51 protein-coding genes, 1 tRNA gene and 7 pseudogenes (2 of these 59 cut by a window edge) are annotated in these 55,991 nt (G+C 70.2%); 30 read left to right on the top strand and 29 right to left on the bottom strand.

Going from position 1 to position 55,991, the window contains the following annotated elements; genetic code table 11:
• Positions 1–1,265 carry the 5' portion of a sodium:solute symporter family protein gene (locus ABZT04_RS27365; protein ID WP_356059629.1) on the bottom strand. It extends 280 nt beyond the left edge of the window, so the window shows 1,265 of its 1,545 coding nt (coding positions 1–1,265); its start codon is at positions 1,263–1,265; its stop codon lies beyond the left edge, outside the window.
• Positions 1,262–1,552, bottom strand: coding sequence for a DUF3311 domain-containing protein (locus ABZT04_RS27360; protein ID WP_356059628.1), 291 nt, complete (start codon positions 1,550–1,552; stop codon positions 1,262–1,264). Before ABZT04_RS27360 ends, ABZT04_RS27365 begins: the two co-directional genes overlap by 4 nt.
• Before the next feature lie 210 nt (positions 1,553–1,762).
• Here ABZT04_RS27360 and ABZT04_RS27355 point away from each other — a divergent pair, with 210 nt between their 5' ends.
• A complete protein-coding gene (locus ABZT04_RS27355) occupies positions 1,763–2,302 on the top strand; it encodes an XRE family transcriptional regulator (protein WP_356059627.1) in 540 nt (179 codons plus the stop codon).
• 61 nt (positions 2,303–2,363) lie between these two features.
• Positions 2,364–2,543, top strand: a pseudogene (locus ABZT04_RS27350) (transposase); the annotation flags it as partial.
• On the opposite strand, the gene ABZT04_RS27345 reads toward ABZT04_RS27350, so the two are convergent.
• The 3 genes and pseudogenes from ABZT04_RS27345 to ABZT04_RS27335 all read right to left on the bottom strand — a co-directional run.
• Positions 2,515–3,471, bottom strand: coding sequence for an alpha/beta hydrolase (locus ABZT04_RS27345; protein WP_356059626.1), 957 nt, complete (start codon positions 3,469–3,471; stop codon positions 2,515–2,517). The pseudogene ABZT04_RS27350 and the gene ABZT04_RS27345 overlap by 29 nt on opposite strands.
• 245 nt (positions 3,472–3,716) lie before the next feature.
• A pseudogene (locus ABZT04_RS27340) lies at positions 3,717–4,313 on the bottom strand (leucine zipper domain-containing protein); the annotation flags it as partial.
• A 372-nt stretch (positions 4,314–4,685) separates the two neighbouring features.
• Positions 4,686–5,117 (bottom strand): annotated as a pseudogene (locus tag ABZT04_RS27335) (transposase family protein); the annotation flags it as partial.
• A gap of 86 nt (positions 5,118–5,203) precedes the next feature.
• Between ABZT04_RS27335 and ABZT04_RS27330 the strand changes: the two are divergent.
• Positions 5,204–6,302 (top strand): annotated as a pseudogene (locus ABZT04_RS27330) (MerR family transcriptional regulator).
• 103 nt (positions 6,303–6,405) lie between these two features.
• Here the strand turns inward: ABZT04_RS27330 and ABZT04_RS27325 are convergent.
• Together ABZT04_RS27325 and ABZT04_RS27320 are read right to left on the bottom strand one after the other, a co-directional pair.
• Entirely contained in the window at positions 6,406–8,829 is a 2,424-nt protein-coding gene (locus tag ABZT04_RS27325) for an FtsX-like permease family protein (RefSeq protein WP_356059625.1), read from the bottom strand.
• Positions 8,826–9,518, bottom strand: coding sequence for an ABC transporter ATP-binding protein (locus tag ABZT04_RS27320; protein WP_356059624.1), 693 nt, complete (start codon positions 9,516–9,518; stop codon positions 8,826–8,828). Before ABZT04_RS27320 ends, ABZT04_RS27325 begins: the two co-directional genes overlap by 4 nt.
• A 220-nt stretch (positions 9,519–9,738) precedes the next feature.
• On the opposite strand from ABZT04_RS27320, the gene ABZT04_RS27315 reads away from it, so the two are divergent.
• Positions 9,739–11,037, top strand: a complete 1,299-nt coding sequence (locus ABZT04_RS27315) for a histidine kinase (RefSeq protein WP_356059623.1) — start codon at positions 9,739–9,741, stop codon at positions 11,035–11,037.
• Entirely contained in the window at positions 11,034–11,720 is a 687-nt protein-coding gene (locus tag ABZT04_RS27310; RefSeq protein WP_356059622.1) for a response regulator transcription factor, read from the top strand. The genes ABZT04_RS27315 and ABZT04_RS27310 overlap by 4 nt, the downstream gene beginning before the upstream one ends.
• Here ABZT04_RS27310 and ABZT04_RS27305 read toward each other — a convergent pair.
• Positions 11,718–11,870: pseudogene (locus tag ABZT04_RS27305) on the bottom strand (IS5/IS1182 family transposase); the annotation flags it as partial. The gene ABZT04_RS27310 and the pseudogene ABZT04_RS27305 overlap by 3 nt on opposite strands.
• A gap of 347 nt (positions 11,871–12,217) precedes the next feature.
• Between ABZT04_RS27305 and ABZT04_RS27300 the strand changes: the two are divergent.
• The 7 genes and pseudogenes from ABZT04_RS27300 to ABZT04_RS27270 form a co-directional block, all read left to right on the top strand.
• Positions 12,218–12,567 (top strand): annotated as a pseudogene (locus tag ABZT04_RS27300) (MBL fold metallo-hydrolase); the annotation flags it as partial.
• Positions 12,568–13,091: 524 nt separating this feature from the next.
• Positions 13,092–15,206: an ATP-binding protein gene (locus ABZT04_RS27295; RefSeq protein WP_356059621.1), complete on the top strand. Its 2,115-nt coding sequence runs from the start codon at positions 13,092–13,094 to the stop codon at positions 15,204–15,206.
• Positions 15,207–15,301: 95 nt separating this feature from the next.
• On the top strand, positions 15,302–15,736 hold the full coding sequence (locus ABZT04_RS27290; RefSeq protein ID WP_356059620.1) for a roadblock/LC7 domain-containing protein: 435 nt from the start codon (positions 15,302–15,304) through the stop codon (positions 15,734–15,736).
• Between the two features lie 2 nt (positions 15,737–15,738).
• Positions 15,739–16,110 (top strand): DUF742 domain-containing protein, encoded by a 372-nt coding sequence (locus ABZT04_RS27285; RefSeq protein ID WP_355920263.1) that lies wholly within the window; start codon positions 15,739–15,741, stop codon positions 16,108–16,110.
• Positions 16,088–16,705, top strand: a complete 618-nt coding sequence (locus ABZT04_RS27280; RefSeq protein ID WP_355920057.1) for an ATP/GTP-binding protein — start codon at positions 16,088–16,090, stop codon at positions 16,703–16,705. The genes ABZT04_RS27285 and ABZT04_RS27280 overlap by 23 nt, the downstream gene beginning before the upstream one ends.
• Positions 16,706–16,765: 60 nt before the next feature.
• Positions 16,766–17,341 carry a GAF domain-containing protein gene (locus ABZT04_RS27275; protein ID WP_356059619.1) on the top strand — a complete coding sequence of 192 codons (576 nt, stop codon included), beginning with the start codon at positions 16,766–16,768 and terminating at the stop codon, positions 17,339–17,341.
• Between the two features lie 63 nt (positions 17,342–17,404).
• A complete protein-coding gene (locus ABZT04_RS27270) occupies positions 17,405–17,722 on the top strand; it encodes a hypothetical protein (protein WP_356059618.1) in 318 nt (105 codons plus the stop codon).
• 1 nt (position 17,723) lies between these two features.
• Here ABZT04_RS27270 and ABZT04_RS27265 read toward each other — a convergent pair whose 3' ends face one another.
• From ABZT04_RS27265 to ABZT04_RS27255, 3 genes are read right to left on the bottom strand one after another with little or no spacing between them, the layout of a single operon-like run.
• On the bottom strand, positions 17,724–18,218 hold the full coding sequence (locus tag ABZT04_RS27265; protein ID WP_356059617.1) for a hypothetical protein: 495 nt from the start codon (positions 18,216–18,218) through the stop codon (positions 17,724–17,726).
• A gap of 33 nt (positions 18,219–18,251) precedes the next feature.
• Positions 18,252–18,398, bottom strand: a complete 147-nt coding sequence (locus ABZT04_RS27260; protein ID WP_356059616.1) for a hypothetical protein — start codon at positions 18,396–18,398, stop codon at positions 18,252–18,254.
• Between the two features lie 12 nt (positions 18,399–18,410).
• Positions 18,411–18,704, bottom strand: a complete 294-nt coding sequence (locus tag ABZT04_RS27255; RefSeq protein ID WP_356059615.1) for a muconolactone Delta-isomerase family protein — start codon at positions 18,702–18,704, stop codon at positions 18,411–18,413.
• Between the two features lie 499 nt (positions 18,705–19,203).
• Here ABZT04_RS27255 and tdh point away from each other — a divergent pair, with 499 nt between their 5' ends.
• The 7 genes from tdh to ABZT04_RS27220 all read left to right on the top strand — a co-directional run bounded on the left by tdh (position 19,204) and on the right by ABZT04_RS27220 (position 25,423).
• On the top strand, positions 19,204–20,232 hold the full coding sequence (tdh, locus tag ABZT04_RS27250) for an L-threonine 3-dehydrogenase (protein ID WP_356059614.1): 1,029 nt from the start codon (positions 19,204–19,206) through the stop codon (positions 20,230–20,232).
• Positions 20,233–20,287: 55 nt separating this feature from the next.
• Positions 20,288–21,481: a glycine C-acetyltransferase gene (locus ABZT04_RS27245; protein ID WP_356059650.1), complete on the top strand. Its 1,194-nt coding sequence runs from the start codon at positions 20,288–20,290 to the stop codon at positions 21,479–21,481.
• A gap of 58 nt (positions 21,482–21,539) precedes the next feature.
• The gene (locus ABZT04_RS27240; RefSeq protein WP_356059613.1) at positions 21,540–22,442 is read left to right on the top strand and encodes a LysR family transcriptional regulator; all 903 of its coding nucleotides are present in this window, start codon (positions 21,540–21,542) and stop codon (positions 22,440–22,442) included.
• 35 nt (positions 22,443–22,477) lie between these two features.
• Complete coding sequence (locus ABZT04_RS27235; protein ID WP_356059612.1) at positions 22,478–23,062, top strand: XRE family transcriptional regulator; 585 nt, start codon at positions 22,478–22,480, stop codon at positions 23,060–23,062.
• Entirely contained in the window at positions 23,059–23,604 is a 546-nt protein-coding gene (locus ABZT04_RS27230; RefSeq protein WP_356059611.1) for a GNAT family N-acetyltransferase, read from the top strand. Before ABZT04_RS27235 ends, ABZT04_RS27230 begins: the two co-directional genes overlap by 4 nt.
• A gap of 30 nt (positions 23,605–23,634) precedes the next feature.
• Entirely contained in the window at positions 23,635–23,994 is a 360-nt protein-coding gene (locus tag ABZT04_RS27225) for an MmcQ/YjbR family DNA-binding protein (protein WP_356059610.1), read from the top strand.
• 130 nt (positions 23,995–24,124) lie between these two features.
• Entirely contained in the window at positions 24,125–25,423 is a 1,299-nt protein-coding gene (locus ABZT04_RS27220) for an MFS transporter (RefSeq protein WP_356059609.1), read from the top strand.
• 19 nt (positions 25,424–25,442) lie between these two features.
• On the opposite strand, the gene ABZT04_RS27215 is transcribed toward ABZT04_RS27220, so the two are convergent.
• On the bottom strand, positions 25,443–26,378 hold the full coding sequence (locus ABZT04_RS27215; RefSeq protein WP_356059608.1) for a transketolase C-terminal domain-containing protein: 936 nt from the start codon (positions 26,376–26,378) through the stop codon (positions 25,443–25,445).
• A 65-nt stretch (positions 26,379–26,443) separates the two neighbouring features.
• Positions 26,444–27,150, bottom strand: a pseudogene (locus ABZT04_RS27210) (transketolase).
• A gap of 162 nt (positions 27,151–27,312) precedes the next feature.
• On the opposite strand from ABZT04_RS27210, the gene ABZT04_RS27205 reads away from it, so the two are divergent.
• Positions 27,313–27,386: transfer RNA gene (locus ABZT04_RS27205), tRNA-Pro, on the top strand.
• 76 nt (positions 27,387–27,462) lie between these two features.
• Here the strand turns inward: ABZT04_RS27205 and eno are convergent.
• The gene (gene eno, locus ABZT04_RS27200) at positions 27,463–28,746 is read right to left on the bottom strand and encodes a phosphopyruvate hydratase (RefSeq protein WP_356059607.1); all 1,284 of its coding nucleotides are present in this window, start codon (positions 28,744–28,746) and stop codon (positions 27,463–27,465) included.
• Positions 28,747–28,846: 100 nt separating this feature from the next.
• Between eno and ABZT04_RS27195 the strand changes: the two genes are divergently transcribed.
• The 5 genes from ABZT04_RS27195 (at position 28,847) to ABZT04_RS27175 (ending at position 34,820) form a co-directional block, all read left to right on the top strand.
• Positions 28,847–29,707 carry a winged helix-turn-helix transcriptional regulator gene (locus tag ABZT04_RS27195; protein ID WP_356059606.1) on the top strand — a complete coding sequence of 287 codons (861 nt, stop codon included), beginning with the start codon at positions 28,847–28,849 and terminating at the stop codon, positions 29,705–29,707.
• Positions 29,708–30,828: 1,121 nt separating this feature from the next.
• Complete coding sequence (locus ABZT04_RS27190; RefSeq protein WP_356059605.1) at positions 30,829–31,914, top strand: S-(hydroxymethyl)mycothiol dehydrogenase; 1,086 nt, start codon at positions 30,829–30,831, stop codon at positions 31,912–31,914.
• A gap of 159 nt (positions 31,915–32,073) precedes the next feature.
• Positions 32,074–32,436, top strand: coding sequence for a bifunctional 3-phenylpropionate/cinnamic acid dioxygenase ferredoxin subunit (locus ABZT04_RS27185; protein WP_356059604.1), 363 nt, complete (start codon positions 32,074–32,076; stop codon positions 32,434–32,436).
• Positions 32,433–33,602: an FAD-dependent oxidoreductase gene (locus tag ABZT04_RS27180; protein WP_356059603.1), complete on the top strand. Its 1,170-nt coding sequence runs from the start codon at positions 32,433–32,435 to the stop codon at positions 33,600–33,602. The genes ABZT04_RS27185 and ABZT04_RS27180 overlap by 4 nt, the downstream gene beginning before the upstream one ends.
• Before the next feature lie 87 nt (positions 33,603–33,689).
• A complete protein-coding gene (locus ABZT04_RS27175) occupies positions 33,690–34,820 on the top strand; it encodes an aromatic ring-hydroxylating dioxygenase subunit alpha (protein ID WP_356059602.1) in 1,131 nt (376 codons plus the stop codon).
• Positions 34,821–34,827: 7 nt separating this feature from the next.
• Here ABZT04_RS27175 and ABZT04_RS27170 read toward each other — a convergent pair whose 3' ends face one another.
• From ABZT04_RS27170 to ABZT04_RS27110, 13 genes are all read right to left on the bottom strand, one after another.
• A complete protein-coding gene (locus ABZT04_RS27170; RefSeq protein WP_356059649.1) occupies positions 34,828–35,574 on the bottom strand; it encodes an IclR family transcriptional regulator in 747 nt (248 codons plus the stop codon).
• Positions 35,575–36,194: 620 nt separating this feature from the next.
• A complete protein-coding gene (locus ABZT04_RS27165; protein WP_356059601.1) occupies positions 36,195–36,587 on the bottom strand; it encodes a DUF2267 domain-containing protein in 393 nt (130 codons plus the stop codon).
• Positions 36,584–38,521, bottom strand: coding sequence for an MFS transporter (locus ABZT04_RS27160; protein ID WP_356059600.1), 1,938 nt, complete (start codon positions 38,519–38,521; stop codon positions 36,584–36,586). Before ABZT04_RS27160 ends, ABZT04_RS27165 begins: the two co-directional genes overlap by 4 nt.
• 478 nt (positions 38,522–38,999) lie before the next feature.
• Positions 39,000–39,488 carry an Hsp20/alpha crystallin family protein gene (locus tag ABZT04_RS27155; protein WP_356059599.1) on the bottom strand — a complete coding sequence of 163 codons (489 nt, stop codon included), beginning with the start codon at positions 39,486–39,488 and terminating at the stop codon, positions 39,000–39,002.
• Positions 39,489–39,544: 56 nt separating this feature from the next.
• On the bottom strand, positions 39,545–41,326 hold the full coding sequence (locus ABZT04_RS27150) for an FAD-dependent oxidoreductase (protein WP_356059598.1): 1,782 nt from the start codon (positions 41,324–41,326) through the stop codon (positions 39,545–39,547).
• On the bottom strand, positions 41,326–41,589 hold the full coding sequence (locus ABZT04_RS27145) for a UBP-type zinc finger domain-containing protein (protein ID WP_356059597.1): 264 nt from the start codon (positions 41,587–41,589) through the stop codon (positions 41,326–41,328). Before ABZT04_RS27145 ends, ABZT04_RS27150 begins: the two co-directional genes overlap by 1 nt.
• 5 nt (positions 41,590–41,594) lie before the next feature.
• Entirely contained in the window at positions 41,595–42,053 is a 459-nt protein-coding gene (gene trxA, locus ABZT04_RS27140) for a thioredoxin (protein ID WP_356059596.1), read from the bottom strand.
• On the bottom strand, positions 42,050–44,689 hold the full coding sequence (clpB, locus tag ABZT04_RS27135) for an ATP-dependent chaperone ClpB (protein ID WP_356059595.1): 2,640 nt from the start codon (positions 44,687–44,689) through the stop codon (positions 42,050–42,052). The genes trxA and clpB overlap by 4 nt, the downstream gene beginning before the upstream one ends.
• Entirely contained in the window at positions 44,680–45,054 is a 375-nt protein-coding gene (locus tag ABZT04_RS27130) for a chaperone modulator CbpM (protein WP_356059594.1), read from the bottom strand. Before ABZT04_RS27130 ends, clpB begins: the two co-directional genes overlap by 10 nt.
• A complete protein-coding gene (locus tag ABZT04_RS27125; RefSeq protein ID WP_356059593.1) occupies positions 45,054–46,004 on the bottom strand; it encodes a J domain-containing protein in 951 nt (316 codons plus the stop codon). The genes ABZT04_RS27130 and ABZT04_RS27125 overlap by 1 nt, the downstream gene beginning before the upstream one ends.
• Positions 46,005–46,010: 6 nt before the next feature.
• The gene (grpE, locus tag ABZT04_RS27120) at positions 46,011–46,589 is read right to left on the bottom strand and encodes a nucleotide exchange factor GrpE (RefSeq protein WP_356059592.1); all 579 of its coding nucleotides are present in this window, start codon (positions 46,587–46,589) and stop codon (positions 46,011–46,013) included.
• A 10-nt stretch (positions 46,590–46,599) separates the two neighbouring features.
• On the bottom strand, positions 46,600–48,513 hold the full coding sequence (gene dnaK / locus ABZT04_RS27115; protein ID WP_356059591.1) for a molecular chaperone DnaK: 1,914 nt from the start codon (positions 48,511–48,513) through the stop codon (positions 46,600–46,602).
• A gap of 84 nt (positions 48,514–48,597) precedes the next feature.
• Positions 48,598–49,125 (bottom strand): general stress protein, encoded by a 528-nt coding sequence (locus ABZT04_RS27110; protein WP_356059590.1) that lies wholly within the window; start codon positions 49,123–49,125, stop codon positions 48,598–48,600.
• Between the two features lie 439 nt (positions 49,126–49,564).
• On the opposite strand from ABZT04_RS27110, the gene ABZT04_RS27105 reads away from it, so the two are divergent.
• The 3 genes from ABZT04_RS27105 to ABZT04_RS27095 all read left to right on the top strand — a co-directional run bounded on the left by ABZT04_RS27105 (position 49,565) and on the right by ABZT04_RS27095 (position 53,267).
• Positions 49,565–51,133 (top strand): helix-turn-helix domain-containing protein, encoded by a 1,569-nt coding sequence (locus ABZT04_RS27105; protein WP_356059648.1) that lies wholly within the window; start codon positions 49,565–49,567, stop codon positions 51,131–51,133.
• Between the two features lie 409 nt (positions 51,134–51,542).
• Positions 51,543–51,986, top strand: a complete 444-nt coding sequence (locus ABZT04_RS27100) for an Rrf2 family transcriptional regulator (protein ID WP_356059589.1) — start codon at positions 51,543–51,545, stop codon at positions 51,984–51,986.
• A gap of 75 nt (positions 51,987–52,061) precedes the next feature.
• Positions 52,062–53,267 carry a globin domain-containing protein gene (locus tag ABZT04_RS27095; protein WP_356059588.1) on the top strand — a complete coding sequence of 402 codons (1,206 nt, stop codon included), beginning with the start codon at positions 52,062–52,064 and terminating at the stop codon, positions 53,265–53,267.
• Between the two features lie 67 nt (positions 53,268–53,334).
• Here the strand turns inward: ABZT04_RS27095 and ABZT04_RS27090 are convergent, their stop codons facing one another.
• Together ABZT04_RS27090 and ABZT04_RS27085 are read right to left on the bottom strand one after the other, a co-directional pair.
• Positions 53,335–54,192 (bottom strand): inositol monophosphatase family protein, encoded by an 858-nt coding sequence (locus tag ABZT04_RS27090; protein ID WP_356059587.1) that lies wholly within the window; start codon positions 54,190–54,192, stop codon positions 53,335–53,337.
• Between the two features lie 168 nt (positions 54,193–54,360).
• The gene (locus ABZT04_RS27085) at positions 54,361–54,705 is read right to left on the bottom strand and encodes an NADPH-dependent FMN reductase (RefSeq protein WP_356059647.1); all 345 of its coding nucleotides are present in this window, start codon (positions 54,703–54,705) and stop codon (positions 54,361–54,363) included.
• Positions 54,706–54,709: 4 nt separating this feature from the next.
• On the opposite strand from ABZT04_RS27085, the gene ABZT04_RS27080 reads away from it, so the two are divergent.
• Both ABZT04_RS27080 and betA read left to right on the top strand, forming a co-directional pair.
• Positions 54,710–55,105 (top strand): Lrp/AsnC ligand binding domain-containing protein, encoded by a 396-nt coding sequence (locus ABZT04_RS27080; protein WP_356059586.1) that lies wholly within the window; start codon positions 54,710–54,712, stop codon positions 55,103–55,105.
• 92 nt (positions 55,106–55,197) lie between these two features.
• Positions 55,198–55,991: the beginning of a choline dehydrogenase gene (gene betA, locus ABZT04_RS27075; protein WP_356059585.1), read on the top strand. 874 nt of this gene lie beyond the right edge of the window; 794 of the gene's 1,668 nt are visible here — the first part of the coding sequence; the start codon lies at positions 55,198–55,200; its stop codon lies beyond the right edge, outside the window.

The following is a 55,991-nucleotide window of genomic DNA, read 5'->3' as shown; positions in this document are numbered from 1 at the left end:
GACGTCCTGCGCCAGAGGAAGGCGAGGAAGACGCCGGGTGCCAGCATTCCAATTGCCGAATACGCGTAGAGGAGGATGTCCACGAGGGATTGACTCTGGCCGAGCGTCAGCCACACGGCGATCGCCGCGAAACCCACCATGGCGAGCCGGGAGACGTTCAGCGCGCTGCGTTCGGAGAGGTCCTGCCTGACCACGCCCACGACATTGCGGGTGAAGAGAACTCCAGAGGTGAGCAGGAGAACGGAGCCCGGCGCCAGCGCGAGCAGAAAGCCCGTTCCCGCGACGATACCGACCACCCAGCCGGGATATTTGTCGGAGACGAACTGCAGCAGCGCCGCGTTGAGGTTTCCGCCTTCCGGTTTGGTGCCGGCGACGAGCGCTGCGAAACCGAGCAGGATGATGAAGAAGTAGGCGAGTGAGTAGAGGGGCTGCCAGATGGTGTTGCGCCGGATGGCAGTGCCCGACTTCGCCGAGTAGGACACCTGGAACAGATGCGGGAAGACCCAGTTTCCGAACGCCACGTTCAGCGCCGACGTCATCAACCACACCGCCGTGGTCGGGGAGTTCGGGTTGATGCCGGGGAACTTGCCGATGCCGGGATGCTGCCGCTCCACGATACGGAAGATGTCGAGGAACGACGACGCCCCGACCTTGCTCGCCACCGTGGCGGTGAGCAGGAGCATGACGACGATCATGAGAACGTCCTTGATCGCTGCTGGAATCGCGGCCGAACGCAGACCGGCCAGGAACACGAACGTCAGCATCAGGAGGGCGCCGATCACCACGGCGGCATCGGAGGAGACCGAGCTGCCGATCGTCAACCGCACGATCAGGCTGAGGCTGACGAGCTGTATCTGGACGTAGACGATGAGCGCCGCGATACCCACCAGCGCTGTCACCGTGCCCAGCCACGGCGCGTCGAAGCGTGCGGCGAAGAAGTCGGCCTGGGTGATCAGCCTGTGTTTGCGTCCGGCCCGCCAGATCTTCGGCATGAGCCAGTAGCCGATGGCGTAGCTGAGCGATACGGAGGTGAACGCCAGATACGCCGGCGCCCCCAGCGCCCACGCATACCCGGAGATGCCCAGCACGGCGAAGGTGGTGTACACCTCGCCGGCGTTCAGGAACCAGAACAGTACGGCGCCGAGGCGGCGTCCGCCGACGGCCCAGTTCGACATGGTGGCCGACGCGGCGCCCGCGCGGCGGCCGAAGCCGATGGCGCCGAGAACGGCACCCAGAACGATGGCGAGGGCAAGGGCGAGTTTCACGACTCACCACCGCCGGGCGCTCTGCCGCTGGTCGTTTCTGCTCCGGTCGCTTCTTCGGTGGCGGCGATGAAGGCGGCCTCCTCTGCGGCTCCCGCCCCCGACCTCTCATCGAGCAGGAAGAGCACTCCGATGATCACCGTGGCGAACACGACGCCCGCCATCTGCCAGGCCATGGGGAAGGGGATACCGAAGGGGGCGAAGCTCACGCCGTTGACCAGGGGCACCAGGCCGACCTGCCAGACGAAGGGTAGGGCGAGCAGCCAGTAGAAGCGACGGCGAGCAGCCACGGGAGGGTGCCCGCGAGCGTGAGGTGGCGCCATGATCTCTCCTGCCATCGAGGGGAAGTGACGATATCCTGGCTTGTGCAGTCTGGCTGCACAATATGTACCGGTGGGTAGTTTTTTGGCCGTGGCCGGCGCATTTCAGGTACGTTCCAGGTGCGGTCCCGGTGTGGCCGTTGCGGATTGACTGTGCAGTAGAGGTGTACGGGAGGGGACATGATCGGAAGTCAGTTGCGCGAGCTCCGGACGCAGCGCGGCATGAGTCTTCGCTCACTTGCCGCGGAGGCAGGCCTTTCGCCGACCCTCCTCAGTCAGGTGGAGCGTGGTGTGACCGAACCCAGCCTGGCTACGCTGCGCAAGCTGGCCGGGGTGTTCGGGGAATCCGTGGCCTCCCTGTTCGAGGACAGGACCGCGCCCGCGGTGTGGGTGAGTCGGCCTGGCGAACGCACCCTGCTCAGTGGTCCCCACGGGATCGTCAGTTACGAGCGGCTCACCCCGGGCAACGGGCAGCTCGAGGTACTGCGTGCCGTACTTCCTCCAGGCGCCGCCACCAGTACGAAGCCCTGGGCCCATCCGTCCACTGAATGCGCCTTCGTTGTCAGCGGCGGTGTGCTGACCGTGGATATCAGCGGGAGTGACCACCAGGTGAATCCCGGAGAGGCGGTCACCTTCGACTCCCGGCAGCCGCACCGTTACCTGAATCGCACTCTGGAACCTGTCGTGTACATCGTCTCGGTCAATCCACCCTCACCCTGAGGTGGGCGCTTCGACGGCTCGCAGAGATCCGACGCCTGCGGCTGCGGGGTCACGGACGGACCGCAAGGGCATCGAGTCCTCGACCCGCCTGGGCCGCCACCGCTGGACCATAGAACGCACGATGTCCTGGCTCGCAGGATGCCGCCGACCACACCGCCGATACGAGCGCAAAGCCGAGCACTTCCTTGCGTTCACCAGTATCGCCTGTACCCTCATCTGCTACCGCCGGTTGACGGGATGACATGGTGCGCGAGCCATTGGCTTACCTTGTCGAGGTACCCGGGGGCGAGGTCGGTTGAGTCCGGTATCTGCAAACGATGGTCAGCGCCCGCGAACACCTCCACAGTCAGTGTTGCCCGGTGAGAGCGGGCCGAATGGCAGGCGGATGCGGCAAAGATGCGGATGCTGTCAGCGACCGGTACCGCTTTGTCCGCGCCACCGAAAAGCGCCAGATGCGGGCAGCGCAGCCGAAGCAGGTCCGGGGCCGGGTCGTGATCCTGTTTCCGCTTCAGGAACCACCAGAGGCGTTCGTCCACTTCACCCCAGTAGTAGGCCAGTCCCGGCGGTGCTCCCGCGTTGTCGACGAGCTGTTGAGCCGTCGTGAAGTCAGCGTTGCGCCGACCTGCTTCTGCCAGTTGGTCGTAGAGGGTCAGGGCTCTGCGGATCTCCGGGTGCCCATCACCATGAAGGCTCTGCAGGTGATGGGCCAGGGCGTAGCGCTCTTGCTCAGCCGGGCTCATTCCCGGGCAACTGTTGGTGACCACCCACGGCAGGTCATCCCGCCCCGCAGAAGCGCGCAGGGCGACCCAGCCACCCTCGCTATGCCCGAAAAGTCCCGCTGCTAGCGATTGAACCTCAGGCTGAGCACGGAGAAAGCTCAGCGCGGCAACTGCATCAGCCGCCAGATCGTCCATGGTTGCTGCGCGCCAATCACCGGATGACTGGCCAACACCACGTTTATCGTATGACAGCACGGCAAATCCAGCCTTCACAAGGTGCTGCTTGAGCGGCAAGAAGTAAGTGCCGTTGTCCCTGTCTGTCGGCCCGGATCCGCCGACCAGCACCACGCCGGCAACGACCCGGTCGGCCTCTCCCGGCACACACAGTGAACCGGCTAGCTCTACCGCCCCGCTGACGAACAAGACGTCCCGCACTCTCATGCTTTCCATGGCCCCAGTCTCATGGCTCCGCACGGACCACGTGTCACTTCGGTTGACCTGGAAGCTTCCCACTCTCCGTGACAGAGCCTTGTGCTAGCTGTACAAGACCGAGAGGTCGCCGAACGGCCAAATGAGATGCGTTCTAAGCTCCGACAGCTTGACCCTCGAACTGAGCGGCGTCAGGTCGTCGCGCCGCTGTCCGACGGGCTCGTCGACGGTGCCGGCTTGTGCCAGTCCCTGTTGCCCGGGCCCGGGAACCTGAGGCGGGAGTAGCCGTCGACCGCGGAGTGCAGGTAGACGTAGCCGGTCTTCGTGCCGCGCGTCTTCGTGCGGGCGATGGCCTTGGCTTGCTCGCTGCCTTTGCCGTGGATGCGCCCGCCGCCGCCGTCGGGGATGCGGCCAACTTTCTTCACGTCGAGATGGACTATGTGACCGGGCCGCACGGCGATGATGCGCTGCGGCTCCCGGTCGTGCTGTCCCTTGATGTCGATGAACTTCCGCCGATTCAAGCCGAACTGGGCGAGCAGCCGAGTGATGGTGCGTCTGCTGACGGGTGTGCCGGTTTGGTGGAGCTCGAAGGCGATACGGGATGCTGACCACTTGTGCTCGCGAAGCATTGTGTCGATGAGCTCCACGAGCGGTCCTGGGGTGGCTGTCGGCTGCCGGATCGGCGCGGAGGAGTGGTCGAGCAGTCCGAGTTCCCCGTAGCGGCGGTAACGGCCGATCCATTTCGATGCTGTGGCACGGGAGATGCCCATCTCGGCTGCGACGTGCGCGATCGGGCGTGTGCTGCAGCGCTCGACGAGCCGGAGGCGGCCTTCGGGAGTCAGTGGGGCATTGCGATGGGTCACGTGGCGCTTGGGAATCGTGAAACGGCGGCCTGTCACACCGGTCGATTGCGGTCAGTGGTGCGGTCGGTGGGGCGTCGATGAAGTCGTGGATCGGTGCGATGGACTCGGGAATGGGGCGCGCCGACACACGTGCGGCGGCACGGATCGAAGCGCGCATCGCGGGCGGCAGTGGGCTGAGGTCTCCGCTCTTGGTGAAACCAGGATGGTAGAGGACATAGTGGATTGGGCTGTCGGGCTGGGCGGTGAACGCGACGCCGAGCAGATCATTGGCTCGGCCGGCCTGCAGTTGCGCGGTCACCATCCCGTAGTCGTGTTCGAGTTGCAGGTCGTCCCAATTAACCTCGCCTTGGGTCATTCCGACGCCGGCGACGTTGACTTCAGGCGGGCGACTCCGCCCTCGGCTGGGGCCCGCGCTCTCGACAGCGCCCGGTTGACGGTCTGTTGGGTGAGCGTCAGCTCGTCTCCCGCAGGCCGTCTGGCCGGTGTCGTCACCCACGGGCCAGCACCGATATAAGCGCGGTCGGCCAGGATCGGCACCTATTGGCGCTCGCGGATCTTGATGATCCGATGGGCACGGGCCGCACGGAGGTCATGGCAGCGCCCCGGCAGGGCTGGGGACAGCCACAGCGCTCAGCCGTGAGGATCGGTGACCACCTGCACGTTCACCCCATGGCGGCGGTGCTTGGCCGAGTAGTCTGCGCGGCCGTCGCCGAGGCGGTCGCGCTCGGCCAGGCTGCCGTCGAGCAGGACGAATTCCGGTGCTGCCTCGCGCGGAGCGCGCAGCAGACCCGACCGCTGCTTCGCGTTTGGCTCTTTCTGCCGTGAGTGAGGCTCTTGACCCTCACGTGGCGTCAGGCTGCATAGTCGGTGCCGTGGAGGATCACTGGACCGTGGGACACGTGGCCGAGCTGGCCGGCGTGAGCGTCCGCACGCTGCATCACTACGACGGGATCAGGCTCGTTCAGCCGTCGGCGCGGACCGCAGCCGGATACCGGGCCTACTCGGCGGGCGACGTGGAGCGGCTGCGGGAGGTACTGGCCTATCGGCGGTTGGGCTTCGGGCTGCGGGAGGTTGCGGAACTGGTCGGCGACCCGTCCACCGACGCGGTCGCGCACCTGCGCCGACTGCGCGGCCTGCTGCTGGAGCGGCGTGATCGCGCTGACGCCATGGTGGCGGCCATCGACAGGGAACTTGAGGCACGGGCGAAGGGACTGAAGGTGACGCCGGAGGAGCAGCTGGAGATGCTCGGTGCACGGCTGTACGACGCGATCGGCGGCGCTTACACCGCAACACGACGTACCGAGCCGCGGATCGCCGCGCGGATCTGGGACGCGCTCGGGGACGCGCAGACGGTGCTGAACGTCGGGGCCGGCACCGGCTCCTACGAGCCTGCTGATCGCGACGTGACCGCGGTGGAGCCATCGGCGGTCATGCGGGGGCAGCGGCCTGCTGACTCGGCGCCGTGCGTGGCCGCTGCCGCGGAGAGCCTGCCGTTCGAGGACCAGTCCTTCGACGTCGCGATGGCCGTCTCCACCGTTCACCACTGGGGGGGACCCGATAACAGGGCTGCGCGAGATGCGCCGCGTGGCCCGCCGCGTGGTGGTGCTCACGTTCGACACCGACGAGCCCGGATGGCAGGACCGGTTCTGGCTTACCCGTGACTACCTGCCCGAGTTCGCCGCCGTCCTCGCGGAATTTCCCTCGCTTGCCGGGATGGCCGACGCGATCGGTGCCCGCGCTGAGCCGGTACCCATCCCGTGGGACTGCGCTGACGGCCTGTTCGAGGCGTACTGGCGCCGACCGGGGGCGTATCTGGAGGATCATGTGCGCCGTGCGATGTCGGTGCGGACGAGGGTCGGGCCAAAGGCCGAGCAGCGCGCGGTGCGAAGCCTCAGCGCCGACCTCCACTCCGGCCGGTGGGCCGAGCGCAACAGCGACCTCGCCGGCCTTGGCGCGGCAGATCTCGGCCTCCGCCTGCTCATAGCTTGACCCGCGTCGCAGGTTCAGCGTGATGCCGGCTCCTGATCGGCCTGCTGGTGCTTGACCCAGCGGGTCTGGCGGATCTGCTCAGCGGCTCGCGCTCCGCCGGACGCTACTCGGTGCGCAGCGCCGTGGCCGTACGGGCCTTGGCCGCCCAGCCGGCCGGAACAAGCGCGCCCAACATCGCGATGACGACCCCGCCCACCTCCAGCAGGACCAGCTGAGCAGGGCCGTACACACCGAGGACGGACGACGGCATACGGGTGCCTACGGCACGCCCCATCGCCGGCATGACAACGTGGTGCAGCGCGTACCCCGCCGGTACGCCGATCAGCCCGCCGACCACGCCGATCGCGGTCACCGAGGCGAGCACCAGGCTGATGGTCTGCCGCGGCGACATGCCGATCGCTTTGCAAATGCCCAGGTCGTGGATGCGTTGCCGGGTGTCCAGGACGACGGAGTTGAGCACGCCGAGGCCCGCTACGGCGACCAGCATGAGGGTGAGCAGCACTGCCATCGCGTCCATGATGAGGATGACGCCCTTCTGCTCCGAGGGCGGGATGGTCGTGGCGTCGCCGCCCAGAGGCTGTACCACCGCCGCGAGCTTCGCCGCGAACTCGTCGGCCGAGACGCCGGACTTCACGTCGGCGAGAAAGGTACTGGGCTCGGCCGAGGGGAAGTTGGCCATGTCCGCGTGGATTTCCAGCTCATTGCCCGAGGTGTCGAAGGACTCACCGACGATCCGCAGGTCGGCGGTCTCCTTTTCGTAGGTCACCTGCACCGTGTCACCGACCTTGGTGCTGGTCCGTTCCAGGAAGCGTGAAGGCACCACGACCTGCCCCTTGCCGGTGATCCAGTGCCCGGAGAGCATGTCGTAACTGCCGGAGCGGGAATCCCCTTCGTAGAGGCTGGCCTGGACCGAGCCGGAGACCCCGGCCACGGCGACCTCGGTCTGGAGCTTGCCGTAGTACGACTTCAGCCCGGCCTCGGACTTGAGGGCGGCCCGTACCTTCGCCGGATCGGCGACCTTGGGCCTGGACGTGCCGGCCGTGCTGCTCCTGACGGGAGACGGGCTTGCCGCGTCGTCCACCGCAGGAGGCTCCGGCTGCGCAGGAGGAGCGATGTCGTCCAGCTTGACCGTCGTGACCGTGACCGCGGCACGGCTCTCGGGGTCCTGCGAGGCGCCAACCGCACTCAGGGACGAGGTCAGTCCCACCGCGAAAGTCGCCGCGACCGTGCCGAACGCGACCGCGAGCAGCATCGCGAGGGTACGCACCGGATGAGTGAAGGGGGTGGCGAGGCCGTAGGTCACCGGCCGAGGCAGGGGCAGCCGTCCCATCACCCGATGCGCCCACTGCCCGCGCCCCGTGTGCGGTGCCCGGCCGACCGCGATGGCCTCGACCGTGTGCAGGCGTCCGGCGCGCAGTGCCGGGACCAGCGCCGCGAGTCCCACGACGAGCAGTGCGGCGGCCGGCACCGCGACATCCACCCACCAAGCCGCCGAGAGCGAGACGGTGCCGTACATCTCCTGGGTGTCCGCCAGCAGCGGCACCGCCAGGAGGTTGCCCAGCACAACGCCCACGGCGATACCGGCACCGGCCGGGATCAGCGCCTGGGCCACGTAGGCGCGGACGACCTCGCGCGGAGTGAAGCCGATGGCCTTGAGGATGCCGATCCTGCGCAGGCTGGTGCCGACCGCACCGCTGACCACACTGCTGACGATGATCACCGACATCACGATGCCGAGCACACCGAAAGCCATCACGAACGGGACGGTCGCCGCCGCACCCTGATCAGCGGCGCGCTTGGTGTCCAGCCAGGACTGGGTGCCCAGCAGCGCCCCGGACTTCACGGAGGCGGCGAGCTTCGCCCGGTCGGCGAGGATCTGCCTCTTTGTGCTCGCGGAGTCGAAGCGGTAGAGCATCTGACTCGTGACGGTGTGGCCCTGTGAAGCCAGCGCGTCGACCTGCGCCGAGGTCGCCCAGGCGTCGGCGGACCTGTCGGCCGACACGGCGAAGCCGACGACCGTAAGTGTCGGGGCGTTGGCGGCGTCCGACGCCTTGAAGGTGGAGCCGATCTCGACGGAGGGGCCCTCGAACGACGCGCCGAGCACGATCTCGCCCGGCTTCTGCGCCCACCGACCGGACTTCAGTTCCACGCGGTCCACGTCACCGTCCGGACCGGACCGCCCGACCAGGGTCAGCGTCGGCATTTGGAAGCCCAACTGGTCCACCGGGCGGACCGCCGTGGACGGGTACGGCCCAGCGCTTGCCGTGACCCCGGCCAGCTTCCCGGTGTCCGCCAGTTGCGCCGCACTCGCCTTGGCAGGATCGAACTGTGCGGTGATGTGCGCGCCCTGCTGCTTGTTGAAGGCGTGGTCGAAGGGGGCGGTTGCGGCGACCATGAGCGACCCGGCAACCACGGCCGAGGCCACGGCCATCATCGTGGCCACGGCGATCACCACTGTCTGCACCCGCCGCCGGCCCACCCCGGAGCGTACGACCCGGCCCAGCGCGCCGGTACCGAACAGGCTCATCGGACGGCCTGCGCGTACGAGTCGAGGGCAACCTGACCGTCGACCAGGTGAATCGTGCGGCTCGCGCACGCCTCCGCCAGCGTCAGGTCATGCGTCACCAGCACGATGGTCTGCCCCCCCAGGTGCAGATCCATCAGCAGATTGCGGACGTCGTGGCCCGAGGCGGTGTCGAGCGCGCCGGTGGGCTCGTCAGCGAGCAGCAGCGCGGGCCGGTTCACCAACGCCCGGGCGACCGCGACCCGCTGGCGTTCACCTCCGGACAGCCGGCCTGGGTAGGCGCGGGCATGTTTCTGGATGCCCAGCATCTCCATGAGCTCACCCGCGCGGGCCGCGGCCTTGCGTCGGCTGGTCCCGATCAACTGGGCCGGGAGCTGGATGTTGTCGGTGACAGTGAGGTCGTCGAGAAGATTGAAGAACTGGAAGGCCATGCCGATGTGATCGCGACGGAACCTGGCGAGGGCGTGCTCGCTCAACTGGTCGATCCGTTGCCCGGCCACGAACACTGCTCCATCGGTCGGCTTGTCCAGGCCGGCGACGAGGTTCAGCAGCGTGGACTTGCCGCTCCCGGAAGGGCCCGTCACGGCAAGGGCCTCACCCTTGGCGACGCTGAACGTGAGCGGTCCGAGCGCCGGCGCGCCGGCGCTGTCGTAGCGCTTCGCCGCACCCTCCAGCTCGATCACTTGATGCATACGAGTTGTCCGTCCTTCACGGTCGCGAGGCACATGCCGTTGTCGGCCCCGCGAACCTAGAGGCTGCCGCGGATGGGGCGCGTCGGCCGTGGAACCAACATCAGGCCCTTCCTCCGGAGGATTCGGCCGCGGAGTCATACCTGAGAAGGAGTCCTCTGGGACAACGCCCTGGCCGGACAGGCGGACGCGGGCCGGGCGGAGAGCGCAGCACAATGCACGGATGGAGACGGAAGACCGGCGCAGCCGGCATCAGCAACTCGTCGACGCGTTACGCCCGGAGGCGGAGGCCGCCCCGCTGGCCCGGCGAGCGGTGCGCGCCGATGTGGTGCTGGCGGTCGTACTGACCGTCATTGCCCTGTTTGTGGCGGTGCGCTATCCCGGCGACGGGCCGGTGAACATCAACCCGCCTACGGTGGACGTCGGGACCGGGGTCCCGGCCCCGCCCTCGCCGCCCGGCCCTGGTCAGGTGCCCGTGGAGGAAGAACCCTCCTCCGTGCCCTGGGCCCTGGTCGTCCTGTCGACGCTGCCGCTGGCCGCCCGGCGCCGGTATCCGCTGACCTTGTTCGTGGTGGTGCTGGGCGCGGCACTGGCCATCGGCAGCTCCGCCTCCTGGATCACCGTCCTGGCCTGTGTCATCGGCGCCTACACCGCCGTCGTATACAGCCGTTACCGGATAACGGCGATCGCCGTCCTGGTGATCGCCGCTGCGCTGTCCGGCTTCGCTTTCCGCAACGCGGAACCCTTGCTCCCCGGATGGTCCAGCCCGGGATTCGTGCTCCTGGTGGCCGGGATGCTGGCCAGCCTCGTCCGTTTCCTGCAACTGCGGCTGGCCTCCAGCCGGGACCGGATGACAGAACTGCAGGCCGCTCAGGAGGAGGCCACGCGACGCGCCGTCGAAGAGGAGCGTGCCCGCATTACCGCCGAACTGCACGACGTCGTGACCCACAATGTGAGCGTGATGGTGATCCAGGCAGGCGCGGCCCGCAAAGTGATGGACATGGCGCCCGAGCAGTCGAAGGAGGCACTGCTGGCCGTCGAGGCGGGCGGTCGGGCCGCCATGGCCGAACTCCGCCACGTGATGGGCCTGCTGGCCGCTCCGGACCACGAGAGGCCCGACGGCCTGGAGCCCCAGCCGGGGCTCGCACAGCTCGATGCGCTCGTCGCGCGAGTACGCGCCGCCGGTACGAACGTGAGCGTCGGGGTGTCGCTGCCGCCGGATCCGCTGCCACCGGGGGTGGACCTCACGGCGTATCGCGTCGTACAGGAGGCGCTGACCAACACGCTCAAACATGCGCGCGGCGCGCAGGCGTCCGTCGCCATCGGATACACCGACGACGGGCTGGAGATCGAGATCACGGACACCGGCGGCGCCAAGGAATCCCCGCCCGTGCAGAGCAACGGCCGTGGCCACATGGGGCTGCGCGAGCGGTTGGCCGTCTATAAGGGCGAGCTGACAGCCGGGCCGACAAAGGCCGGCGGATACCGGGTCACGGCCCGTATCCCGCGGAGCACCGTATGAACATGGACCAACCACCGCTGCGCGCCGTCATCGCCGACGACCAAGCCCTCGTACGCACCGGTTTCAAGATGATCCTGGCCGCGGACGGCATCGAAGTGACGGCCGAGGCCGCCGACGGGGCCGAGGCTGTCGCAGCGGTTCGCCGTACGCGGCCCGACGTCGTCCTCATGGACATCCGGATGCCCGAGATGGACGGCATCGAGGCCACCAGGCGCATCCTCGGCGACGCCGGTCCGGACGGAACGCGGGTCATCATCCTCACCACATATGACCTTGACCACTACGTCTACGCCGCGCTCACCGCCGGCGCCAGCGGCTTCCTGCTCAAGGACGTCACCCCCGAACATCTGGTCTCCGCCTTACGCCTGGTGCAGACCGGCGACGCTCTCCTCGCGCCCACAATCACTCGTCGGCTGATCGAGCGCTTCGCCCATCACGACGAACCGCAGACCATCGCCCCGCACCGCGATCTGTCCGACCTGACCCCGCGCGAGCTCGAGGTGCTCCGCCTACTCGCGACGGGGCTCAGTAATGCCGAACTCGCCTCCCGGCTGTTCCTCAGCCCGACCACGGTCAAGAGCCACGTCGGCCGCATCCTGTCGAAGCTGGACCTGCGCGACCGGGTCCAGGCCGTCGTCTTCGCCTACGAGACGGGTCTAATCGCCCCGGGCCGTGGCGCCTAAAGCGCGTTGCGCCAGACACCACGGGCGTCCGATCCGCGGCCCATCACCACTCCGCTCCCGGACCACCTTCAGCAACCGATCGAACTGCGTCATCCGCAGCCTCGTAAACGCCTCCACCCACACCGGCTCAGCCCTCAACACCCCACGCATATGTGGAAAATGCCCAGATCACGGCCTTCTGCAACGCGCTTTAGCATGCGGGCCGAGCACTGAAAGGTGCTCGACGAGTGGCTGGACAGACAGTGCTGTGGGTTCCCCTCAAACAGAACTTGGTCATGGTCCGTGGTCACTCGGCAGAGCACCTGAAGGATCTTGCTGCCCGGCGGAATGCTGGAACATGGCCAGAGATGAAGTTGGGTAGTTCAACGACGACTTGGCGGAGTTCACCTCCGATGAGCCGGGCTCCTTTGGAGAGGCCAGAGGAGGCTCCGCGAATCAGGGATCAACCCTCCCGCGGGGGGCCGGCTCGGCCTGTGGAACCGTATGTATAGCCCGCGCCCGACATCCACATGACCCCCGAGGAGGGCATGCGCGCCCACCTCGACCTCCAGGGCGGGCAGCCGCACGGGTGCTGCCCCCTATCCACTGGGGCACCTTCAATCTGGCGCTGCACCCGTGGGCCGAGCCCGGCGAATGGACCGCCGACGCGGCGGAGGCGGTGGGCCAGACCGTGGCCACACCGAGGCCGGGCGAGCCGTTCGAACCGGGCGCGGACCTGGCGACAGACCGCTGGTGGCAGCCCTTCGGCGGGACGATCGCCCACCCCTGGCGCAGCCCGAAGCCGGTCGAGACGGAACCGAACCCGGTGGCGACTCCGGCGGAACTGGACCTCGCGAACGAGCGCTGAGAGAGCGCGCAATGAGTTCCGATTGGTCGGTGCGGGCCGGCCCCGCGCGCCGTGGGTGTGTTGCTGTACTCCTGCGAATGGCATGCATGCGCTTCGGCAGACACGGCCTGTGATGTGCCGGACGTGCGGCCGAGGGCCGTGGAGCCCTAGGCGGCGTCGCTACGGTCCGGCCGCGGGCGCGAGACAGGTGAACGTCCGGGGTTGGGCGACGCCGAACCCCCCGGCCCCCTGCGCCCGTTCATGACCGGTTCCGATCAGGGGCGATCGATTCTTTGTCCTTCTTCGGCATGGGGCCGAGCGGGTTATCGGTCTGTCGTGCGAGTGCTCATACCAGAGCGGGACGCTCCCCGTGGGACTTTGTCAACTGCCCACCGCACATGATGCGTTGACGACTACTGTGAGTGTCCGTCGGGCGACGCAGGGCCGAATTCTGCGGCTCTGCCGACCGACACCGTGATGGCGTATGCCCGAATCGCGCACCCCGCGCGAGCAAACCGGCCCGACGCACCAGTACGAGGACGCCGATGTCTCAACTCCGTGCACCGGCCGCACGCGCAGACCGCCGTGAGGGCGGCCGGCACGGGCGGCCGGCCGCCCGCCCCGTGCCCGCGCTGCCCGATACGCATATACGGCCCCAACTCCTGCGCCTCGCCGTGCTACCGCCTGTCGCGGTCGCGCTGAGCGCCAGCGCGGCCGTCCTGTTCACGGTCCGCTCCACCGGAGCGCGGACCAGCCTCACCCTGTGGGGCGTCCTCGCCGGAGCCACGGCGGTGACCTGCGCGGGCATCCTGATCGCCGCCGTGGCCGCCGGTCGCGCGGCCGGTTCCGTCAGCGACCGCATCGGCGCGCTGCGCCGCAGCAGCGCGCGCGGCGAGGCCGACCTGCGTGACCTGGTCGAGGCACTGCGCCGCGGCGAGGGTCCGCCCCAGCGCAAGCCGCGCAGCCGGCCCCCGGGGGACGCCGACGACTTCGACCTGCTCGCCGCCGATCTGGCCCGTGCCCACGACGGCGCCGTCACCGCCGTCGTATCGGCCGCCCAGCTCTCCAGTCAGGCCGGCAGCGAACAGAAGGTCGAGGTCTTCGTGAACCTCGCCCGGCGCCTGCAGTCCCTCGTGCACCGGGAGATCTCCATCCTCGACGAGCTGGAGAACGAGATCGAGGACCCCGACCTGCTCAAGGGCCTCTTCCACGTCGACCACCTCGCCACCCGCATCCGCCGCCACGCCGAGAACCTCGCCGTGCTCGGCGGCGCCGTCTCCCGCAGACAGTGGAGCAACCCGGTCTCCATGACCGAGGTGCTGCGCTCCGCCATCGCCGAGGTCGAGCAGTACTCCCGCGTCAAACTCGTGCCGCCGATCGACGGCACCCTGCGCGGCCACGCCGTCGCCGACGTGATCCACCTGCTGGCCGAACTCGTCGAGAACGCCACCGTGTTCTCCGCCCCGCACACCCAGGTACTGCTCCGCGCCAACCTCGTCACCTCGGGACTCGCCGTCGAGGTCGAGGACCGCGGACTCGGCATGCCCGTCGGCGAACAGAGCCGGATGAACGCCCTGCTCACCGACCCCGACCAGGTCAACGTCGCCAGCCTGCTGGCCGACGGCCGCATCGGCCTGTTCGTGGTCTCCCAACTCGCCCGCCGCCACGGCATCCACGTCCGCCTGCAGACCAACATCTACGGCGGGGTACAGGCCGTACTCGTCGTGCCCCAGGCCTTGTTGGGTACGGCGCCGGGCGCCCCAGGAGCCGTGGGGCAACCCGAGGACACCCTGGGCGGAGGGCAGCCGCTCGTGCCGCCGCAGGGCGGGAGCGAGGGTGGCCCACAGGCCGCCGTTCGGCGGGGCGCGGTGGCTCCCGCGCCCGGGCGGCATCAACGACCCGACTCCGCACCGTCCGCACCGCCCGCCGCGCCGGGGCCGAACGGTGGGGGCGGACCGGTGCCGCTGCCCGTACGCGGCGCCCACCCGGAACGGGCCAACCCCGCCGAGGCGGTACCCGGCATCCGACCCGACGACCGGAGGACCGTGGCGGAGAACATGAGCACACCGCCCGTTCCGCGCGGCGGAGCGGTACGCGGCACCATGGGCAAGCCGCCCCAACTGCCCCGGCGCCGCGCCCAGGAACACATCGCCCCCCAACTCCGCGACGGCCCGGCGCCCCGCCAGGACTCCGAGCACACCGCAAGTCACGACCCGGGCCTGATGGCCGCCTTCCAACGGGGGATCGGCCTCGCGGAGGCACAGCAGCACATGGAGGCGGTGGAGGAGGTGGCGGCGACGGCGCCGGAGGTGGCGCCGGAGATGGCGTCACCACATGTGGAGCGGTCAATCCACACAGAGGCGGACCATACGGACTTCTCACACACAGGCGGGATCCATGTGGGCGGGACCTATATGAGCGCGCTCCACACGGAGCCGTCGTACACAGAGCCGCCCCCTACAGAGCAGCCCCTCACGGACCCGTCCTCCTCCGAGCCGTCCCACGAGCAGTTCCTCCAGGCCGACGGTGTCCACACGGGGGGCGTCTACCTGGGCGCCTCCCACCCGGACCCCGGTCCCAGTCGCCCGGCCGAGGCGCACGCCCACGCGCCCGGTCACGATCTCACCGCCCGCCACGACGGGAGCGCATCAGCCGGATGACGACGCGCGCCCCCACCCCCACGGACACACCCACCCGCACGCCGACCCCCACCCGCGCTGCGGCGCACCTTCGTACCCCAAGGAGTCGATCCACCATGGCGAGCGATGCGCCGACCGGCCATGTATCCGATCTCGACTGGCTGATGAGCGGCCTCGTGCAGCGCGTACCGCACACCACCAGCGCGGTACTGCTCTCCTGCGACGGGCTCGTGAAGTCGGTTCACGGTCTCGACCCGGACAGCGCCGACCACATGGCCGCGCTGGCCTCCGGCCTGTACTCCCTCGGCCGTAGCGCGGGCGTCCGCTTCGGTGAAGGTGGAGACGTCCGGCAGGTCGTCGTCGAACTCGACTCGACGCTGCTCTTCGTCACCACCGCCGGCTCGGGCACCTGCCTCGCCGTGCTGGCCGGCCGTGAGGCCGACGCGGCCGTCCTCGGCTACGAGATGGCGATGCTGGTCAAGAGCGTCCGCCCCTACCTCGTGACCGCGCCCCGGCAGCATGCCGTCGAATCCCCTGCGATGAGGCCTTGAGCGTGGCGACGGCCGGCGACGGGCCTTGGTTGGACGACGCGGCCGGACGTCTGGTGCGCCCCTTCACGGTCAGCAACGGCCGGACCCGGCCGTCCATCGCACTCGACCTCCTGTCGCAGGTGATGGCCACCGGTGCCACGCCCCTCGGCTATCTCGGCCCCGAGCACGCGCAGGCGCTCGACCTGTGCCGCGCGCCCGTCTCGGTGGCCGAGGTCGCCGCCCACCTGAAGCTGCCGGCGGTGGTCACCAAGGTGCTGCTGTCGGACCTCGTCGACGGCGGGGCGCTGACCACCAAGCCGCCCGAGTTCCACCACAACCCCACTGACCGGTCTCTTCTGGAGGCAGTGCTCGATGGACTACGACGACAGCTCTGACTACGAGAGCGGCCACGATCCTTTCCCCACCGCGCTGAAGATCCTGGTGGCGGGCGGCTTCGGCGTCGGCAAGACGACCTTCGTCGGAGCGGTGAGCGAGATCGCGCCGCTCAGCACGGAGGAGCTGCTCACCACGGTCAGTGCCGCGACCGACGATCTCGAAGGCATCGAGAACAAGGTCGAGACGACCGTGGCGATGGACTTCGGCCGGATCACCCTCGACCCGGAACATGTGCTCTATCTGTTCGGTACGCCCGGACAGGAGCGGTTCTGGTTCATGTGGGACGAACTGTCCGAGGGCGCGCTCGGCGCGGTCATCCTCGCCGACACCCGACGCCTGGAGGAGTGCTTCGCCGCCGTCGACTTCTTCGAGCAGCGCGGCCTCGGATTCATCGTCGCGATCAACGAGTTCGACGGCTCCTACCGCTACGACCCCGAGGAGGTGCGTGCCGCCATCGACCTCGACCCCGGGATCCCGGTCGTGCGCTGCGACGCGCGGATCTCCAGTTCCGGAGTGCAGACCCTGCTGACCCTCGTCCGCCATCTCATCGAGCACGCCCCGGCGCACGCGCCGAGCCACGGCGCCCACATGTGATCCCCGCACACCCTCACGGAGTTCCTCTATGACATACGTCCACAGGGACGGAGTACGCCCATGAGCTACGACCCGCCGCGTCCGGCCGGTCGTCTGCTGCTCACGCCCGAGGACAAGGAGGCACCCCAACGGAGGCGACGGCTGCGGGGGTTGGGCCTGGGGGAGCACCCCGACCCGGCGCTCGACGCCTTCGCGGACCAGCTCGCCGACCTGACCGGGGCGCCGTACGCCATGGTCAACTTCATTGACGAGAACCGGCAGTTCTTCGCCGGTCTGCACACCCCGGGCGGGGTGGGGCTGCCGAGGCCCGTCTCGGGCGGGGAGCATGCCAAGCCCGAGGTGGGGCGGCAGTTGGCGCGCGACTATGGGTTCTGCCCCCATGTGGTGGTCCGACGTAAGGCACTGGTGCTTGAGGATGTCTGCGACTATCCACGGTTCGCGGGGAACCCGGTCGTCGACGAGTTCGGCATCCGTTCCTATCTGGGGGCGCCGCTCATCGACTCCACGGGGATGGTGCTGGGCACCGTGTGCGTCGTCGACACGGAGCCACGGCCGTGGGGGAAACCGGGCCTGGAGACGATCAAGGCGACGGCGGCGGACTTGGTGAGCAGGTTGGAGCGACTAGGCGGTGCGTAGCGGAGCGCGGGGGTGCTCGGCTCTCGCGTCGGCCGTCGAACGCTGGGCGGGCCGGCGGCGCGAGTGGGCACATGTCCTGGGCGGGACCGCGAACCGCTGGAGTGGTTGCGGCAGTTGGTCGAGGAGACGGGGACCGGGCAGCAGGGTTGCGGCACCGCGCTGGGCTGTCCGCTCGGCAACCCCAGCCTGGGGATGGTGGACGCGGTCGTCGGCGAGGCCCGTGACGCGGACGTCACCGTCACCGGCCCCCGCGAGGCGGCGCGGGCGGTCGTGGCTCAGTTGGCGGACCGGGTGGTGTTCGCGAAGCTGTGCGCCAACACCGGGCGACTGAGCCCTCGTTGGGCCAACTGTCGTGCCCCACTCGGAGCCTGCGCCGCGTGAGTCAGCGACCGGCATCCGTCGGCGCGGTCCGCCGTCCCTGGTCCGGCGCGGAGTTTCGTACCGCCACGGCGTGGTGCGGGAAGCCGATCCGCGGGACGGCGGCGGTCGCTGCGAGGACCATCAGGGTGGCCCCGACGGCGAGCGGACCGAGGGTCTGGCCGACGGTGTGTCCGGCGGTCAGCAGCGCCACTGAGCCCGGGATCCGCAGGTGGGCCCTGGCGGCCGGCGCGGACAGCGTGATGCCGACCGCCTGGATCAGCAGCGCCACGCACAGCAGCCGAGCCGGGCCCACAGCGGAGAGGACGGTACGGCGGTCGGCTCGACGAGCACCCTCGCTCCGGCGCCGAGCCGACCGGGGGCCCTGCCCGATCGCGGCGACGAGGAGGGTCCCGGCGACGATATGGCCGACGCCCGCCATGGTGTAGCCGGCGAACAGCGCGCCGAAGCGCCGGTCGGCTCTGGTCGCGGGCGCCTGCGTGGTCGTAGCGGCCGGCACCTCAAGCCGTAGCTTCCACGAAGCCGCCGCCCATCACGCCGCCCGCCAGTCCGCGACCAGGCGCAGGGCGAGGATGAGCGGCCCCAAGAGCGCGATACCGTCGCCTCCCGCCGCAAGCCCAGCCGGGCAGGTGCGGTCAGTGGTGCCGGAGAAGGCCGAGGAGCGGGCTGATTGCTCCACGTCCCGGTGCCGTTACTCCGCTTGGCCGGGGTCGTTCGGGTGCGGCTCCAGCGGGGTGACGTCGAAGGTCATCCAGGCGTGCAGGGGCAGGGTGCCGAGCACCTTCTCGTGGAGTTGCTCCTCGTCGTCGGCGCGCCAGAGACCGACGCTGCGCCGCTCGCCGACCGGGCGCCACAGCCGCCCCAGATGCCCGGTGGCGGCCAGTTCGCGGGAGCGGACGGCCTCGGCGGCGCGGCGCCGGTCGACCTCGTCCTTGCTGGTGCCCTCGGGGACGGTGGTGGTGATCTCGACCAGGAACTCTCGCATGACCTCGCTCCATTCGGGCCCGCCCGGCGCGACGAAGGTCGCCGGACTCCGGTGCCCTCATCGTGACCCGAGACCGACGCGGGCGCCATGAGAGGGACGGCCTCCCAGCCCGCGTGGCATGACGGGCGTGAAGGGTCCCTCTTCCCGCAGATCAAGGCCCTCGGCCGCGACCGCCGCTCGGTGGCCCATCTCCGACGGAGACGGAGGCATCACCGGTCCCGCGTTCTTCGCCCGCGCCGGCCGCAGCCGCCGCCCGACCTGGTCGCTGGTGCGGCCCGAAAGTGACCCGTCGTCCCCGCAGTCGGTGAACGGCTTCGCGCCGAAAGCGCAGTCCGCCACCAGGCCCCCATGTGAAGGAAACCTGCGGCACGGCTTAAGAAAACCTCGATGGACCCGGGCGCCCCGGTGAGGCAGATTGCTCACAGAATCCACCCCCACCCCCGGAGCGGGCTCGTCAGGCGTGCCCGCTCCCGGGACCTCACCCACAGGAGCCGTAGCGTTGAAGGCGCTGGTCAAGGAGAGGGCGGAGCCCGGGCTGTGGCTCGCGGACGTCCCGGAGCCCGCCGTCGGACCCGGCGACGTACTGATCAAGGTGCTGCGCACCGGGATCTGCGGCACGGACCTGCACATCCGGTCCTGGGACGGCTGGGCGCGGCAGACGATCCGTACACCGCTGGTGCTCGGGCACGAGTTCGTCGGCGAGGTGGTGGAGACCGGCCGGGACGTCGTCGACATCAAGGCCGGTGACCGGGTGAGCGGCGAGGGCCATCTGGTGTGCGGCAAGTGCCGCAACTGCCTTGCCGGGCGCCGCCACTTGTGCCGCGCCACGGTCGGACTCGGCGTCGGCCGCGACGGCGCCTTCGCGGAGTACGTCGCGCTGCCCGCCGCCAATGTGTGGGTGCACCGCGTCCCCGTGGACCTCGATGTCGCCGCGATCTTCGACCCGTTCGGCAACGCCGTGCACACCGCGCTGTCCTTCCCGCTGGTCGGTGAGGACGTGCTGATCACCGGTGCGGGTCCGATCGGCCTGATGGCGGCGGCAGTTGCCCGGCACGCCGGTGCGCGCAACGTCGTGGTGACCGATGTGAGCGAGGAACGTCTCGCTCTCGCACGCAAGATCGGCGTGAGTCTGGCACTCAATGTGACAGACGCTCAGATCGCCGACGGGCAGCGGGAGTTGGGGCTCCGCGAAGGCTTCGACATCGGCCTTGAGATGTCCGGCCGTCCCGAGGCCCTGCGCGACATGATCGCCAATATGACGCACGGCGGCCGGATCGCGATGCTGGGGCTGCCCGCCGAGGAGTTCCCGGTCGACTGGTCCCGCGTCGTCACCTCGATGATCACCATCAAGGGCATCTACGGCCGTGAGATGTTCGAGACCTGGTACGCGATGTCCGTCCTGCTGGAGGGCGGCCTGGACCTCGCGCCCGTGATCACAGGGCGGTATGGATACCGCGACTTCGAGGCGGCGTTCGCGGACGCGGCGAGCGGACGCGGCGGCAAGGTCATCCTGGACTGGGCTCCGTAGTACGGGAACTGGACTCCGTAGTAGGGAACTGGACTCTGTAGTAAGGGAATTGATGATGTTCGACTCCGTGCGCGACGACCTCCGCACCACCCTCGACGAGATCCGCGCCGCCGGACTCCACAAGCCCGAGCGCGTGATCGGCTCCCCGCAGTCGGCGACCGTGAACGTCACCGCGGGCGGCCGCCCCGGCGAGGTCCTCAACTTCTGCGCCAACAACTACCTCGGCCTCGCCGACCACCCCGAGGTCGTCGCGGCCGCCCACGAGGCCCTGGACCGCTGGGGCTACGGCATGGCCTCCGTGCGCTTCATCTGCGGAACCCAGGAGGTCCACAAGGAACTCGAGGCCCGCCTCTCCGCGTTCCTCGGCCAGGAGGACACGATCCTCTACTCCTCCTGTTTCGACGCCAACGGCGGTGTCTTCGAAACCCTGTTGGGCCCGGAGGACGCGGTCATCTCGGACGCCCTCAACCACGCGTCGATCATCGACGGCATCCGCCTCTCCAAGGCCCGCCGCTACCGGTACGCGAACCGCGACATGGCCGATCTGGAACGGCAGTTGAAGGAATCCGCGAGTGCCCGCCGCAAACTGATCGTAACCGACGGCGTCTTCTCCATGGACGGTTATGTCGCACCGCTGCGCGAGATCTGCGACCTCGCCGACCGCTACGACGCGATGGTCATGGTCGACGACTCGCACGCCGTCGGCTTCGTCGGCCCCGGTGGTCGGGGCACCCCCGAACTGCACGGCGTCATGGACCGCGTCGACATCATCACCGGCACCCTCGGCAAGGCCCTCGGCGGAGCCTCCGGCGGCTACGTCGCCGCCCGCGCCGAGATCGTCGCCCTGCTGCGCCAGCGCTCCCGGCCGTACCTCTTCTCGAACACCCTCGCCCCGGTGATCGCCGCGGCCTCGCTCAAGGTTCTCGACCTGCTGGAGTCGGCGGACGACCTGCGCGTCCACCTCGCCGAGAACACCGCCCTCTTCCGCCGCCGGATGACCGAGGAGGGCTTCGACATCCTCCCCGGCGACCACGCCATCGCCCCCGTCATGATCGGTGACGCGGCGGTGGCCGGCCGGATGGCGGAGCTGCTGCTGGAGCGGGGCGTGTACGTGATCGGCTTCTCGTACCCGGTCGTCCCGCAGGGCAAGGCCCGTATCCGGGTCCAGCTGTCCGCCGCGCACTCCACCCAGGACGTGAACCGGGCGGTGGACGCGTTCGTCGCGGCGCGGGCGGTGCTGGACGCCTGATCCGATCGTCCCGGGCCAGGGGCGTCCCGACCTCGGACATATTGCGATAATCGATCCCATGATCGAAGCGCGGCGGCTCCACATCCTCCGTGCGGTGGCCGACCACCGCACCGTGACGGCGGCGGCCGCCGCGCTGTATCTCACCCCCTCGGCGGTCTCCCAGCAACTCGCCGCCCTGGAGCAGGAGACCGGCCACCGCCTGGTCGAGCGTGGTGCCAAGGGCGTACGGCTCACCCCGGCGGGCGAGATCCTGCTCAGCCACACCAACGTCGTCCTGGCCCAGCTGGAGCGGGCCGAGGCGGAACTCGCTGCCTACGGCTCGGGCGCGGCCGGCACGGTCACCGTCGCCGCCTTCGCGACCGGCATCGCGGAGGTCGTGGCGCCCGCGGTGTCCCGCCTCTCCCTCCTCGCGCCCGGTATCCGCCTCCGCGTCCAGGATGCCGAGGGCGACGCCAGTCTGCCGATGGTGCTGGACCGGCAGGTGGATGTCGCGGTCGCCGTCGAGTACCGCGGGGCCCCGCCCGCCGACGACCCGCGGCTGATCCATGTGCCGCTCTACGCCGAGCCGTTCGACGCGGTCGTCCCGGTCGCCCACCGCCTCGCCGACGCCACCGAGGTCCCCCTCGCCGAGCTCGCCAAGGACCCGTGGATCGGCCCGTACCCCGGCAACCCCTGCCACGAGGTCACCGTCCTGGCCTGCGAGAACGCCGGATTCCAGCCCCGCCTCGAACACTCCTCCGACGACTTCCGCGCCGTGGTCGCCCTCGCCGCGGCCGGCGCGGGCGTGGCCCTCGTCCCCCGCTCGGCGCTGCGCGGCACGGACCTGACGGGCGTGGTCGTCCGGCCCGTCGACGGGGTGGCCCCGACCCGCCGGGTCTTCGCGGCCGTACGACGCGGCACGGAGGAGCACCCGCTGATCCGCCCGGTACTGGACGCGCTGGAAGAGGTCGCGCGGACGTAACCCGCGCGTTTCATATCTGGGATATCGTCCCGAATATGAAACCCGACGACCTGGTGGCGGCCTCGGACCCCGTGGACGTCCGGCTCGGCGCCCGGCTGGCCGAGCTGCGCGCCGAACACGGCTGGTCCCTGGGCGAGTTGGCGGAACGCACCGGGGTGAGCCGTTCGACCCTCTCCCGTGCCGAACGCGCCGAGATCAGCCCCACCGCCTCCCTCCTCAACCGCCTGTGCGGTGTCTACGGCCGCACCATGTCCCGCCTCCTCAGCGAGGTGGAGGCCGAACCCGCCCTGCTGGTACGAGCCGCCGAGCAACCCGTGTGGGAGGACCACACCTCCGGTTTCCTACGACGATCCGTGTCGCCCCCGCACACCGGACTGCGCGGCGAACTCGTCGAGGGACGGCTCGGGGCGGGCGCCGACATCGCCTACGACCGGCCGCCCGTGCCCGGTCTGGAACAGCACATCTGGGTCCTGGAGGGCGCCCTCGATGTGACGGCCCAGGACGTCGAGCACCACCTGGACGCCGGCGACTGTCTGCGGTTGCGGGTGTGGGGGCCGACGCGGTTCCGGTGCTCGGGCCGGGACGAGGCGCGCTATGTGCTGGCGGTGGTGCTGCCGTGAGGGTGACGCGTCTGGAAGGGCCTCAACTCCTCTCCCTCCTCGATGAGTTGGCGGATCTGCTGACCGACACCGTGGACGATGGCGCCTCGGTGGGCTTCCTCGCACCGCTCGGCCGTACGGCCGCCGTCGAGTGGTGGCGGGAGCGTGCCGACGGTGTGGCCGCCGGGCAACTCGCCGTGTGGGCGGCCCTCAGCGACGACCGGGTCGTCGGCACGGTGAGTCTCGCCTTCCCCGCCAAGCCGAACACCCGCCATCGCGCCGAACTGGTCAAGCTGATGGTGCACCGGGAGGCCAGAGGAAAGGGCCTCGGCCGCCGGCTCCTGACCGTCGCCGAGGACGCGGCCGTCGCCGCCGGCATCACTCTCCTCCACCTGGACACCGAGACGGACAGTCCGGCCGAGCACCTCTACCGCTCGGCAGGCTGGACCCGGGCCGGTGTGATCCCGGACTACGCGACGAGCCCGGGCGGCGTGCTGCGACCGACCACGCTCTACTACAAGCGCGTGGGAGAGAACGCGGAGACAGGCACTCCCACCAGGTGATTGTCAGTGGCAGCCGCTATGTTGCGTCTCATGCCGGATGCCGAAGACGTACGCCGTATCGCCCTCTCCCTCCCGGACACGACGGAGAAGGTCGCCTGGAACATGCCCACGTTCCGGGTGGCCGGGAAGATGTTCGTCACCGTGCCCGACGAGGAGACCTCCATCGCCGTGCGCTGCCCCAAGGAGGAGCGCGACGAACTGGTGCTGGCCGAGCCCGGGAAGTTCTGGATCGCCGACCACGAGGCGGGTTTCGCCTGGGTCCGGGCCCGCCTCGCCGCGCTGGAGAGCGAGGACGAACTGCGCGACATCCTCGCCGACTCCTGGCGCCAGGCGGCCCCGCCCCGACTCCTCGAGGCCTACCCGGAGTTGGGCCTTCCGTCCGGCGACTGACCGAAACTCCTTCGGGCGTTGTCAGTGGTGCGTGGCATCATCGGGAGGAGGAGTGGGAGCCGGGCCGGAGGGGGATCCGGCTCCGCCCGCGCGGGAGCCGGGGCGGGCTTCAGGGAGGGGGCGGCGGGGCATGACGGGGAGCGTCGGCAGTGGTGAACGGCCGGTCTGGTCAAGGGACTTCGCGCTGTTCTTCGTGGCACGCGCGATCGCCCGGCTCGGCGACACCATGCTGCCCGTGGCCCTCGCCGCAGGCCTGCTGGAACACGGGTACGGCGCGGGCGCGGTCGGCCTCGCCATGGCCTCGACGGCCGCCGCCTTCGCGGGACTTGTCGTCTTCGGCGGTGTGATCGCGGACCGCTTCAGCACCCGAAAGCTGATGATCGGCGCCGACCTGGTGCGCCTCGGCACCCAGTCCCTCGCCGCCGCACTCTTCTTCACCGGCCATGTCGTGCTCTGGGAGATCTGCGCGATCGGCTTCGTCAACGGCGTGGCGGGCGCGGTCTTCCAGCCCGGCGTGGCGAGCACGGTGCCGAGGCTCGCCTCCGACATCCAGGGCGCGAACGGCGCGATACGCACCGCCGAGTCCGCCGCCCAACTCGCGGGTCCGGCGGTGGCGGGCGTGCTCGTCGGATTCGCCTCGCCCGGAGGCGTGTTCGCGGCCCACGCCGCCACCTACGCCGTGAGCGCGCTCTGCCTGCTGCTGCTCCGACTGCCCCCGCTCGCGCCGGGCAGCCGCGAACCCGGGCACGGGACGGGCGCTTTCAAGGCCGATCTGGTCGAGGGATGGCGGGAGTTCAGCTCCCGCACCTGGCTCTGGGGGGTCATCGCCGTCTGGTGCCTCTACATGATCGCCGTCTGGGGCCCGACCGTCCCGCTGGTGGCGACCCAGGTGGTGCAACAACACGGCCCGCGCGCCTACGGCCTGGTCAACTCGGCCCTCGGCGCGGGCACCGTCGTAGGCGGACTGCTGGCCCTGCGGCTGCGCCCCCGCCGGATGCTGCGCGCCGGCGCGATCGCCCTCTTCGCCTTCGCCGGTTTCCCGGCGACCGTCGGAGCGGGGCTCGGTGTACCGGCCATGGCGGCCGGCGCCGCTGTCGCCGGGACGGGCATGTCGTTCTGGGGAGTGATGTGGGCGACCACCGTCCAGACACAGGTCCCACCGGACGTCCTCAACCGCATCCACGCGTACGACGTGGCGGGCTCCCTCGCGATGATGCCGGTCGGCCAGGCCCTGGCAGGCCCGGCAGCCGGGGCCCTCGGCACCGACCATGTGCTCCTCGTCGCGGGGGCGATGAGCTTCGTCGTGCCGACCGCTCTGCTCCTGATACGTGCGGTACGGGGGCTGATACGCGCCGACGCGATCGCGGTCGGTGCGAACGGCCCGGGCGACGCGGTGATAGTCGAGAGGGCGTGCCCGCAAGAGAGTTGAGAGCGCCTGCGCCGAGGTATCAGGCTCGTGTCGCAGTCGCAGATGCAGCCGTCCGCCCGCTCCCGACGAAGCCGACGATCCGCTCGCGCAGCGTCCGGGCGTCGAGACCGTGTGCGGTGATGTGTTCCGCGAGGGTGCCGTAGCGCCGGAGTTCGGCGCGGCCGACGCCCAGGCCGAGCACGCGGTGCGGTACGTCGGCGAGCGCATCGTTCGCGGCGGCCGTCGAGGTGCCGGCCAGGTACGGCTCGACGAGGACGACGTCCGCGCCGGCCGTCCGTGTGGCGTGACGCAGCGCGTCCGTGTCGAAGGGCCGTACGGTCGTGGCGTACAGGACGGTGAGATCGAGGTCCTCGGTCGCGGTCAGTACGGCGTCGAGCATCGGACCGACGGCGACGACCACCCCGGAGCGGCCCTCGCGGACGGTGCGGAAACGCGCGCCGTCGACCGGTAGCGCCTCCGCGTTCGACTGGACGGACAGCCGTACGTACACCTTGTCGTCGCCCGCGGCGACCGCGTGCCGCAGCAGGGTCTCGGCCTCGTCCGGATGGCCCGGCACGTGCACGGTCCACCCGTCGAGGGTATCGAGGAGGGCCACGTCGCCCGGGGCCATGTGCGTGAACCCGCCGGCGGGCCAGTCGAAGGAGGCCGCCGCGCTCACCAGTACCGCGCCGACGTCCTGGTGGCCGAGGTCCAGCTTGATCTGCTCGAAGGGACGCTCGACGAGGAAACTCGCGAAGGTGTGCACGATCGGGCGCATCCCGGTCAGGGCGAGACCCGCGCCCGCCCCGACGAGGAGCTGCTCGCGGATGCCGACGTTGATCACCCGGTCCGGGTGCCGGAGTTGGGCGTCCGTGAAGGCGTCCCTGCCGATCTCGGCGAGGACGACCGCGACCCGCGGGTCCTCGTCGAGCAGCCGGGAGACGACCGGGGCGAAACGGTCACGCATGGTGTCCATGGAAGGGAGCCCTTCTTGAGCCGCTGCTGAGTGGATTGCTCGATGGATTGCTGAGTGGGCCGTGGTCAGGCGGACTTCGGCTCCACCCGGGCCACGACCACTTGCGGTCGGCCGGGGTGCGGCGCGGTGAAGGCGTCGTAGAGCGCCTCGTGGTCACGGCCGTCGACCGTGACCGCGGACCACCCCGCGGCCTCGAAGCGGGCGGCGATGCCGCCGGGCCGGGCGTGGCTGGCGGAGGAATTGTCGACGACGACGGTGTGCAGCCGGTCCAGTCCGGCTGGCCCGGCGAAGGCGATGGCCTCGTGGTTGCTGCCCTCGTCCAGCTCGGCGTCCCCGACCAGCACCCAGACCCGCGGCTCGGTGAGCCCCTGGGCGCGCAGCCCCAGCGCCGTCCCGACGGCGATCGGCAGCCCGTGCCCCAGTGACCCGCTGCCGATCTCGGCGCCCGGCACCAGCACCCGGTCGGGGTGATGCCCGAGCCGGGAGTCGTACGAGCCGAAGCCCGCGAGCCACTCCACGGGCACGAATCCCTTGGCGGCCAGCACGGCGTAGTACGCCATCGGCCCGTGCCCCTTGAACAACAGGAACCGGTCCCGCTCGGGGTCGTCCAGCCGCTCGGGCCGACCCGCAGCACCCGGTCGTAGAGCACCCACAGCACATCCAGCGTCGAGGTGGCCGCCGGACCGTGTTTCTCGTCGCCGGTCATCAGCCCCATGAGTCGGGGCAGGTCGCCGTGTGTGTACGGACGGCTGTGTTCGGTGGTGATCGTCATGAGAACGATCGTGCAACCTCAACCAAACTTCAGGTCAAGCGCTGTCGCACGGGGAGCCGGCTGCCGGTCGGCCCCGCATAAAGGCGTGCGCGATCACCGACGCGAGTGCGGTATTGTTTGCATGCGCGTTCGGCCAGGGGAAACCCCAGGTCAGATGGGCAACGGGACGTGGCGCAGCTTGGTAGCGCACTTGACTGGGGGTCAAGGGGTCGCAGGTTCAAATCCTGTCGTCCCGACAGTGTGAAGGGTCTCCGCAGGCGAAAGCCTACGGGGGCCCTTCTTGCGTGTCAGGTGTGGTGAGCCGGGCCGGTGTCAGTGGCGCAGTCCCAGTGCCTCCCGGCCCGCGTAACGGGCCTGGGTGCCCAACTCGTCCTCGATGCGCAGGAGTTGGTTGTACTTCGCGGTGCGGTCGGAGCGGGAGAGCGAGCCTGTCTTGATCTGACCGCAGCCCGTGGCGACGGCGAGGTCGGCGATCGTCGTGTCCTCGGTCTCGCCGGAGCGGTGGGACATGACGACCGTGTACCCGGCGCGGTGCGCGGCGGAGACCGTCGCCAGCGTCTCGGTGAGGGTGCCGATCTGGTTGACCTTCACCAGGATGGAGTTGGCGATGCCGTCGCGGATGCCGGCGCGCAGCAGGGTCTCGTTGGTGCAGAAGACGTCGTCGCCGGTGAGCTGGCAGCGCTCCCCGAGGCGGGCGGTCAGGTCGCGCCAGCCGTCGTGGTCGTCCTCGGCCATCGGGTCCTCGATGGAGGCGACGGGGTAGCGGTCGACCAACTCGCCCAGGTAGTCGGCGTGTTCGGCGGGGGTGCGGCGGACGCCCTCGCCCGTGTAGTCGTAGACGCCGTCGCGGAAGAACTCCGAGCTGGCCGGGTCCATGACCAGGGTGATGTCGGTGCCGGGCTTGTAGCCGGTCTGCTCGATGGCGCGTACGACGAAGTCCAGGGCCTCGCCGGCGGTGCGCAGGTCGGGGGCGAAACCGCCCTCGTCGCCGACGTTGACGCTGTGGCCGGCGGCGACCAGGCTCTTACGGAGGGTGTGGAAGACCTCCGAACCCATGCGGACGGCCTCGGCGAAGGTGGCCGCGCCGATCGGGGCGATCATGAACTCCTGGAAATCCAGCGGGTTGTCCGCGTGCGCGCCGCCGTTGACGATGTTCATCATCGGGACCGGCAGCAGGCGCGCGTCGACCCCGCCGACGTAGCGGTACAGCGGCAGTCGGTGGGCGGCCGCGGCGGCCTTGGCGGTGGCGAGGGAGACGCCGAGCAGGGCGTTGGCGCCGAGCCGTGACTTGGTGTCCGTGCCGTCCAGCTCGATCATCGTGCGGTCCACGGTCGCCTGGTCCTCGGCGTCCAGACCGGTCACGGCGTCCGCGATGCTCTCGTTCACGGCGTCCACGGCTCGCCGAACTCCCTTGCCGTGGAAGCGCCTTGGGTCGCCGTCCCGCAGCTCCACCGCTTCCCGGGCCCCTGTGGAGGCGCCCGACGGCACGGCGGCACGGCCGAGCGAGCCGTCCCCCAGTTCCACATCCACCTCGACGGTGGGATTGCCCCGGCTGTCGATGATCTCCCGTGCGACGACCCGGCTGATGGCGGTCACGGTGCAACTCCTCGCGCTGGGCCCGCGTGTCGGACAGAAGCGGGCGGTAAGTTCCATGCGGAAACAAAGTGAGTCCCGAAAAGGAACTTACTATGGGCGCATGAGGATGCACAACGCTGACGAAACCTGTGGCATCGCCCAGGCCGCCATGGTCCTGGGGGACTGGTGGAACGTGCTGGTGCTGCGCGAGGTCGCCCGCGGACATGTCCGCTTCGACGCGCTGGCCGCCGAGATCGGACTGTCCCGCAAGGTCCTCACCGAACGGCTCGGCCGGCTCGTCGCCCACGGCGTCCTGCACCGCAGCCTCTACCAGCGGCGTCCCGTGCGCTACGAGTACCTGCTCACCGATTCCGGCGCCGGTCTGCTGCCGCTGCTAGTCGCCATGCAGGACTGGGGCGACCGGTGGGTACTGGGCGACGGCAGCCTCACCGCGACCGCCGAGGCGGACGGCGCCGAACACGCCCGCGTCCACGCCCTGGTCGGCACCCGCCTGCCCGACCTCGAACTGCCCGGTGTGCGGGGCGCCGACCTGCCGCTGGTCTCCCCGGACGCCGCCGCGACCGTGCTGTTCACCTACCCCGGCACCGGAATCGAATGGGGCTCGATCCCCGGAGCCGCGGGCTGCACGCTGGAGAACCGCCTCTTCCGCGACACCTGGCCCGACTTCCGGAAGGCAGGCGCGGACATCCGCGGAATCAGCACCCAACTCGTCGATGAGCAAGCGGAGTTCGCCCTTTCGGAGGGCATCCCGTACGCCCTGCTGTCCGACGCCGCCCACCGGTTGGCGGCGGCTTTGAGGCTGCCCACCTTCCGGGGTGCGGGCCGCCTGCGACACAAGCGCCTGATCCTCGTCGCCGATGCCGAACGCACGGTGCGGCACGCGCTGTTTCCGGTCAACGACATTCCGCACGCTGTGGAACGGAGCCTGCGATTGGCCGCCGACTGCGCTCGGGCGGCTTGAGCGTGGCCGTTGTCTGAGGCCGCGTCCGCGTCGGCAAGCGGCCCGTTACGTCAGTACGGTTGACGAAAAGGTGCGTGGTTTGGGGGAGCTTCAGGGGAAGCGCGGCCGCCGCCATCCACCTCGCGCTGCCCGCCCCGTTGGGTAACCTCCCCGGCCGTTCGTCGGCCGGGCCCGGGACCTGTGACTGCTGGAGGCTACCGCGCAGACCGCCGCAGTCAGCGCCCTCGACGGCATCGGTAAGACCGCAGGGGCCGCTACCAACTCGTCTGGTGGGTCTTCGCCGACACCCCGGAGCAGACCGCCGCCGGCTTCGCCGATTTCGCGGTGTGCCGGTAGTCGGCGATCTGGCGCTCGGCGCGAGATGGAGCGGCTCGTCCAGCACTCCGGTATCCGTCGTGGCGCTCTCGCACGGCGTTCAGCAGGTCCTGTCTGCTGTGCCCGCCGAAGCGCCAGCAGCGATGCCGTGCCGGCCGCTCGGTGGCCGCCTCCTGGATCGCTCTGTCGCCTCGCAGGACCTTCGGGGTCCTCGGGCAGCGTCGAGAATCGCCGCAATCTCCGCCCAGGCGAACGCCGGCGGGTGCGGCCCGAGCACGCGCGGCACCGAGGCGAACAAGAGGTCACCGCCGTCGTCGCCGGCCTTGGCCAGCGCGCGCAGGTGGGGTGTACGAGGAGACGACCCGGTCCGACACCCCGTCGACCTCCGGCCGAGGGGCGCGTCGCAGCGCTGGGCCGCGCGCAGCGGCGGCAGCAGCAGGGCCGGCGGGCCGGTGTGCACCATCACGGTCGGGCCGAGCGCGCTCGACCGGTGTCAGCTCCAGCGCGTCCAGCACCGGGCCGGCCACGTCACGCCAGAGCCGGGCGCAGGCCTCGGCGACCACCAGCGGACCGTCGCCCAGTGTTTCCGTCAGCCCCGACTCCATGTGCCACGTACGGCAGTTCGGCCAGCTCCGGGGTGTGCCGCAGCGCCCGCAGGCCGAGACGACCCGGTCGACCGTGCCCGTATCCGTGTGCCGACTCCTTGACCCCTGTTCGCCCCTCCCTGATGCTGTGTTGCGGCACATGAGAAGCGTGCCGTAATGAGCAACGTTCTGCTCAGGTCTCCTACCAGCGGAGGAGTGGCCATGACACACCAGGTCCGTGCTGTCGTCGCGCGAGGGAAGGGCGCCCCCGTCAGCCTGGAGACGATCGTCGTCCCCGACCCCGGCCCGGGCGAGGCGCTGGTGAAGGTCGCAGCGTGCGGGGTCTGCCACACCGATCTGCACTATCGCGAGGGCGGTATCAACGACGAGTTCCCGTTCCTGCTGGGGCACGAGGCCGCGGGTGTGGTGGAGTCGGTGGGGGAGGGCGTCACCGAGGTTGCCCCCGGCGACTTCGTGATCCTCAACTGGCGTGCCGTGTGCGGTACTTGCCGGGCCTGTCGGCGCGGACATCCGCAGTACTGCTTCGACACCCACAACGCCCAGCAGAAGATGACCCTGCTCGACGGCACCGAACTCTCCCCGGCCCTGGGCATCGGTGCGTTCGCCGAGAAGACGCTGGTCGCGGCAGGGCAGTGCACCAAGGTCGACCGGGCCGCATCGGCTGCCGCCGCCGGGCTGCTGGGGTGTGGGGTGATGGCCGGTATCGGTGCGGCGATCAACACCGGCAATGTCGGGCGAGGGGACAGCGTCGCCGTCATCGGGTGTGGTGGAGTCGGTGACGCCGCGATCGCCGGGGCGCGGCTCGCGGGTGCGGCGCGGATCATCGCGGTGGACATCGACGACCGGAAGCTGGAGAAGGCCCGCTCGATGGGGGCCACGCACACGGTGAACTCGAAGGCTGCAGACCCCGTCGAGGCGATCCGCGAGCTGACCGGCGGTTTCGGTGCCGATGTCGTGATCGAGGCGGTCGGCCGCCCGGAGACGTACCAGCAGGCCTTCTACGCCCGCGACCTGGCCGGCACGGTCGTCCTCGTCGGCGTGCCCACCCCCGAGATGAAGCTCGAACTCCCGCTCCTGGACGTCTTCGGACGCGGCGGAGCCCTCAAGTCGTCGTGGTACGGCGACTGCCTGCCCTCCCGTGACTTCCCGACGCTCATCGACCTCTACCTCCAGGGGCGGCTGGATCTGGACGCGTTCGTCACGGAGACCATCGCGCTGGAGGACGTGGAGAAGGCCTTCGAGCGGATGCGCGGCGGCGACGTGCTGCGTTCCGTGGTGTTGTTCTGACGACCGGCTCGTTGTTGCTCTCGGCGCACGCTGTTGCGTGAAAAGCAACACCCCGCAGGGGTTCACCCGCCCTCTGGATGCCTTGACAACGGTTTGGGGACGCCCTCAAACTGACGTTGCGCTTACCGCAATCCGTTTCGCTATACGCACCGAGGTGTCATGATGATTCCCGCGTGCCTTCTCGTGGATCTGCCGCGAGGCGAGGCCTACCGGCTCGACATCGATCCGCCGGTTTCGGTGTTCCACACCGACGACGGCGAGGTCTTCGCCATCGACGACACGTGCACCCACCAGGACGCCTCGCTCGCCGACGGCTGGCTGGAGGGCTGCGAGGTGGAATGCCCGCTGCACGCTTCGAAGTTCGACCTGCGGACCGGTGCCGTCGACGCCCCGCCGGCCAAGCGCCCGGTGCGTACCCACGAGGTGATCGTCCAGGACGGTATGATCTACGTCGTGCCGTCCACGGACGCCCCGAATCTACCGCCCTGCCTCGCCTCCCGGCTCGCCGGAGGCCCCGCGTGAGGACCGTCGCCGTGGTGGGCGCCTCGCTCGCCGGGCTGTCGGCGGCGCGCTCACTGCGGAAGCGGGGCTACGACGGACGGCTCGTCGTCATCGGCGACGAACCCCATCGCCCGTACGACAGGCCGCCGTTGTCCAAGGAGTTCCTCGCCGGGACGATCGGTGAGGCCGATCTCCTGCTGGAGACGGACGATGAGGACCTTCGGATCGAGTGGCTGCTCGGTTCCCGTGCCGTCGGACTCCAAGTCGACGGTACGGAGCGGGTGTTGCGGCTCGCTGACGGGCGCGAGGTGCGGGCCGACGGGGTGGTCGTAGCGACCGGTGCCGTGGCGCGGAAACTGCCGGGCACGGACGGGCTGGCCGGCGTGCACACCCTGCGCACCCTGGACGACGCTCGCACCCTGCGCGACGAACTCGCCCTGGGCGGACGGCTGGTGGTGATCGGCGGCGGCTTCATCGGCGCCGAGGTCGCCTCCACCGCGTCCGTCCTCGGACTGGACGTGACGGTGATCGAAGCGGCCCCGACCCCCCTCGCGGTACCACTCGGCGAGACCATGGGAGGCGTCGTCTCCGCTCTCCACGAGGCCCACGGCGTACGGCTGTTGTGCGGTGTCGGGGTGAAAGGGCTGAGCGGGGAGGCCCGCGTCGACGCGGTCCTGCTGGAGGACGGGCGGACCGTCCCCGCCGACCTCGTGGTCGTGGGCGTGGGCGCGCGCCCGTGCGTCGAGTGGCTGGAAGGTTCCGGCGTCGAACTCGACAACGGCGTCAAGTGCGGTGCGGACGGCCGGACCAGCCTCGCCGGCGTGGTCGCCGTAGGAGACTGCGCCTCCTGGTACGACCCGCAGGCCGGGGTGCACCGGCGGGTCGAGCACTGGACCGGGGCGCGGGAGCGGCCCGACGCGGCCGTGGCGGCGCTGCTGTCGTGGGGTGCGGTGGAGGCGGGGGTGCCGAAGCCGCCGTACTTCTGGTCGGACCAGTACGGCGTGAAGATCCAGTTCGCGGGTCACGCGGCCGGTGCCGACAGTGTGACCGTCGAGGAGGGCGCCCCGGGCGACCGCAGTTTCCTCGCCGTCTACCGGTGTGCCGGGCAGCCGGTCGCCGTGCTCGCGATGAACCAGCCGCGGCTGTTCACGCGGTGGCGCAAGCAGTTGGCCGCCAGGGCGAGTTGACCTCCACCCACGTCGTCCGGAGACGCTCTTCCGGCGCGTGAATGACCGTCCGTTCTACGACGTTCTCGAGTCTCCGAGGAGTGCACTGTGACCTCGACCAGTCTGCCGGACAGCCTGATCGCCACCCTGCCCGGCTCCTCCTACACGGATCCGGGAATCTTCGCCCAGGAGCAGGAGCACATCTTCGAGACGATGTGGTTCTGCGCTGTGCGCTCGGCCGACCTGGCCAGGCCCGGCGCCTTCCGGACCGTCGAGGTGGGCCGCGAGAGCATCCTCGTCACCCGCGCCCGCGACAACTCGATACGCGCCTACTTCAACGTCTGCCGGCACCGCGGCGCCAAGCTCTGCACGGAGGAGGCCGGCGAGGTGAAACGGGCCTTCCAATGCCCGTACCACGCCTGGACGTACGACCTGAACGGCAAGCTCGTCGCGGCGCCCAACCTCACGAAGATGCCCGACGTCGGCCGCACCGAGTTCGGCCTGGTGAGCGTGGCCGTGCGCGAATGGCTCGGCTATGTATGGGTCAACCTGGCGGAGAACCCGCCCTCCTTCGACGAGGACGTCATCGGCGAGGTCGTCGCCCGGCTCGGCGACGTGGAGTCGCTGGAGCACTACGGCATCGAGCACCTCTCGGTGGGCCGGCGCATCGTCTACGACGTCCGGGCCAACTGGAAGCTCATCATCGAGAACTTCATGGAGTGCTACCACTGCGCCACGATCCACCCCGAACTCACCGAAGTACTACCGGAGTTCGCCGACGGCTACGCGGCCCAGTACTACGTCGGCCACGGCGCCGAGTTCGGCGAGGAGGTCCAGGGATTCACCGTCGACGGCTCGGCCGGACTCGACCGCATCCCCGGCGTCAGCGAGGACCAGGACCGCCGCTACTACGCGATCACCGTCAAACCGCAGGTGTTCATCAACCTCGTCCCCGACCACGTGATCTTCCACCGGATGTACCCGGTGGCCGTCGACCGCACGATCGTCGAGTGCGACTGGCTCTACCTCCCGCACGTCGTCGAGAGCGGCAAGGACGTCAGCCGCTCCGTGGAACTCTTCGACCGGGTCAACCGCCAGGACTTCGAGGCCTGCGAGCGCACCCAGCCCGGGATGAGCTCACGGCTGTACGCCAAGGGCGGGGTGCTGGTGCCCAGTGAGCACCACATCGGCGCCTTCCACGACTGGGTGAACGAGCGCCTGGGGATGGGGCAGGTGTGACCCCGGCTCAGCCCAGGTAGCCCATGCGGTGGCTGATCTCCTCGGCGCCCTTGACCAGGACCGGGGCGAGTTCGTGCAGGCGCTCCTCGGTGAACCGGTACGCGGGGCCCGAGGCGCTGACCGCCGCGACGACCTCGCCGTCGCGGTTGCGCACCGGCGCGGCCATGGCGTGCAGGCCGAGCTCCAACTCCTCCAGCGTCCAGGCGTAACCGCGCTCCCGGGCCTCGGCGAGGTTCTTCTCCAGCTTGGTCTTCGAGGTCAGGGTGTGCGGGGTCACCTTCTTCAGGCCGGCCTCCGACAGCAGCGCGGCGCGCTCCTTCGCGGGCAGGTGGGCCAGCAGGACCTTGCCGCTGGAGGTGGCGTGCAACGGGGTCAGCTCGCCGACCCAGTTGTGCGCGGTGACGGCGCCGGGGCCGCGCACCTCGTACAGATTGATCGCGAACTGCTCCTGCATCACGGCGATGTTGACGGTCTCGCCGATCTCCTCGGCGAGCCGCTCGCAGACCGGACGGCCCTGCTGCGTGATGTCGATCCGCCCGGTGACCGCACCGGCCAGGCGCACGATCCCGAACCCGAGCCGGTACTTGCCGCGCTCACCCGCCTGCTCCACCAGCCCACGCGCCTCCAGGGCGCCCAGTAGCCGAAACGCGGTCGACTTGTGCACGTCGATCTCACCGGCCACCTCACTGACCCCGGCCTCACCGCGCTGGGCCAGGATCTCCAGCACGCTGATGGCACGGTCCACCGACTGCACTCCGCCGGACTGCGAACCTGTTGTTTCAGTATCTGGACTGTAGTTGCTCACAGCGAAACTATACGCGCAGGGCGGTACAACCGGACGGGCGTTGTGACCCTTGGCTCAGCGGTCGGTCGTTGAAGCCTTCGGGGGCGCGCACGTTGCGTGCGCGAGGGGTCCGATGGCCTCCGGTCGCGTTCTTGCTGTCGGCGGAACTCCTTGTGCACCGGTCGGCCTCCTCGATGGCTGATGGGGACGTGTTGGATGCATCAACGACCTGCGTCTGCTGAGACCTTGCGGAGAGAGCCACGTGTCGGGGCCAGGCGATCAAGGCGGCTGACTAGGGACGGCAGGGGTTTGAAGTTGTCCACCGGAGACAGAACCTCGCCGCGGTGGCCGAGGGACCCCTCCCGGCCACCGTGGTCAGCGCCATCGACCACGCCGCCGACGGCGCCGCCCGAACCTGGTCGAGATCCCGCCCGTCGGCCGACGAGGTCGTGCCACTCACCTTGCCAGGCCCGGCCATCGCCCGCGCTGCCGCTTACCGGTGGTGCCGCTCGCAAGCGCTGAGACCGGCGCAACCATCCTCGCAATGAGTGTGCGTGGCTCACTCGCTGTGCGCCCGGCGTCACAATGTCTCAGTCGGCAAGATCGGCCTTGCCGAACAGGACCGCGTAACCGGAGGGGAGTTGGCTGATGACCTGGTTGAGTTCGCCGCCGGAGACGGCGTCGGCGACGGTGGTCAGCACGGCGCTGGCGTCCCACACGGCGGTACGGGGCCGGGCGCCGGTGCGCTCACCGATCCGGCGGTAGAACTCCTCGATTCCGTAGCTCTCGGCCTGGTGCCGTTCGGCGTCGGTCAGGACCTGTTCGAGCGGGCCGGGCAACTGCGAGGCGAGGTCGTCGACCTCCCCGGGGCTGATCCTTCCCGCCAGCACGCTCAGCACCTCCTCGGTGACCTTCGCCGCTTCGTCCTGGCCGGTGTACTCCCCACGCTCCCGTACCCGGGCGAGGAACTCGTCGTATTTCATGGTGACCTTCGCTTTCCTCCGTTCCCCGCTCGGGAACCGGATTCGTGGGGTCGGTCCGGCGGGGCGTAGACGTCGTCCGGCAGGCGCCTCGCGCGGGATTCCCTGACCGCCTCCCGCAGGGCCCGGCGGAAACGACCGGGCCCCCAGGACCGGCCGCTGACGGTCGTTTCGAGCCGGTCGCGGCTGGTGGGGCCACTGGCTTCAAGGGCCCGGGCCACTTGTTCGATCTCGTCGTCGAGGTGCTGCTCGGCCATCGCGGACGTACGGCTCGCCGTGCCCGTGCTGCCGGCCATGCCTGGGGAGTAGAAGGCACTCCCCGCGCCGGGGCCGGGGCGGTACTTTCGGAGCCCGGAGCGCTCCTGTTCCCGGCGGCGGGCCGTGCGGTCGGTGATCCGGCGGTCCCGCTCGTGCGCTGCCTGCCGGATCTCCGCGGGCAGCGACTGGTCCTGTGCGTCCCGCGGCACCGGCTGCCGTTGCCAGTCCGCCTCGGCTTCCTCCGCGGTGAGGGGGCGGGCGATGTTCTCCAGGGACTGCTGCTCGGCCCGGACTCCGAAGACGACCTCGGCCAGTCCGCCCAGCGCCATGGCCGCGGCTCCGATGAGGAAACCGGTCGCCACGAGGGTGGCGTTGCCGCTGTGAATGAAGTGGCCGAACAGCAGCGGCCCGGTGATCCCGCCGACAGCCGTGCCGATGGCGAAGAACAGCGAGATGGACAGGGCGCGGGTCTCCATGGGGAAGACCTCGCTGACGGTCAGGTAGGCGGAACTCGCGCCCGCGGAAGCGATGAAGAAGGTCAGCGAGATGAGCAGGAAGAACCACCATGCGGTCAGCGAGCCGTTGATCAGCAGGACGGCGAGGACGACCGCGACCGCGGCCGAGCCGAAGTACGTGCCCGCGATCATCGGTTTCCGGCCGACGGTGTCGAAGAGGCGGCCGAGAAGCAGGGGGCCGAGGAAGTTGGCGACCGCGAAGATGGTCAAGAAGTACGGGACCGAGCTTGAGCCGACACCGAAGAACCTGCTCAGGATCGTGCCCATGTCGAAGACGATCGCGTTGTAGAGGAAGGCCTGCCCGATGAAGAGCGCCAACCCGAGGACGGCGCGGCGTGGGTAGCGCTGGAGGGCCGCTCGGGCGATCTCCGTGAAGGGGATGACGTCGCGCTGGCGGACGGTGACGGCCGCGGTCGGTTCGGGCAGCTGCCGGCCGGTCTCCTGCCGCACTTCGGCCTCGATCCGGTCGACGATGCGTTCGGCCTCCTCCTCGTGGCCGTGGATGAACAGCCAGCGCGGGCTTTCCGGCACGTGGCGGCGGACCAGCATGATGCCGAGGCCCAGAATGCCGCCGAGACCGAAGGCCAGCCGCCAGCCGAGGTTTGCCGCCAGCAGACCCTCGTCGAGCAGGAGCAGCGCGGCCAGGCTGCCCAACGCGGCCCCGACCCAGTAACTGCCGTTGATGGCCAGGTCGACCTGCCCCCGGTTGCGGGCCGGAATCAGCTCGTCGATCGCCGAGTTGATCGCGGCGTACTCTCCGCCGATGCCCATGCCGGTGATGAAGCGGGCCAGGAAGAGGTACCAGGCGTCGTGGGCGAACGCGGTCGCGACGGTGGCGAGGATATAGATGCCCAGGGTCACCATGAACAGCTTCTTGCGCCCGTACCGGTCGGTGAGCCGGCCGAAGAGGAGGGCGCCGACGCATGCCCCCGCCACGTAGATGGCTGCCGCGGTTCCTATGTCGGCGCTGGTGAGGTGGATACCGCTGTTCGGCTCGGTCATACGGGAGGCGACCGCGCCGACAATCGTCACTTCGAGTCCGTCCAGAATCCAGACGGTTCCCAGGCCGACGACGATCCGCCAGTGGAAGCGGGACCATGGCAGCCGGTCGAGACGGGCCGGGACTTTCGTGGTGACGACGCCCAGTTCGGAGGTGGTGGTCATGACGTCCCTCCCTCTCCGAGACGCGGCCGTGCCACGGTGCGGGTGAACGAACAGGCGGGAACGGCCTGCTCTGCGTAGGGTCTGTCACTGTGCTGCGCTGTCGCCTTCTCGGTCATCGCTTTCGCTTCCTCAGCGAGGGCGACACGATGCGGTGGCACTGCGCGCGTGGCTGCGGAACGGAAGGCAGTAAGACCTGTGCGACGGCCGAGGACGCCGCGCGTTACGCGCGGGCCTTCGACCGCGAGGACCCGGAGGACCTGGGCCGGCGCGCGCCGCTGGGACTGTTTCCCCTGCGGATGCTGCGCGCCTGGCGCGTGAGGCGGGCGAAGGGAGCCGGTACGGAACCTGCCGCCAAGCCTCCGGTGCTCTGAGGTGTCGCGTCGGCCGTCGTTCATGGCCTCACCCTGCGCTCTCATCGCCGCGGTATCGCCCCCACCGGTGCCCGACACACGCCGCCACCGGTGGGGGCGGGGGAGCCTCAGCCGCTGCTCTCGTCGCGTTCGTTGATCTCGATGTGGCGCGGCTTGGCGGCCTCGGCCTTGGGGACGGTGACGGTGAGAACACCGTCCTTCTTGTCGGCTGCGATCTTGTCGGTGTCCACTTCCCCGGGCAGCAGCAGCCGGTACTCGAAGGATCCGGTGCGGCGCGTGCTGCGGCGCAGGACGCTCTTGCGCTCCTTCTCCTTGATCTCTCCGGTGACCACCAGCTCCTGTCCGTTGGCCTCGATGTTGATGTCCTTGGCCTTGACGCCGGGGAGTTCGATCTCGACGTGGAAGGCGTCATCGGTTTCCGTGACGTCCGCGGACGGGGTCCACGCGGCCACGGGCGCCGCGCTGCCCACCGTCGATTCGAGCAGTCCGCTCATGCTGTTGAGCAGCTCGTCGAACTCGGCCAGGGGATTGCGTGCCCAGCCGACGGGCCGCTCCTGGATTCGGCCACCGTGGTGACGCCGAACGGGTGTTGTCATCGCCATTGCCTCCTGTTCCTGGTGTGATCGGTGTGATTTCGGGGCCCGTCAATGGGTCAGGCGAGCCATGCGGACTCCTTGGGGCGGGTTCGTGGGGGGTTGTCGGTGCTGCCGGGCGCGGGCGTGTGCCCAAGGTGCCGGTGTACGAAGTGGATGGCCATCGCGCCCTCACCCACCGCCGACGCGACCCGTTTCACCGAGCCGCTGCGGACGTCGCCGGCCGCGAAGACGCCGGGCAGGGTGGTCTCCAGGGTCAGACAGTTGCGGTCCTGGCTCTCCCACAGGCCGGAGACCGAGCAGGCCTGGGCCTCGGCTCCGGTGAGTACGAAGCCACGGTCGTCGAGCGCGAGGGTGCCGGACAGCCAGTCCGTGTTGGGGGCGGCGCCGGTGAAGACGAACAGGGCCCGGACGTCGAGACGGCGGCGTTGCCCCGTACGGCTGTCGGCCAGGTCGACCGCCTCCAGGACCTGTGCGCCGATGACCTCGGTGATTTCGGTGTGCAGCAGCGTCTTCACCCGCGGATGCCGTTCGATCTGGTCGATCAGGTAGCGGGACATGTGGGCGCCGAGGTCCGCCCCGCGCACCAGCAGGTAGACCTTGGGCGTGTACCCGGCGACGAAGAGCGCGGCCTGGCCTGCGGAGTTGCCACCGCCGACCACGGCGACGGGGTCGGTGCGGCACTGCTGGGCCTCGTACACGGTCGCCGAGTAGTGGACGCTCGTCCCCTCCAGGCGCTCGATGCCCGGGACGGTGAGCCGGCGGTAGCGGGCGCCGGTGGCAAGGAGGACGGTGCGCGCGGTGATCTCGCTGCCGTCGGCGAAGCACACAGCGTAGTGGCCGTCGCGGGGGTCGAGCCGGGTGGCGTCCGCGGGAACGCTGACCGTGGCGCCGAACTTGGTGGCCTGGAGTACTCCGCGTTCGGTGAGTTCGGCGCCGGAGATGCCGGAGGGGAAGCCGAAGCAGTTGTCGATGCGGGACGACGTCCCCGCCTGGCCGCCGGTGGCCATCGCCTCCACGACGGTGGTGTCCAGGCCCTCGGAGGCGGCGTGCACCGCGGCGGCGAGGCCGGCCGGCCCGGAGCCGACGATGAGCAGGTCGCTGCGGCCGTTCGCCGCCGACAACTGGGGCAGACCGATCAGCCGGGCGAGTTCGGCGTTGCTGGGATTGCGCAGCAGGGTGGTGTCGCGCCAGATGACGAGGGGGGTATCCTCCGGCTCGACGCCGAAGCGGCGGAGCAGCGCCTCGGCCTCCTCGTCCGTCTCCAGGTCGACCCAGCGGTGGGGCAGCCGGTTGCGGGCTGCGAACTCACGCAGCCGCCGGGTGTCGGGGGAGTAGCGCGAACCGATGATGCGGAAGCCGGCCCCCTGCCCCACGAGCAGGGCACGGCGGCCCAGACAGGCGCGCAGCACGAGATCGCCCAGGACGGGGTCCCGGGTGACCAGGCGGCGCAGCTGGTCCACGGACAGGACGAGGACTTCTCCCGGTTCCCTGGCGACGGCGGTGTAGAAGGCCACCTGCCCGTGCAGCAGGCCGAGTTCGCCGAGGAAACGGCCCGGGCCGTGGACGCGGAGCACGTGTTCGTCGGGTGTGCCGTAGCCCTCGACGATCGCGACGGAGCCGGCGAGGACGACGAAGAACGTCTCGCAGCGCTCGCCCTCCCGGATCAGTACGTCGCCCGGGTGCACGCGACGCAGGGTCCCTTCTTCTGCCAGTTGGGCCATCTGGCCGTCCGACAGCCGCGGGTAGGCGCCGTAGACGTCCGGAGTCTCGAAGGGCACGACTTCCTCCGGCTCCGCCGGGACCGGGTCTTCGCGTGGGCGTGCGTCGTGGCCGGACATCAGACCAACGCCTCGTGGGCGAAGCACCAGCGCCAGTTCTCGCCGGGTTCCATCGACGCCACGATCGGGTGGCCGTCGGCAGCGGCGTGACGACGTGCGTGCCGATACGGTGAGGAGTCGCAGCAGCCGACGTGCCCGCAGGTCAGGCAGAGCCTGAGGTGGACCCACGGGGAGCCGAGCCGCAGGCATTCCTCGCACCCGTCGAGAGTGTGCGGCCTGACGGGACGTACCAGGGCGAGGTGCGGGTCGGTGCCTATGGTCATCGGGATCATCCTCCCGGGGACGGCTGCCGGCCTGTGAGGGACTGTTCCACCCACTGGCGCAGTGCGGGTGCGGGCGCGGCTCCCGCCTGCCGGGCGACGGTCTTTCCCTGATCGAGGACCAGGAGCGTCGGCACGGCCTGGACCTCGAACCGCTGCGAAAGCCGGGGGTTCTTGTCGATGTCGACCTTGGCCAGCTTGATCCGGCCGGCGAGGTCGCCGGCGACCTTCTCCAGAGCCGGGCTGACCATGCGGCAGGGGCCGCACCAGGTCGCCCACAGGTCGACCACGACGGGGACGGTGGCTTCCTCGACGACCTCGGCGAAGTCGTCGTCGCCCGCGTCCACTATCCAGGGCAGTGGCTGCTTGCAGTTGCCGCACCTGGGCCGGCCCTCGGCGGCGGCCGGCACGCGGTTGGCGCGGCCGCAGTGCGGACAGGCGACGGTCGTCGCGTGCAGGGTGCTCATGCCGCCCTCGCCTCCTCGGCGCCCTCGGGTCGGTCGTAGGTGACGACGAGTTCGTGCTGCTGGGCGTCGACCCGGACGTTGGCGCCGTCCTGGACGTCGCCGCGCAGCAGGGCCCTGCCGACGAGCGTTTCGACCTCGTGGGAGATGTAGCGGCGCAGCGGGCGCGCCCCGTAGACCGGGTCGTAGCCCTGGTGGGCGATGAACTCCCGGGCGGCATCGGTGAGTTCGACGGTGATGCGGCGCTCGGCGAGCCGGCTGCGCAGTTCGTCGAACTGCAGCTCCACGATCCGCTCGATCTGGGTCTCGCCCAGCGGCTTGAACAGCACGATGTCGTCGACCCGGTTGAGGAACTCCGGCCGGAAGTGGCCGCGCAGTTCGCCCATCACCAGGGCCCGGGCGTCCGGTTTGATCTCGCCCTCGGCCGTCGCGCCGTCGAGCAGGTGCTGCGAGCCGATGTTGGACGTCATGATGATCACGGTGTTGCGGAAGTCGACGGTACGGCCCTGGGAGTCGGTGATGCGGCCGTCGTCGAGGATCTGCAGCAGGGTGTTGAAGACGTCGGTGTGCGCCTTCTCGACCTCGTCGAACAGCACGACCGAGTACGGCTTGCGGCGCACGGCCTCGGTGAGCTGGCCGCCCTCCTCGTAGCCGACGTATCCGGGCGGCGCCCCCATCAGCCGGCTGACGGTGTGCCGCTCCTGGTATTCGCTCATGTCGAGGCGGACCATGTTGTCCTCGGAGTCGAACAGCGCTCGGGCGAGGGTCTTGGCCAGCTCGGTCTTTCCGACGCCGGTGGGGCCGAGGAAGATGAACGAGCCGATGGGCCGGCGCGGGTCGCGGATACCGGAGCGGGCCCGGATGACGGCGTCGGCCACCAGCTTGACCGCCTCGTCCTGGCCGATGACCCGCTCGCGCAGGATCTCGTCCAGCCGCAGCAGCTTCTCCCGCTCGCCCTCCTGGAGGCGGGCGACGGGGATGCCGGTCCAGGCGGCCACGATCTCGGAGATCTCATCCTCGGTGACGACCTCCCGCAGCAGCCGGTTCTGCCCTTGTTTGGCGGTCAGTTGCTCCTCTTCGGCGGCCAGTCGGCGCTCCAGGTCCCGCAGGCGGCCGTAGCGCAGTTCGGCGGCGCGGTTGAGGTCGTAGGCACGTTCGGCCTCCTCCGCCTCGATGCGGACCTGTTCCAGTTCCTGGCGCAGGTCCTGCACGCGGCGGATCGCCTGCCGTTCGGCGTCCCACTGGGCGTGCTTGGCGTCGGCCTCGGCCCGCAGATCCGCCAACTCCTTGCGCAGTTCCTCCAGTCGGGCCTTGCTGGCGGCGTCGGTCTCCTTGGACAGGGCCGCCTCCTCGATCTCCATGCGGGTCACCCGGCGGGTGATCTCGTCGAGTTCGGCGGGCATGGAGTCGATCTCGGTACGCAGCCGGGCGCACGCCTCGTCGACGAGGTCGATGGCCTTATCGGGCAGGAAGCGGTCGGTGATGTAGCGGTGCGACAGGGTCGCCGCCGCGACCAGCGCCGTGTCCTGGATCTTGACGCCGTGGAAGACCTCCAGGCGCTCGCGCAGTCCGCGCAGGATCGAGATGGTGTCCTCCACGCTCGGCTCGTCGACCAGCACCTGCTGGAAGCGGCGTTCGAGGGCGGCGTCCTTCTCGATGTGGCGGCGGTACTCGTCCAGCGTGGTCGCGCCGATCATGTGCAGTTCGCCGCGCGCCAGCATGGGCTTGAGCATGTTGCCCGCGTCCATGGCGCCCTCGGCGGCGCCCGCGCCGACGACCGTGTGCAACTCGTCGACGAAGAGCAGGATGCGTCCCGCGGCGGCCTTGACCTCGGCGAGCACGGCCTTTAGGCGTTCCTCGAACTCGCCGCGGTATTTGGCGCCGGCCACCAGCGAGCCCATGTCGAGGGCGAACACCGTCTTGTCGCGCAGTCCTTCGGGCACGTCGCCGCGCACGATGCGCTGGGCGAGGCCCTCCACGACGGCGGTCTTGCCGACGCCGGGGTCGCCGATGAGGACGGGGTTGTTCTTGGACTTGCGGCTGAGGATCTGGGTGACGCGGCGGATCTCGGCGTCCCGGCCGATGACCGGGTCGAGCTTGCCCTGGCGGGCGTCGGCGACCAGGTCACGGCCGTACTTCTCCAGGGCCTCGTACGCCACTTCGGGGTTGGCGGAGGTGACGCGCTGGTTGCCGCGTATCCGGGTCAGCGCGTTCAGGAACGAGTCGCGGGTCACGCCGTGCTGCTTGAGCAGGAGCCCCGCGGAGGTCGCCGACCCCTCCTCGGTCAGCGCGAGCAGGAGGTGCTCCACGGATACGTACTCGTCCTTGAGGCGTTTTGCCTCGCGCTCTGCGGAATCCAGCAGCCGGGACAGACGCTGGGTGACGAAGACCTGGCCGGGGGCCGCGCCCGGACCGGTCACCCTGGGCCGACGGGACAGGTCTTCGCGTACGGCCGCGCGCAGTTCCTTCGGCTCGGTGCCCGCCTGCTGGAGCAGCCGTGGGACCAGGCCGTCCTCCTGATCGAGGAGGGCGAGCAGCAGGTGTTCGCCGTCGACCTCGGTCTGCCCCATGCTGACGGCGACGGTCTGCGCCTCCTGGAGGGCTTCCTGGGACTTCTGGGTCAGGCGGTTCATGTCCATGGCGGTAGATCACTCCTCATGCCGGCGCGGCGCAGCGCGGCTTCGAGCAGGCTGATGCGGTCGAGCAGGTCGAGCACCAGGCCGAGGGAGGCGTAGTTGAGGCACAGACCGGTGCGCAGTCGCTGGACGCGAGCCAGGTCGGCCGGTGCCGTGGGCGCGAACACCGGCTGTCCGGAGGCGTCGCGTTCGGCGTCCACCAGCCCGAGGGCCACGAACCGGCGGACCAGATCGGGATGGAGGCCCGAGCGGCGGGCCACGGCGTCCAGGGAGAGCCTGGGCACGGGCACGATCGCGTACTGCACGCGCGCTGCCACGGGGGCCGTCCACTCCGGCGCCCGGCGCGCCTTTGCCGGTCGGTCGCTCATCAGGTCCTCCTGGGGTCGAACGAGGAGACGGCGGCGAGTTCCTCGAACAACTCTCGCTCCCGCTCACCGAGTTGCGACGGCACCATGACGCGCAGTTCTGCGTACAGGTCACCGTTCGCGCCCCGCGGCGCCGGCATGCCCTCGCCGCGCAGCCGCAGCCGACGGCCGCTGGAGGACCCCGCGGGCACGGTCACCTTCGCCGTGTCGCCGCTCGGGGTCGGCACGGGGACGGTCGCACCCAGGGCGGCCTCCCAGGGGGTGACCGGAAGCTGGACGTGGACGTCCCGGCCGTCGAGGCGGAACTGGGGATGCGGCCGGATCCGCACCCGCAGATACAGGTCTCCGGCGGGGGCGTCGCCACTGCCGCGGCCGCCCTCGCCCGCGAGCCGGATGCGCTGGCCGTCCGTGGTCCCGGGTGGCACGTCGACCTCGTAGCGCCGCTGTCCGGAAGGCCCGGCGAGGGTGACGCTCCGGCGGCCGCCGCGGTACGCCTCCTCTACGGTGAGCGGCAGTTCGGCCTCCTGGTCGGCTCCGGGGACGCGCATCCGCCCGGCGCCGCCGAAGAGCGATCCGAACAGGTCCTCGAAGTCGACGCCTTCGGCACCGTCGGCGCCCTGGTCGCCGAAGCCGGTGGTGCCGTACCGGACGCGCGGACCGCCCGTCCCGGAGGACCAGCGGAAGCCGCCGCCTCCCGCGCCGGCGCCGACGCGTTCCTCCCAGTCCTCGGGGACCTTCCGGAAGTCCTCGCCGAACCGGTCGTAGCGTGCCCGCTGTTCAGGGTCGGACAGCACACTGAACGCCTCGTTGATCTCCTTGAACCGGTCCTCGGCCCCGGGATCCTTGTTGACGTCGGGGTGGTACTTGCGGGCCAGGGTGCGGTAGGCCCGCTGGATCTCGTCCCCGTCCGCGGCGCGCGAGACGCCGAGCACCTCGTAGAAGTCGCGTGCCATCGCCACTCACTCCCGCTTCGCCACGGTCACGGCGGCCGGTCGCAGCTGCCGCCCGGCCTGCCCGTAGCCGGGGCGGAGGACCTGGGCCACGGTGTTCGGTTCCGCGCCCGGGTCCTGGACGACGCCCACGACTTCGTGGCGAGTGGGGTCGAAGGCGACCCCGGTCTCGTCGTCGCGCGGGTAGCCGAGGCGTTCGAGGACGTTCACGGCCTGGTCGCGCACGGCTCGGACGCCCTCGACGATCGCCCCGGGGTCGGCGGCCGCGTGGCTCAGGGCGAGTTCGAGGTTGTCGATGACCTCCAGGAACGCCGCGGCCGTGCGCGCCCGTTCGGCCGCGCGCTCCCGCTCCAGCTCTCTGGCATGACGTTTACGGAGGTTGTCGAGGTCGGCCAGGGCGCGGCGCCAGCGGTCCTCGACGTCCTTGAGCGCGTCCGCGTACTCGTCGTCGGCCGCGGTGGGACCGGTGGTCGCGTCCGGGCCCGGTCCGGTCTCCTCGGCCGGCGGCCCGGGCTCGGGCAGGTCACCGCGCGGGGGCTCCACGGCGCCTTCCGGCGGCGGATCGGGTGCCTGGGGTCGGTTCGGCATGGCGGGCACCTCAGCCCTTGTCGAACTCGGCGTCGATCACGTCGTCGTCACCGGAACCGCCCGGCTCGGGGCCACTCGGCCCGGATCCGTCCGGTGAACCGGCGTCCGACGGGCCGCCCGCGGCGGCTCCGGCCTGGTGCGCCGCCAGTCCCGCGAAGACCTGCTGGAGTTCGGAGGTCAGGGGCCGGACCTTGTCCACACCGGCCTCGTTCTTGACGGCGTCGCGGGCCTCGGCCACCAGCATCTCGGCGCGGGCCTTCTCGTGCGCGGGCGCGGAATCGCCCAGCTCGCCCAGTCGCCTCTCGACCTGGTAGGCGATCGCGTCCAGCTCGTTGCGGGCGTCGACCGCCTCGCGCAGCGCCTGGTCCTGGTTCCGGTTGCTCTCGGCCTCCTCGACCATGCGCTCGACCTCGCCGCGGTCCAGGTTGGAGCTCTCGCTGATGGTGATGCCCTGCTCCTTGCCGGTGTCCCGGTCCCGGGCGGTGACGTTGAGGATGCCGTTCGCGTCGATGTCGAAGGTGACCTCGATCTGCGGCTCGCCGCGCGGGGCCTGGCGGATGTCGGTGAGCTGGAAACGGCCCAGGACCCGGTTGTCGGCGGCCAGTTCGCGCTCGCCCTGGAGGACGACGACATCAACGGCGGGCTGGTTGTCGGCGGCCGTGCTGAAGGTCTCGGTACGGCGCACCGGGATGGTGGTGTTCCGCTCGATGATCTTCGTCATGACGCCGCCGCGCGTCTCGACTCCGAGCGACAGCGGCGTCACGTCCAGCAGCAGGACGTCCTTGACCTCGCCCTTGAGGACCCCCGCCTGGATCGCGGCGCCCATGGCCACGACCTCGTCGGGATTGACGCTCATGTTCGGGTCCTTGCCGCCGGTCAATCGCCGCACCAGTGCCTGGACGGCGGGGATGCGGGTGGAGCCGCCGACGAGGATGACCTCGTCGATGTCGTTCTCGCCGACCTTCGCGTCACCCATGGCCTGCTCGACCGGGCCGAGGCAGCGCTCGACCAGGTCGCCGGTGATCTGGTCGAACGTGGACCGCATGATCGTCTGGGTCAGATGCTTGGGCCCGGACGCGTCGGCCGTGATGAACGGCAGGCTGACCTGCGTCTGCGTCACCGAACTGAGCTCGGTCTTGGCCTTCTCGGCTGCCTCGAAGAGGCGTTGCAGGGCCTGTGGGTCCTTGCGCAGGTCGATGCCGTTGTCCTTCTGGAAGCCGTCCGCGAGGTGGTCCACCAGACGGCGGTCGAAGTCGTCGCCGCCCAGATGGCTGTCGCCTGCGGTGGAGCGCACCTCGACCACGCCGTCCCCGACGTCCAGGATGCTCACGTCGAAGGTGCCGCCGCCCAGGTCGAAGACGAGCACCGTCTCGTGTTCCTTCTTGTCCATGCCGTAGGCGAGGGCGGCCGCGGTCGGCTCGTTGATGATCCGCAGCACTTCCAGGCCGGCGATCCGCCCGGCGTCCCTGGTGGCGGTGCGCTGGGCGTCGTTGAAGTAGGCGGGCACGGTGATGACGGCCTCCGTGACCTTTTCCCCCAGCTGCTTGGAGGCGTCGTCGGTCAGTTTGCGCAGCACCTGGGCGCTGATCTCCTCAGGCGCGTAGAGCTTGTCGCGCACGTTGAAGCGGGCGGCGCCGCCCTCGCCCTCGACGACGTCGTATCCGACCGCCTTGGCCTCCTCGGAGATCTCGTCGAAGCGCCGGCCGATGAACCGTTTGGCCGAGTAGATGGTGCCCTTGGGGTTGAGGATCGCCTGGCGCCGGGCCAGCTGACCCACCAGGCGCTCACCGGTGTCGGTGAAGGCCACCACGGACGGAGTCGTGCGGTTGCCCTCGCTGTTGGGCACGACCGACGGCTCACCGCCTTCCCAGACGGCGATCACCGAGTTCGTGGTGCCCAGATCGATTCCGACTGCCTTGGCCATGGTGGGACTCCTTCCGCGGCGCGGGCCGACATCCGTCGGCAACCGTTCGCCCTCCGGGTCGATGGCCCGGTGGTCCGTGCTCGTTCAGGTGGAGGCGGGGCCGCTCTGCGGGCGACCGGGCTTCCAGTGTTCGGTCCTGCGGCGGGCGGCTGCCCTGCCCTCCAGCCCGGCGAGCAGCCGGGCCGCCTCGTCGGCGACCTCCTCGTCCGCCACGACGTCGTAGCGGCTGGGTTGCAGGGAGCGGACCGAGGCGAAGTCCCGGCGGCCGCCCTGCGCCGTGTGCAGCAGCAGGCCGAACAGGGCGCCCACGACCGCACCGAAGATCAGCCCGTACAGGGCGAGGACCAGGCCGGAGACGACCGGGTCCAGCCAGTTCAGCAGCCCGAAGATCCAGCCGATGAGCGCGCCGGGGAGAGCGCCGCTCGCCGCGCCGTGCAGCGCGGCCTCGCCGTAGCCCATGCGTCCGAGCACTTGCTCGACCAGTTGCACGTCCTGACCGACGATGGCCACCCTCTCCACCGGAAATCCCTGGTCGGAGAGGTGGTCGATGGCGCGCTCGGCTTCCTGGTAGGACGGATAGGAAACGATGGTCCTGCGGGTCTGCTCGTTCATCGGTCAGTCCCTCCGGACAATTCCTCCTGCGACCGGTTCGCCCAGCGATCCCCACAGGCCCACAGTGGCGGCTCGAAGGGCGTCGCGCCTGCGCCCGGCAGGTCGAAACGCGACCCGTCCGGTCGGTCTGCCAGGACGAGACAGCTGAGGCGAGCCTGCGCCGGATGGGCTAGCCTCGGCGGAGTAGACAGGGCTCGCTCGACCGCTTCTCCGACGCCGGTGAGAACGGAGTGATCTCATGGCCGGCCGCAGGAATCAGGCGTTGTTCCATCGCCGCTCTTACCAGGGCGGGGGCCCATCCGCCGGTGGCGGGAGCTGCTCGGGAAACGAGCAGCAGGAGGCCCACCAGCTGCCCGGGGACTCGGATCCGAACGGGTTGCTGGCCCTCTGTGACCCCCTGTTCCGCAGCACGGACAGCAGCGCGATTCTCCGCATCGCCATGGCCCAGGTCGGCGCCCTCGGTCCGTTCCGCCTGGAGGCGGGCTATCTTCTGACCGGCGACAGGATCGTCCGCGTGTCCTCGCGCGAGTCCGAAGGGGGCGAGGCGGTCGACCGGCGGGTGCGGGAGCTGGCCGAGGCCGACGGTCCGGTCGTCCTCCCCACGCGGCTCTGGGGCTGGGCGTTCGGCCTGCGCGGGTTCGGCCACCTGCTCGGCTACCTCGTGGTCTCCTCCAGGCTGCGGCCCAGTGAGCAGGACCAACTCCTGATCACCAGGCTGATACGGCTCGCCTCCGCGGCCCTGTCTCTCGCCGCCGCGGGGCACCGGCAGCAGGACGACGCCCGGGAACTGGACCGGCTGCGGAGTGAGCGCGCCACTGCGACTCAGCGGCTCGACTCTCTGCGGTCCGAGCTGCACCAACAGCGGATCGTGCTCGAGACACTCGCCGATGTCGCAGCCCAGGGCGGCGGCGAGGACGCCATCACCCACGCCCTGTACGAACTCACGGGTCTGCCGGCAGTTGCCGAGGACCGGTTCGGCAACCTTCGGTCCTGGGCCGGTCCGGACCGGCCCGACGACTATCCGGCACCACCGGCGGAGCGCCGGCAGGAGGTGCTGCGGCAGGCCGCCGTCGGCCCCGGGCCGGTCAGAGTCAAGGACCGGCTGATAGCTGTGGCCCGTCCCCGTGGCGAAGTCCTCGGCGTGCTCGCTGTCGTGGACCCGGACGGGACGGCGGACGCTCGCACCCTGTTCGCCCTGGAGCACGCCGTGCGGTCGCTCGCCCTGGAGCTGACCCATCTGCGCAGTCTCGCCGAAGCCGAGCTGCGGTTGCGCCGCCAACTGGTCGACGACCTGCTGGAAGGCACGGACGAGGCCAGCGCCTACGCCAGATCCGAGGCGATCGGGCACGACCTGCACCAGGCGCACCACGTCATCGTGGTCAACTGGCGCGGCAGGGCAGCGGACGACTCCTTCACCCGGACCGTCGAGCGAGCGGCGGCGACGGTGGGCGTCCGGGCCCTGGTGTCGCGTCGCGGCGGCCGGGTGGTGCTGCTGGCCGAGGTGAAACCGAACGGCGACGCCCTGCACGCGGCACTGGCCCGCGAGCTCGGGACCCGCGCAGGGGCGATCGGGGTGAGCCGCCGCTGTGAGTCACCCGCAAGTATTCCGCGCCGTTATCAGGAGGCGCTGCGTGCGCTGGAGGTCCGGCGTCAGTCGCGCGAGCGGGACGGGGCGACGTTCTTCGACGACCTCGGGCTTTACCGGATCCTCGGACCCGGGAGCGATCGCCGCGAACTCGAGGCGTTCGTGCGGGAATGGCTCGGCAGGCTCATCGACTACGACACACAGCACGGCACGCAGCTGGTGGAGACGCTCTCGCGGTACTTCGACTGCGGCGGCAATTACGACGAGACCGCCGCAGCCCTGACCGTCCACCGCAGCACCCTGCGCTACCGGCTCCAGCGCATCCGCGAGATCGGCGGGCGGGACCTCGCGGACGTGGACACCCGGCTCAGTCTCCAGGTGGCGACGCGGGTGTGGAAGATCATGCTGGGCGGGCGAGGCTGACGACGGCTCCGCCCACATCTGACGTCGACACCGTCCTCGTCATGGAAGCGGGCCGCATCGTCGAACAGTGCACACACGCGGAGCTGTTGTCGACGGCGCCAGATCCGGTTCGCGCGGGCGGGCGACCCAGCACGCCTGGGGCGTGGCGCAGTTTCAGCCGCGAGGGAGGCCGGTGGCCAAGGATGCTGAGGAACGGCACCGGCCGAGCGTCGGCGTTGAAACGATGGAGGCCACGGCCTGTTCCGAGTCGCCCGCGTCCGAATCCCGAATGGTGAACCAGTCCCGGGCCGGCGGGAGTTCCGCCACGTTCGCGCGGCGGTGCAACGCCATGTCGAGGGCGTGGAGCACTCCGCACCGGATGCCTTCGACATAAGTTGCTTCTCAGATGCAAGATTTATAGTCTGCGCTCATGAGGCTGACGCAGTTCACGGATCTGTCCCTGCGTGTGCTGATGCGCCTCGCGGTCGAGAAGGGTGACTTGCCCACCACGCGCGACGTCGCGGCCGCCATGGCGGTCTCGTACGCGCACACCGCGAAGGCCGTGGCCAAGCTGCAGCATCTGGGCCTGGTCGAGACCCGGCGCGGACGGGGTGGCGGGCTTGAGCTCACGGCCACTGGGCGCAGGGCGTCGATCGGCGCGCTGGTAAGGGAGTTGGAGGGTGCGGGTGATGTCGTGGACTGCGACGGCGCCGTGCCGTGCCCGCTGCGCGCGGCCTGCCGGCTGCGCGGCGCACTGCGCCAGGCGCAGGAGGCGTTCTTCGCGTCCCTCGACCCCCTGACGCTGGCGGATCTCGTCGAGGCGCCGACCGGGCCCCTGCTCGTCGCCCTCTCCCTCGCTCCCGGGGCCGACTGACCACCCCGTTCCCGCCCCGTCCCCTTCTCGCCGTCTTAAATGTGACTCTAAGATACATATTAAGGAGTTCTGCTGATGCTCACCGCCCAATCGGCCACTGTCGTCCGTGCCACGCTTCCCGCCGTCGGCGCCGCCATCGAGGACATCGCCGGACGCTTCTACGAGCGACTGTTCGCCGCCCACCCGGAGCTTCTGCGCGACCTGTTCAACCGCGGCAACCAGGCCGTCGGCGCCCAGCGCCAGGCCCTGGCCGGTTCCATCGCGGCCTTCGCCGCCTATCTGGTGGACCACCCGGACGACCGGCCCGACGTGATGCTGCACCGCATCGCGCACAAGCACGCGTCCCTCGGCGTGCGGGCCGACCAGTACCCGATCGTGCACGAGCACCTCTTCGCCGCCATCGCCGAGGTCCTCGGCGAGGCGGTGACACCCGAGGTGGCCCACGCCTGGGACGAGGTGTACTGGCTGATGGCGAACGCCCTCGTCGCGATCGAGGACCGCCTGTACGCGCAGCAGGACGTCGTCGACGCGAACGTGTGGAGGGAGTGGGAGGTCATCGCCCGCACCGACGCGACCCCCGATGTCGCCGCGTTCGTGCTCCGGCCCGCCGACGGCCGGCCCGTGCCCGCGTTCCGGGCCGGACAGTACGTCTCCGTCCAGGTCCAACTCGCCGACGGAGCACGCCAGATACGGCAGTACAGCCTCACCGGCGCACCCTCCGCCACGACCCGTTCGATCGCCGTGAAGCGGATGCGCGGCGCCGCCGGAACCCCCGACGGCGAGGTGTCACGCCATCTGCACGCACACGTCCACGAGGGCGATCGGCTGCGCGTCTCGGCGCCGTACGGCGATCTGGTCCTCGCCGCCGACGAGGCTCCGCTGCTGCTCGTGTCGGCGGGCATCGGCTGCACACCCATGCTCGCCATGCTGGAACAGCTCGCGACCACCGGCCACGCGGGGCCCGTCACGGTCGTGCACGCCGACCATTCGCCCGCCTCGCACGCGCTGCGCACCGACCACAGGACGCTGACGGCCGAACTCCCGGACGCCACCGCACAGTTCTGGTATGAACACCCCGACGACGAAGACGCGGGCGACGGACACCGCACCGGCCTGGTCGACCTCACGGACGTGGCGATCGCCCCCGGCACACGCTCCTACCTGTGCGGACCGCTCCCCTTCATGCGTGCGGTGCGCGGGCAACTGCTCGACCGCGGCGTGGCGGCCGCGGACATCCACTACGAGGTCTTCGGGCCGGACCTGTGGCTCGCCACCACCTGACCACCACGCCCTCACCGCGCCGGGTCGGTGCCTCCTTCCGTGGACGCCGGGGGAGGGGCGACGGTGGTCAGTTGGCGGTCGCGACGATGTCCAGGAGTTGTTGGTGGAGTCCGGGGCGGGCGAACAGCGCGGCTCCGGTGTCGGTCCGGTACCGGCCGGTGAGGTCGCTGAAGGTGCCGCCGGCTTCTTGGACGACGGGGATCAGCGGGGCGATGTCCCAGGGACCGGCTCCCATGAGGAGGAAGGCGTCCAACTGACCGGTCGCGACCAGGAGGGCGCCGTGGCAGGTGCCGGATCCGGTGGACGGTTTGCGAGGCGCCGGCGTGGTGGGATCCGCAGCGGTCCAGTCGAGTGCGGGTCGGACGTGCGAGACGTTCCGGGCCAGAGTCGCGGCCACACGGCGTTCTCGCTGGTCCAGTCTGGACGGAGGTGGCCAGATGCCGATGCCTGCTGTTTGGGCGCCATCTCCTTCAGCGAGGATCAGCCGGTGTGCCGGTGCGGCTGAGTTGGACGGGCATGGCCTTGTCCAGGAGCCCGAATCCGGCCTGGCCCACCACCGCCGGCCCAGGGCGGGGGCGGAGACCATGCCCAGGGCGATCCGGCCGTCCTCTTCGACCGCGATCAGTGTGCTCCACTCCGGTTGGCCGGCGAGGAAGCTCGCCGTGCCGTCGATGGGGTCGATGATCCAGCGCCGTCCGCCGCGCCCGTGGGCGCCGAGTTCCTCACCGGTGAACGCGTCGTCGGGGCACTCCTGACGGATCAGGGAGCGCAGGACGGTTTCGATCTCCCGGTCGGCGTCGGTGACCGGACTGCCGTCGCTCTTGGTCCGGGATTCGATGCGGGCGGTCGAGAAGTAGCGTCGGCTGATGGCATCCGCCCGGTCGGCGAGGTGGTGTGCCAGTTCGAGGTCTGCCGGGTCCGTCACGAGTCTGTCCTTCGCACCGTGGTCCGTCGTCGAGGTTTCGGAGGGGGGCGTGCACCGATCAACACCGGACGCCCGGCGGGTTCCCCCATCGGCCCTCCCTCGCCCCCCCAACCAGGCCGAAACCAGTCTCAGTTGCCGGGCACGCGGGAACAAGGGACAACTTCAGGATCACGCCGTCGCCGGCCTGCACGCCTGTGACGTCGGCCGAGGGAGGTGCAGGACGTCGAGCGCGCCCTTGAGCGCGGTGTGGACGGCGGCGAGGTGTTCCTCGGCCCCGTGGGAGTGGTAGCCGACGACCAGGCAGGCGGCGGGTTTTCCGGTCAGTGGGCAGTCGTGGCGGGGCCGCGACAGCCAGTCCAGGGTGTTCTTCAGCAGCGCCGAGACGCCGGCGTTGTGGACCGGGCTCAGCACCAGCAGGCTGTCGGCGGCCGCCACCTGGGAGCGCAGGGACGCCAGGGCGGGTGCGGCCGGAAGGGTGTCGAGGTCCTCGTTGAACAGGGGTAGTTGATCCAGGCCGGTGGCGCGTGCGACCGGCTGGTCCAGGGCCCGCGTCGCAGCGCGCCTGGAGGAACTGCTTCACCAGCGGGCACTGCGCCTGGCGGTCGACCTCGCCTACGCCCCCTTCGGATTCCACGCCACCGCCTGCCTCTGGCTCACCGTCGTCCCCGGCCGGCTGAAGGCCACCGGAGACGCGCTGTCCAGCCACCCCGAGACCACCTTCGCCGCCGCTGTCACCGGATCGGCCAGCCTCCCGGTCACCGTCACCTGCCGCTCCATGGACGACCTCTACGCCTACGTCACCGGCAACGTCGGCTCCCTGCCCGCCGTCACCCAGGTCGACGTCGTCCCGGTGCTGCACCGCCTCAAACAGGCGGGCACCCGCGTCCACCACGGCCGCCTGGCCACCGGCTGACCTCCAAGTTGCGTTGCTCGCAACCTGGTGCGTATGACGCTACCCGTATTAGCATGCCTCGCGTATCTACGGCGCGAGCGAGACGAGAGATCATGGCTCCCCTGCAATACGACTTCGTCATCGTCGGCGGTGGATCCGCCGGCAGCGCACTGGCGAACCGGCTCTCCGCGGACCCGGGCAACCAGGTACTGGTCCTGGAGGCCGGCCGGCCCGACTACCCGTGGGACGTCTTCATCCACATGCCCGCGGCGCTCACCTACCCGATCGGCAGCCGGTTCTACGACTGGAAGTACGAATCGGAACCCGAGCCGCACATGGGCGGCCGGCGCATCTACCACGCGCGCGGCAAGGTGCTGGGCGGTTCCAGCAGCATCAACGGCATGATCTTCCAGCGCGGCAACCCCATGGACTACGAGCGCTGGGCCGCCGACGCCGGCATGGAGAGCTGGGACTACGCGCACTGTCTGCCGTACTTCCGGCGGATGGAGAACTGCCTCGCGGCCGGCCCCGACGACGAGTTCCGCGGCCACGACGGCCCGCTCGTCCTCGAACGCGGCCCCGCCGCCAACCCGTTGTTCGGAGCGTTCCTCAACGCCGTTCAGGAAGCGGGCTATCCGCGCACCGACGACGTCAACGGCTATCGGCAGGAGGGCTTCGCGCCCTTCGACCGCAATGTCAGCAGGGGCCGTCGGCTCTCCGCCTCCAAGGCCTACCTCAAGCCGGTGCGGAAGCGGCCCAACCTCACCGTCACCACCCGCGCGATGGTCACCCGCGTCCTCTTCGAGGGCAAGAAGGCCGTCGGCGTCGAGTACCGGCACCGCGGCAAGGTCCGGCAGGTGCGCGCCCGTGAGGTCATCCTCTGCGGCGGCGCGATCAACTCCCCCCA

This window comes from Streptomyces sp. NPDC005492, assembly GCF_040605995.1.
In the GTDB taxonomy this organism is placed as follows: Bacteria; Actinomycetota; Actinomycetes; order Streptomycetales; family Streptomycetaceae; genus Streptomyces.
This window is presented reverse-complemented; position numbering and strand designations above follow the sequence as displayed.

Bases quoted from the DNA above. Each gene is read 5' to 3' on its own strand.
- ABZT04_RS27295 (WP_356059621.1), top strand. From the start codon at position 13,092: ATGTCTCAACTCCGTGCACCGGCCGCACGCGCAGACCGCCGTGAGGGC.
- ABZT04_RS27240 (WP_356059613.1), top strand. From the start codon at position 21,540: ATGATCGAAGCGCGGCGGCTCCACATCCTCCGTGCGGTGGCCGACCAC.
- ABZT04_RS27315 (WP_356059623.1), top strand. From the start codon at position 9,739: ATGGAGACGGAAGACCGGCGCAGCCGGCATCAGCAACTCGTCGACGCG.
- ABZT04_RS27165 (WP_356059601.1), bottom strand. From the start codon at position 36,587: ATGAAATACGACGAGTTCCTCGCCCGGGTACGGGAGCGTGGGGAGTAC.
- ABZT04_RS27225 (WP_356059610.1), top strand. From the start codon at position 23,635: ATGCCGGATGCCGAAGACGTACGCCGTATCGCCCTCTCCCTCCCGGAC.
- ABZT04_RS27235 (WP_356059612.1), top strand. From the start codon at position 22,478: ATGAAACCCGACGACCTGGTGGCGGCCTCGGACCCCGTGGACGTCCGG.
- ABZT04_RS27105 (WP_356059648.1), top strand. From the start codon at position 49,565: ATGGCCCAGGTCGGCGCCCTCGGTCCGTTCCGCCTGGAGGCGGGCTAT.
- ABZT04_RS27310 (WP_356059622.1), top strand. From the start codon at position 11,034: ATGAACATGGACCAACCACCGCTGCGCGCCGTCATCGCCGACGACCAA.
- ABZT04_RS27280 (WP_355920057.1), top strand. From the start codon at position 16,088: ATGGACTACGACGACAGCTCTGACTACGAGAGCGGCCACGATCCTTTC.
- ABZT04_RS27220 (WP_356059609.1), top strand. From the start codon at position 24,125: ATGACGGGGAGCGTCGGCAGTGGTGAACGGCCGGTCTGGTCAAGGGAC.
- grpE (WP_356059592.1), bottom strand. From the start codon at position 46,589: ATGCCGAACCGACCCCAGGCACCCGATCCGCCGCCGGAAGGCGCCGTG.
- ABZT04_RS27155 (WP_356059599.1), bottom strand. From the start codon at position 39,488: ATGACAACACCCGTTCGGCGTCACCACGGTGGCCGAATCCAGGAGCGG.
- ABZT04_RS27095 (WP_356059588.1), top strand. From the start codon at position 52,062: ATGCTCACCGCCCAATCGGCCACTGTCGTCCGTGCCACGCTTCCCGCC.
- ABZT04_RS27320 (WP_356059624.1), bottom strand. From the start codon at position 9,518: ATGCATCAAGTGATCGAGCTGGAGGGTGCGGCGAAGCGCTACGACAGC.
- ABZT04_RS27215 (WP_356059608.1), bottom strand. From the start codon at position 26,378: ATGGACACCATGCGTGACCGTTTCGCCCCGGTCGTCTCCCGGCTGCTC.
- ABZT04_RS27125 (WP_356059593.1), bottom strand. From the start codon at position 46,004: ATGGCACGCGACTTCTACGAGGTGCTCGGCGTCTCGCGCGCCGCGGAC.
- ABZT04_RS27325 (WP_356059625.1), bottom strand. From the start codon at position 8,829: ATGAGCCTGTTCGGTACCGGCGCGCTGGGCCGGGTCGTACGCTCCGGG.
- ABZT04_RS27145 (WP_356059597.1), bottom strand. From the start codon at position 41,589: ATGACCATAGGCACCGACCCGCACCTCGCCCTGGTACGTCCCGTCAGG.
- ABZT04_RS27160 (WP_356059600.1), bottom strand. From the start codon at position 38,521: ATGACCACCACCTCCGAACTGGGCGTCGTCACCACGAAAGTCCCGGCC.
- ABZT04_RS27275 (WP_356059619.1), top strand. From the start codon at position 16,766: ATGAGCTACGACCCGCCGCGTCCGGCCGGTCGTCTGCTGCTCACGCCC.
- ABZT04_RS27355 (WP_356059627.1), top strand. From the start codon at position 1,763: ATGATCGGAAGTCAGTTGCGCGAGCTCCGGACGCAGCGCGGCATGAGT.
- ABZT04_RS27100 (WP_356059589.1), top strand. From the start codon at position 51,543: ATGAGGCTGACGCAGTTCACGGATCTGTCCCTGCGTGTGCTGATGCGC.
- dnaK (WP_356059591.1), bottom strand. From the start codon at position 48,513: ATGGCCAAGGCAGTCGGAATCGATCTGGGCACCACGAACTCGGTGATC.
- ABZT04_RS27185 (WP_356059604.1), top strand. From the start codon at position 32,074: ATGATGATTCCCGCGTGCCTTCTCGTGGATCTGCCGCGAGGCGAGGCC.
- ABZT04_RS27190 (WP_356059605.1), top strand. From the start codon at position 30,829: ATGACACACCAGGTCCGTGCTGTCGTCGCGCGAGGGAAGGGCGCCCCC.
- trxA (WP_356059596.1), bottom strand. From the start codon at position 42,053: ATGAGCACCCTGCACGCGACGACCGTCGCCTGTCCGCACTGCGGCCGC.
- ABZT04_RS27195 (WP_356059606.1), top strand. From the start codon at position 28,847: ATGAGGATGCACAACGCTGACGAAACCTGTGGCATCGCCCAGGCCGCC.
- ABZT04_RS27245 (WP_356059650.1), top strand. From the start codon at position 20,288: ATGTTCGACTCCGTGCGCGACGACCTCCGCACCACCCTCGACGAGATC.
- ABZT04_RS27255 (WP_356059615.1), bottom strand. From the start codon at position 18,704: ATGCGAGAGTTCCTGGTCGAGATCACCACCACCGTCCCCGAGGGCACC.
- ABZT04_RS27345 (WP_356059626.1), bottom strand. From the start codon at position 3,471: ATGGAAAGCATGAGAGTGCGGGACGTCTTGTTCGTCAGCGGGGCGGTA.
- ABZT04_RS27150 (WP_356059598.1), bottom strand. From the start codon at position 41,326: ATGTCCGGCCACGACGCACGCCCACGCGAAGACCCGGTCCCGGCGGAG.
- ABZT04_RS27290 (WP_356059620.1), top strand. From the start codon at position 15,302: ATGGCGAGCGATGCGCCGACCGGCCATGTATCCGATCTCGACTGGCTG.
- clpB (WP_356059595.1), bottom strand. From the start codon at position 44,689: ATGGACATGAACCGCCTGACCCAGAAGTCCCAGGAAGCCCTCCAGGAG.
- ABZT04_RS27130 (WP_356059594.1), bottom strand. From the start codon at position 45,054: ATGAGCGACCGACCGGCAAAGGCGCGCCGGGCGCCGGAGTGGACGGCC.
- ABZT04_RS27110 (WP_356059590.1), bottom strand. From the start codon at position 49,125: ATGAACGAGCAGACCCGCAGGACCATCGTTTCCTATCCGTCCTACCAG.